Below are 54190 nucleotides of genomic sequence, written 5' to 3' on the forward strand. Positions count from 1 at the left end.
AGGTCCGAGCGCTCCTGCGGGAATGCGTGCTGGAAGAACTCTTCGCCGGTAAAGTACTGGAAATATGGGTCGTGGACCCAGCGCTCGCACACCCCCTCATCGGACAGCCCGTAAATGTGCTTGAGCAGCAACAGCCCGATCATGAAGCGGCTCGCGATCCCGGGCCGACCATTCTCGCTGTAGAGCGGCGCGATCTCGCCGTCGATCCAGTCCCAATCGACCTTGCCGGCGAGCTGAACCAGCTCGTGCTTCATATTGATGATTTGGTCCAGCCTGGCCCGGAACAGATCGCCCGATCCCGTCGTCCTGTGCTTCTTCGGTCGCATCGCCACCTCCGATGCGATGACGGAATCATGGTTGGCGATTCGACCGAATCCTGAAAATGAAATTGCAAGGTTCCGACGCCCGAAGCATCAAACCCCTGCAAACGCAAAACAGTCCACAACGACAAATGCGATTCTAGCTCAATCGCTTAGCCACTCTTCACGGACGACTACGGCCGGCGTGAAGTTCTCGGCATGGACATCGGTCCCTCGGAGGCCGAGACGTTCTGGACCGCGTTCTTGCTCAAGCTCGCTCGGCGCGGGCTTCGTGGCGTCAAGCTCGTGATCTCCGATGCGCATGAGGGCATCAAGGCCGCCGTCAGCAAGGGGCTCAACACCGCCTGGCAGCGCTGCCGCGTGGGATCGTTGAAAAAGTCCGAATTGACTGATTCCATTCTTGTCGGCGATTCGCGATCGGCGGAGCAAACGAGATGCTGGGGCGCAAGGAGCGGGATCAGCTTGAGCTCTTCATCACCGGCTCGCTCAAACAACTCGTCCCAGACGAGCACGTGCTGGCGCGGGTCGATCGTGTGCTCGACCTGACTTGGCTAAGGCAAGAGGTCACCGACTGTTACTGCGCGAATGACGGCCGGCCCGGCATCGATCCCGAAGCGGCGGTACGGCTGATGCTCGCCGGTCTGCTCAGCGGCATCGTGCACGATCGCAAGCTGATGCGTGAAGCTCAGGTCAACATCGCGATCCGCTGGTTTGTCGGTTATGGCCTGCATGAGCAACTACCGCACCATTCAAGCCTGACGCGCATTCGCCAGCGCTGGGGCGAAGAGCGGTTCCGTAGGATCTTCAAGCGCACGGTCGAGGCCTGCCTGAAGGCCAAGATCGCCACTGCGGAGGTGGTCCACATCGATGCGTCGCTGATCCGCGCCAATGTGAGTTGGGACAGCCTCACCGAGCAGCATGTGGTGGATGTCCTGAGCGAAAATCAAAACGAGGATGAAAGCGAGGCTGAGAAAACGGGCCGACAGAGTGGCAAGTACAAGAAGGTCTGCACGACCGACCCCGATGCGACGATGGCCACGAATGCCCGCAACCGGCGGCTGGAGCCCTCTTACAAGCAGCACACGGCCGTCGATGACAAGGTCGGAGTCATTTTGGACGTCGCGGTCACAACTGGACAAACGAACGAAGGCGAGATGATCGAGCCGCAAGTCGACGAGGTTGAAGCGATTACAGGCATTGACATCAAAACGGTCACCGCCGATGCCGGCTATGCCTACGCTAAAGTATACGGTGCTCTCGAACGGCGCGGCATCGATGCCCTGATCCCAGCTAAAGCTGAACCGATCAAGAGTCGCGTACCGCTCAGGCGCTTCCGGTACGACGCCAAGCACGACATCCTGAAGTGCCCGCGAGGACGTGTCTTGCGGCCCGCGCGACCCATCAAGCACGGCCGTTTCTTTTACTCAAAGGCAAAGGATTGTGCCCGGTGTCCGCTCAAGGGTGATTGCCTATCGAAGGGGCGAGTTAATAAGGCAGTTGTTGTAGGGAACGATTATCCGGCACTGCTCCGCGCCCGGCGCCGTCGCGAACGATGGAGCTGGCAGGATCGACGGCTCTATCAGCGTCATCGCTGGCGTTCAGAGGGCTTCCATGGCGAAGCCAAGACCTGGCATGGGCTGGCGCGCGCCATACGGCGTGGTCTACCGAACATGAAGATCCAGGCCTATCTGACGGCCGCCGCCATCAACCTCAAGCGGCTGGCAGCCGCTCTTGTTGCGCTTCTTTTGTGCTTGATCGCCTCCCTCGACGCGTCTCCGTCGGCATCGCGCGGAGTGCCGGGTTGATGTGAAGGCATGAATGGGCCGGTCGCTGCATCGAGCGGATTCGGTGAACCACTTGTTCAACGACCCCCGCGTCCACTTCATGGGCAACGTCCTGGCCCATGCCGGCAAGAGCGGAAGACGCGTCGTCTCCGCCTTCATCGCCACCGCCTTTGCCCAGGACGATGCCGAAGCGGCCAGGGCTCAGTGGCGCAAGGTCGCCGACCAGCTCCGTCCCAAACTGCCAAAGCTCGCCGCCTTCATGGATGAGGCCGAGCCAGACGTGCTCGCCTATATGAGCTTCCCGCCTCAGCACCGTGCCAAGCTGCATTCGACGGATGAGATGGACAAGCGATTTTTACGGATGAGATGGACAAGCGATTTTTAAATGATCGCCCCGATGACTATGCGGAAATCGCGTCCATTCTTTTGTTCGGCCGCGGCGCGGGCCATTCTTCCGTCCCGGCCACCGATCTCGCAGCCGCCGCGCGCAGGGTCGGTCAAGGCTGGCCGCGTTTGCGGCCACCGCACGGCTTGGCCTTGACCGGCCCGAGCACGGCGGCATGCTGGCGTGGAACGGGACTGCATTCCTGGCTGGCACTGCCGTCAGCGGCGGTTATGGTTGTCCGGCGCGGGCGACCTCGTGGCGAAGCGTGACGCGTCGGCTGAAAGCGTCACCGGACTGCCTATTTTGTCCTGCCGAGCTGAGGCGCCCGCGCGCCAGGTTTTGGCCGCCGCGGTTTCCATTGCGACACCAATTGTTCGTAGTTTCGCTCCGCCTGGGCGGCAATCAACATCTCACGGTCGCGCAGCGCCTTGATGTTGTAGGCATAGGCTGGTCCGCAGCCGGCTGCCCTTCTGTTGCGGATGTCCAGCTTGAAGTTGCATTGCGCGGGTCTTGTTGGCGACCAGCGCCGGACGCGCCCACAGCTAATCTTCGCCCTTCGTCAACAAATGCCAGCAGAGCACCGTGAGCTTGCGAGCCACGGCCACCGCGGCGACCTGATGGCCACGCCGGGCGCGAATCCGCACGAAAAAAGCATGCAGTGGACCGGGCGCCTTGGCCGCGGCCGAGGAGGCCTCGACCAGCATGGCGCGCGCGTGACTGCGGCCGATCTTGCTGATGCGACCGTGATGGGCGGCTCCCAGTCCCGACTGCCGCACCCGCGGGTTCAGCCCGAAATAGCTCACCAGCTTCGGCGGGCTGTCGAACCGGCTGATGTCGCCGATCGCCGCCACGATGCCGGCGGCGACCGCCAGATTGACGCCGGTGATCGTCATCAATCTGTTGACCGCGAGGTCGTCGATGGCGTCCTGAGCGATCTCACGGTCGAGCAGAGCCAGGTCTTCCGCCAACCGGTCAAGCTCACGGACATGCCGATCGATGGCCGCGCGCTCATCGTGCGGCAGCTGTTGGGCGGCCAGCCACGCCCGGCCGCGGGCGTTGAAAAGATCGGCATGCGGGCACTTCGGGATTAGGTGCGCGTGCAGGATCGAATGCACCTCGTTCTTGAGCCGCGTGCGATGCCGCACGACCTGGTAGCGCCGCGCCACCAGCCGACGCTTGCGTTCGGTCTCCGCGTCAGGCGTCCAGATCTGCGGCAGGTACCCGGCCGCCTGCAGACTGGCGAGCGTGCCGGCATCGATCTTGTCGGTCTTAACGTGAGCCTGGGCGATCGCCTTCACCTGCAGCGGATTGGCGATAATCACCCGTGCCACGAACGGCGCCAGAACCCGCGACACCGCCATGCTGTTGGCAGTCGCTTCGAGCACCACCTCATCACTGGCCAGCAGGGTCTTGCCAAATCCCTCCAGCGCAGTCCGCGTCATATCGATGCGGCCCGCATGTCGGAGCCTGCCGTCCTCCCAAAACACCACCTCGCCGAAAGTTCGGTGGACGTCGATGCCAATCACCCGTCGCATTCGCACCTCCTGCCAGACATAATGACGGGAGCTGCGGGCGACACGACAACTACGGATTCGCGCTCCCAGCGCAACCGGGCGAGTCGCAGAGGCGGCCAGCTACTAACTCGAGCTCTCGGCTCATCGAATAACATCGGCCTGCCCGCACTTCGTGCTCCCGGTGCCTCTGTCCCGATGGTCGCACCATACGCCACGATGTAGAACACCGCAGCGGGAACGTTGGCACCGAGACATCTCATACCGGTTACCAATCCGATCGAGCGCCTCAACGGCGAGATCAAGCGGCGGACCGAGGTCGTCGGCATCTTCCCAAATGAAGACGCCATCGTTCGCCTGGTCGGCGCGATCCTTCTCGAGCAGAACGACGAGTGGGCGGTTCAGCGGGCCCGCTACATGACGCTGGAAACCATCGCGCCGTTGAGCGATGATCCCATCGTCGGCTTGCCCGCCGTGGCAGGCTGATGCCTTCCGACCCGCCGGAAATTCGGCGGTGACCTGCCGTCAGCTACACCACGCCATGGGAGTACGTCATGCCAAGCTGATGATTGCTTGTGGGTGCAAGTCCCATCCGGCCAAAGCCGTAGCAGGCAAGCCGGGACCGAGTCTTGCGGGCGTCGCGGCAACGCTGGGGTCCGAAGTGTAGACAGGAGTCGTGCGGGGTGCGGGAATGAGCCTCGAAAGGTGGATGTTCGCGGAGGCCGAGTGTGTTCCCTAAGCACGAAGGCTGCATGAGCATCGTCGATACGCGAGACGATGCCGCTCCGTCGGGGTCGATGGCCGCATCACGCACGGAAGGCAATCATTGGAACATGAGAGGCCCGACCGGGGCCGCTGGATTGGTCTCCAGGGCAAGGCACTGCCAGAGCCGTTGTCCGAGCTGAGGTCGGGAGTCGGACTGGTCCATACTACCTGTGAAGTCGTCGAAGGTAACGAGACGCATGGAGGGAAGGGACCAGCCCGAGGGGAGCCTGCGCGAGGAGGCCAGGGTCCGGACACAGAGCCGGGTTACCTTGCCGCCGAACCTCAAGCGGGTGAACGCGGCAGCCAAGCAAGCTGCCCAAACCCGGTTCACGGCCCTGCTGCACCATGTCGAGGAAGACGCTCTTCTTCGGGCGTTTCGACGACAAAAGCGGCAGGCCAGCGCGGGGGTCGATGAGGTGACGGTGGCGAAGTACGAAGAGAGGCTGACGGATAACCTCCGCGACCTCTGCGGACGGGTCCACTCCGGTCGTTACCGGCCACAGCCGGTGCGGCGCGTCTACATCCCCAAAGCCGATGGCGGTAAGCGGCCTCTCGGCGTGCCGGCGCTAGAGGACAAGATTGTCCAAAGCGCGGTGGCCGAGGTGCTGAGCGCCGTCTACGAGGCCGACTTCCTCGGGTTCTCCTATGGCTTCCGGCCGGGGCGGAATCCTCACATGGTGCTTGATGCTCTGCATACGGCGATCATGAGCCAGCACGTGAACTGGGTGCTCGATGCCGACATACGCAGCTTCTTGGACGTGGCTTCATAATACCCCCTGGTTCATGCGGTTTGGTCGAAAAGGGCCGGCTTGCGGGGCTAAGACCTTGATGGGGAGTCCTTTTTGCTTCCCGCGCACAACGTGCACGGCTTCGAGTTCGCCGCGCTTGACTCGCTGCAAGACGGTTTGGCGCGAGACCCCGAGCGCCCGCATAGCCTCGCGCATCGGCAGAAAGTCGTCGGACGTTTCACCGTTGAAGCGGGCCTTGAGTTCATCGGTCAGGCGAATGCGCCAGGGAGCGCCTGGCGTGAGCTGCTCGCCGGCGATAATGCCGTCGTTGAGCAAACGATGGATCGTCGAGGGAGCGACACCAAGCGCGGCGGCGGCTTGCTTGATGGTCAAAAGATCGCCGGCGGCTTGCGGTTTATCTTGGAAGCCTGGGATCTTCCAGTGCCGGCGTAAATTACCGACGCGGTTGCGGTCGAAGCGGTGGCCGTAGGCCGTTGTGCGGCTCTGCCGGTTGAGGATGCCGGCGATCACGGCATCGGGATAATGCACTGCCAGTCGTCGCAGGAGCGCAACTGTATCCTCGTCGGTGCGGATCGTCGCTGGCCGCGATCGGGGCAGGCCGAGATCAATCTCGGTCAGCGCGCCGCCCTTCCAGCGCAGCGTCAAATGGGCGGCAAAGGCCTCGCGATCGACTTTGACGATGACCTCGTCGAGGAGCGTCCGCAGCAACTCTTTCCGGTCGCGCGGCGTCGTCGTGCTTGCGTTCCAGACGGAGACGAGATCAGGTCCGAGCGCGAGCAGGCGGTCACGCTCCTGTTGGCTGATCGTATGGGGGCGAGCAGCCTCACGACGCGCAAGATCGGCCTTGGCGGCCTCCAGCGCCTTCAGGCACGCTTCCCACTCTCGCTCGAGACCGCGCGCGACGAGACGGTTATCGGGATCGACGGCGCGATAGCGCCGTTCTGCACGCCGGGCTTCGTAGCTGGCGCGTTCCGCGGCAAGTCGCCATTGCTTGAGCCCCGCCTCGCGATCCGCCTCAAGCCGTTCCGCGGCGGTGAGTGTCGCGGTCAGCTTTGCGGGTTCTAAGGCGGCGATGAACGCTTGGGTGATGGCGTGGTCGATTTGAACGCCGCCGATATTGAGGCAGTAGACGCCTCGGTTCTCGACCAGCACTTTGCCAGCACAGTGATAGCCTGGCGAAGCATTGCGTCCGCGATAGTGGGTGTGCAGGCGGCGGCTGCAATGGCCGCAACTGGCAAGACCTTGCAGGAGGGCGCCACCCTCTCTCACGGCACCGCCGCCCTTGTGCGGCTGAGGTCGCGTGTTCGCGGCGAGACGTTGCTGATTTGCTTCATAGGTCTGCCAATCGATGAAGCCTGGATGATGCTCGGGGATGAGAACCTGCCATTGGGAACGCGGCAAGAATCGAATCCGCTGCTTGCGCGCGCCAGTGCCATCGAGAATCGTCTCATGGCGCGTTTTGCCATAGACATAGGCGCCGGCATAGACGGGATTGGTCAAGACCTGGTGGATGGCGGTGTAACTGGCCTCGACCCAGCGGATCTCGGCGCGGGCGTGCAGCTGCAGCGGGAACGTGAGCCCCTCGGACCGAAACCAGAGCCAAACGCGACGTGCCGATCCCATCTCGGCAAAGCGCGCAAAAACATGGCGAATGGCGGTAACGACAGCCTCATCGGGATGGAAGCGGACCTCGCCATCAGTCTCGCCCCAGACGAAGCCGACCGGCAGACCGCGGCGCAGTTCGCCGCGCGCCGCCTTGTTGCGGATTCCACCGTTGAGGCGAGCCCGCAGCACGTGCAGTTCGGCTTCGCTCATCGTGCCTTTGAGCCCCAGCAAGAGACGGTCATTGAACATGGCCGGATGATAAATGCCGTCGGCATCGCCGATCAGCGTGTCAATCCGGCCAGATCAATCAGGCGGTACCATTCGGCGTTATTACGCGCGAGCCGCGAGACTTCGAGACCGAGCACCAGTCCGACGCGCGCGAGCGCCACTTCGGCGGTGAGGCGGGCAAAGCCCGAACGCGCCACCGTGCCCGAACCGGAGAGGCCAAGATCCTCGTCGATAACGATGATGCGGTCATCGGGCCAGCCGAGGTCGCGCGCTTTGCCGACAAGTGCATATTGCCGCTCGGTCGATTCGCGGTTGTGCTCGACCTGTGCGGCGCTGGATTGGCGCAGATAGACGACGGCCTGTCGAGAGAGATGAATTGACGTAATCTTGACGTGCTCATTCATCGCTTGCCTCCGTCGCCGGGCCGCTCTGAAGCAGGCGTGACATGAGGCGCGCCAGAAGCTCGATTGCCGCGATGCGGGCGGCTTCGTCGATTTGGTCCCACGCGACTGGCGCGCTTGGTGGAACCTCGGGCTGATCGAACAAGTCCAGGTTCAATTGCATGGCGGCTCTCCTTGCACGGCGCCGACTCGGCACCCCGGATGCAAAGAGCGTCGACCAGCTTGCGCAAGTGGAGCAAATCACCGAGCCTGCCGAGATCGTGGACAGCGTCATCGGCATCGATTGGCGGCGTGCCTCCAAGCGGCTCCACCTTCCAATCGGTCCAGCTCGCCGGAATCAACGACCGACTGCCATCCGGCAGAACCGTGAGGAGAAAGTGGATGCCGCGCCGCCTGATGGTACTGATGACGGCCAGCGTCCGACCTTCGAAAGCGTGACGCGTGCGCGTGATCGTTACCGAAGCCGGAATATCTTGGCGATGGGCAGTCTGTGGCCGCTTCCTTCGACTCGGTCGACCACGAGTGGCTGTTGCGGATGCTGGCGCACAGGATCGCCGATCCTCGCATCTTGCAGCTCATCGGGCTGTGGCTGCGAGCCGGCGTTCTTGAGAGCGGCGAGAAGCAAGAGACGGACAGGGGCACGCCACAAGGGGCGGGCATCAGCCCGCTCCTTGCCAACATCTTCCTGCACTACATCCTCGATCTCTGGACCCAGAAATGGCGTCGTCGCCGCGCACGCGGTCGTATCGTGATCGTGCGCTACGCGGACGACTTCGTCATGGGCTTCGAGAACAAGGCAGATGCGCGGGAAATGCTGTTGGCCCTCAAGGCGCGGCTGGCCAGCTTCGGCCTGACGCTCCATGAGGACAAGACGCGGCTGATCGAGTTTGGCCGGTTCGCGGCCCTCTCGCGTCAGCGGCGGGGCGAGCGGCGGCCAGAGACCTTCGCCTTCCTCGGCTTCACCCACTACTGCGGGCGGACCCGAGATGGCCGGTTCATCGTGAGGCACAAGACGGAAGGGAAACGCCTGACGCGCAAGCTGACGGCGTTGCGCCAGGAGACCTGGCGGCTCATGCACGCGCCACTGGCCACGCAGCACGAGTAGTTCGCCGCCGTTCTGCGCGGGCACTATGGCTATTATGGCAGGCCGCACAATTATCCAGCGCTCAACGGCTTCTACCGCGAAGTGCGTCGGACCTGGCTGCGTTGTCTGAGACGGCGTAGCCAGAAAAGTCGGCGCATGGGCTGGCCGGAGTTCGAGACCCTGACGGCACGCTTCCGCCTGCCAACTCCACGCATCACTCGCACATGGGCGCAGGCGCGGATATGACGCGGGTTACCCTCGGGAAGAGCCGGGTGCGGGAAAGCCGCCTGCCCGGATCTGTGAGGGCAAAGCCAAATGGCCGAGCTACTCGACCACGATCCCGCGACCCGGCCCCAGAGCGCGTGATCTACACATGTGACGGTTTGAGTCGCACGGAACGGACCGTCTTCAGTGATCTTTTCGTTGGCTTCTCCCCTTTAGCAGTCCCGGATTTCGCATTTTCGTGATCACGGGCGCCTCCGGTGGCATCGATGGGCGGTGATTCTGACAAACGCGGCTAAATCAGCAGATCCAAGTTCAAACCAGCGCGCACACTTGTGCCCCGTTCCCCCAGAGAACGCCGCAACGAAATCGCAACGAATTGGGTGAAACGACCGTGAACAAAACGGGACGGTAACCGCTGCCACCTCGATAAAAATCAATAACTTAGAAGATATTCACTGCGTTCGGGACGCAGGGGTCGCAGGTTCGAATCCTGCCACTCCGACCATTCTTCCAAAAGTCGACGTTTTCCAAAGTCTTGGCAGACCGGCTGCCGGCGCGTCAGGACGCCTTTTTGCAACGATTTCGGGATTGGGTCCACGGCCGATTTGGCGGGGCAGGGTGGCCTGTCGCGGTAGCATGGCTTGCCAGAAGCGAGCGCCGGCGGTTCCGACTTGCGGAGCTAGGTCAGGGGCCTACCGCCGCGCCATCAGCACACCCACCAAAAACGCCACCATCAGCGCCGGGCCGTGGTGCCTCGCCGGTTGCCCTCCAGTCATCCCGACGGCTAGATGAGTCCCAAGCTGATCGCGCGCCTGAGGCGCGATCGGCCAATAACAAAAACAGGGCTGGAAATCATGAACAATAAAATCATCGCGCTCGCTACGGCTTTTGGCTTCGCGGCCTGCGGGTCGGCATGGGCCGCGTGGCCCGACGACAAGCCGATCGAAGTCGTCGTCGGCTTTGCGCCCGGCGGCGGCACCGATGTCATGGCGCGCAAGCTCCTTCCCTTTGTCGAGCGTGTGCTGGGCGGCAAGGCGAAGTTCGTCGTCCTGAACAAGCCCGGCGCCGGCGGAGAGATCGCGTTTGCGTCGATCGCGCGCGCGGCGCCCGAGGGCTATTCGATCGGTGTCGTCAACGTGCCAGGCTACAACTTCCTGCCGATGACCCGCAAAACCCAATACACCACGGATGAAATCCGGCTGGTCGCTCGCGTCGTCGAAGATCCGAATGTCATGGTGGTGCCTGCCGATAGCAGATTCAGCAATCTGCCGGATGTCGTTGCCGCACTGCGCAGCAAGCCGGGCTCGGTGACCTTCGGTCACAATGGTGCCGGCACGAACGGTCATCTGGCCATTCGCATGCTTGCGGCAGCCGCGAAAGTCGAGCCCAACGAGATCTCCTACAGAGGAACGGCCGCACAGCGGACCGATCTCCTGGGCGGGCATCTGGACGTCGGCATGGTCACCCTCAGCGAGATCCCCGAATTGCATGGCACCAACAAGGGGCCACTTCGTGTCATCGCGATCCTGTCGAAGAAGCGCTTTCCATCGCTGCCGGGCGTTCCGACGGCAGAGGAGGCGGGCTTTCCGGTCATGACGACGGCGGAACGCGGCTTCGCGGTCCCGAAGAGCGTTCCGGACGACGTCGTTAGGAAGCTGGAAACCGGGATTGCCGAAGCGCTGCGCAATCCCGAGTTCGTGACGAGCTCGCCCGGCGACGAGCCGGTGATCGCCTTCCTGCCTGGCGCCGAGTGGCAGAAACATCTCGACGATATGTCCGCAGCTTTACGTCCTTACGCCGAGCAGATGCGAGCAGACGGGCAGAAGTGATCGATCCTTCCGTAGCCGGCGGCTGTTGGGAGACTACCGCCGCGCCACCAGCACGCCCAGCAGAAACGGCATTGGCCGGCTCTCAAAACCAGAGGACGAAGCCGCCCTAGTGTGGATATCGTCGCAAGTCGTGACTTTCACGATTCCTCGCTCTCGATTCGCACTCCGAATTTTAGCGGAAATTAGCTGACAACCTACTTCTGCAGCTCGCCTCGGTGCTGCGGAGCAATCCCTGCTGGTGCGCCCCGCCAACGCAAACGGCGCGGCCGTGATCGACCGCGCCGCTGTGATCTTCTGATGTGAAGGGCCCTATTCTTCGTAGGGTGCGTAGGCTGATGTGCCCCAGCGAGGCCCGTCATAGCCGTAACCCGGGCCCGGGTAACCGTAGGTGTTGGTGGGGTGCCAATCGCCGATGCGCTGGCATTGGCCGATGCCGGCCATCAACTGGCCGCCGCTCATGGCGGGCCCGGCGGCGCCGACTGCTTCTCCAGCCGGTGGGGTGCACGGGCCGGGACCGCGTCCCGCAGCGAGGCTGGGGCTTACAGTTGCGAGCGGCAAAATCGCGGCCAGAGTTGCGGCGACGCTCACGAGTTTCGTACGTGTCATGGTTGTCTCCATGTTCGAGGCTTAACGGGGGACCAATCCCTCCTGCCGCGAGACGTTCCGCGCGGAACGGTCGCGTTTTCGCGAGCAAAAAAGGTTTCCTCGGGTTTCACGGAACGCCGCGATTTCCATTGACATGAGCGCGTCATCGCGAGCGCGCATCATCTGCGAGCGACCAGCACACCGACCAGAAAGGCCACCAGCAGCGACGGCAGCGGGGCGTCGCGCACCATGCCGCGGACGACGTCTTGCCAGTGCTGCTCCGGCACCAGTCTCGGCGATCGCACGTTGGGCGCGGGCTGGATACCCCAGTGTGATGCGAGCTCGGCGACCTCGCTTTGCGCGAGGCGCACGCCGTCGCGGACGCGATAGATCGCGGCCTCGGACCGCTCACGCGGTGCGAGCAGCATCAAGGTCTCGACCGCGGTGCGCAGCGTCATCTCGCCGTAGCCTTGCAGCCTGACCTGCTCCTCGGGATCGGACGTCATGCAAAATCCCTCACAGCGTCAAATTCTTCACAATGAGAAATGGCGCGCGATGGTGAAGGCCGCCGCCGTGCACAGAACCAGCGTGGGCCCGGCCACGTCGCGCGCGAGATCGGCGCGCGTCAGCTGCCTGCTCATGGTCTTGCTCCATGCTTTGCATGGAAATGGCCGCCGCCGCGCTTGGTTCCCTGCGCCGGCGCGAATCGGCAGGCCGACTATTTCCGCAGCAGCTCGCTCAAGGCCGCCGTCGCTTCGGCGCAGCGGATGTCGTCGATCTCCCGCGACAGGCTGAGCGCGCTCGATCTCAGCTCCTCGAGCTTCCAGCTGTCCGGATGCTGGTTTTCGAGCTGACCGAGACGCTTGTTCAGGTCGTCCAGTCTCGATTGAAGCTGCCCGATGCTGGCGGCCCCATTCACTTTCCAAACGCGTTGTGCGCGCATCGTCGTTCCCCTGATAGTCTCACGGCCTTGTGAGAGCGGTTCATGGCCGGAATGGGAGTTTGTTTTGTCCGGCTTCAGACGGCGGGGAACCGTTGCAGATCGGCAACGAAGTTCCTGTTTGGTGCTCACCCAGCGCCGCACGATGATACCCGCAGGCCCGGAATTTGATTGTGCCCTCAGTACGGGGCGCCGAGGCGGCCTGTGCGCGCGGGTGATAGGCTCTGGCCGGGCGCACTCGAAAAAGATGAGGAACGACGCGTGACGAGAACTGTGACCATTGCAGCCGGCCAGCTCGGACCGATCGCGAGGAGCGAGTCGAGGTCCGCGGTGGTGGCGCGACTGATGGCGTTGATGCGCGAGGCGCGGGCCTGCGGCTGCGACCTGATCGTCTATCCCGAGCTGGCGCTGACCACGTTCTTTCCGCGCTGGTACTTCGAGGACCAGGCCGAGATCGACAGCTTCTTCGAGCGCGAGATGCCGGGTGCCGAGACACAGGCGCTGTTCGATCTCGCCCGCCAGCTCGGCATCGGCTTCTGCCTCGGCTATGCCGAGCTGACGCTCGAGGCCGGGATCGTCAGGCGATACAACACGTCCATCCTCGTCGACAAGAGTGGCGCGATCGTCCTGAAATATCGCAAGGTGCATCTGCCCGGCCATGCCGAGCACGAACCGTGGCGCGAATTCCAGCATCTGGAGAAGCGCTATTTCGAGCCCGGCAGCGGCTTCGGCGTGGTCGATGCCTTCGGCGGCGTGATCGGCATGGCGATCTGCAACGACCGCCGCTGGAGCGAGACCTATCGCGTGATGGGCCTGCAGGGCGTCGAGATGGTGCTGATCGGCTACAACACGCCCGTGCACAATCCGCCCGCGCCGGAGCATGACGATCTCTCGCTGTTCCACAATCATCTGGTGATGCAGGCCGGTGCCTATCAGAACGGCACTTTCGTTGTCGGCGTCGCCAAGGCCGGTGTGGAGGAGGGCGTCGACCACATCGGCGGCAGCTGCATCATCGCGCCCTCGGGCGAGATCATTGCGGCCTGCACGACAAAGAGCGACGAGATCGCGCTGGCGCGCTGCGATCTCGATCTCTGCAAATCCTACAAGCGCACCACCTTCAATTTCGACGTGCACCGCCAGCCGCGCGCCTACGGCATGATCGTCGAGCGGAGGGGCGTGACGATCATGGCGGATGGGACGCCGGTGCCGCGGAGGGGGTGACGCTCTCTCCTTCGTCATTGATTCCTTTCACGACCACGTGTGTTTATTCGGAAACGTTCATTCCCTATTATCCCGCAATGCAAAAGACCGCCCGCCACTCCCGACCTGCCGCCCGTCTGCCCGGCCGTCCCCGGGAATTCGACATGGACACCGCGCTCGACCGCGCCGTGCGCGTGTTTCGTGAGCGCGGCTATCATGCCACCTCGATCGGGGACCTCACTGCGGCGATGCGGCTCGCGACGGGAAGCATCTACAAGGCGTTTCGCGACAAGCATGCGGTGTTTCTCGCCGCCTTCGAGCGCTACACGGCCCTGCGCCAGCAGCAGACCCGCAGCGCGGCGGCGCGTGGTGCAAACGGCCGCGAGCAAATCCGCAACGTGCTGCTGTCCTATGTCGAGCATTCCCGGGGCAGCGAGGGGCGGCGCGGCTGCCTCGTGGTCGGCAGCGCGGTCGAACTGTCCGCGCTCGATCCGGTCGTGGGTGCCCGCGTCAGCACACAGCTCGCGAGCAACGAGAGCTTCATCGCCGGCCTCATCCGCGCCGGACAGGCCGATGGCTCGATCCCCCGCCATGTCGTAGCCGACGACACCGCGCGGCTGATGCTCTGCATCACGCAGGGAATGCGCGTCGTCGGCAAGGCGCGTCTGCCGCTCGACGCAGAGCGTCTCGTCGGCGCCGCAATGAAGCTGCTCGCCTGAATTTTTTGTCAGAATAGGGAATGACCATTCCCTATACCTTACCTAACGGCCATTCCTGCGCCTTACCTGGAGACCATGCGAATGACGATGAATGCCACGATCGAGACCGCGCCGGGGCCGGATGCGGTGTCGCAGCGCCTGACCTTCGTGCTTGCCGCGGCCTGTGGCATGGTCGCCGCCAACATCTATTATGCGCAGCCGCTGATCGCCCCAATCAGCGCCGCGCTCGGCCTGTCGCATGCAGCTAGCGGGCTGATCGTGACGATGACGCAGATCGGCTACGGCACCGGGCTGCTGCTGATCGTGCCGCTCGGCGATCTCGTCGAGAACCGCGCGCTGATCTGCTCGGTGATCATGCTCGGCGCCGCGGCGCTGCTCGCCGCGGCGTTCGCAACCCATGCGCTGCCGTTCCTGCTCGCCGCACTGTTCATCGGCCTCGGCTCGGTCGCGGTGCAGATCATCATCCCCTATGCAGCGCATCTGGCGCCCGAAGCCATCCGCGGCCGCGTCGTCGGCAACGTCTCGACCGGCCTGATGCTCGGCATCATGCTGGCGCGTCCGGTGTCGAGCTTCGTCACCGCCTTGCTGTCGTGGCACGCAGTGTTCTTCGCCTCCGCCGCGCTGATGATCGTGCTCGCAGCCGTGCTCTGGATGGCGCTGCCGAAGCGCAAGCCGGTCACGCGGATGCATTACGGCCAATTGCTGCTGTCGATGCCGGACCTGGTGCGGGCCACGCCGCTGCTGCGGCGCCGCGCGCTGTACCAGGCGAGCCTGTTCGGCGCCTTCACCCTGTTCTGGACGGTGGCGCCACTCCAGCTCGCCGGCGAGTTCGGCTTCTCCCAGCGCGGCATCGCGCTGTTCGCGCTGGCCGGCGTCGCCGGCGTGTTCGCAGCACCGATCGCCGGGCGCCTCGCGGACCGCGGCCATAGCCGGATCGCGACGCTGGTCGCGATGCTGCTCACGGCCGCCGGCTTCCTGGTGACCTCCATCGGCGCGTCCGGCTCGATGCTGAACCTCGCCTGTCTGGTGGTGGCCGCGATTGCGATCGATATCGGCGTCCAGGGCAATGTGGTGCTGGGCTTCCGCGCCATCTTCGCGCTCGGGCACGAGCACCGCAGTCGCCTCAATGGTCTCTACATGGCGACGTTCTTCGCCGCCGGCGCGGTCGGCTCGGCGGTCGGAGCATGGGCGTTCGCACAGGGAGGCTGGACGCTCGCATCGGCCATTGGCCTTGCTTTGCCCGTCGCGGGGTTGCTCTACGCGCTGACCGAGTAGCGGCCGTCGCCCGAACGGTGCGACCGACCTCGGGATGACGCAATTTGCATCTCGCGGATTGGTTGCGGTTGTAGTACTTTCGTCGCAACGCACCTGGTTAACGGGCGGCAGGGGGATGCTGATGAAACGTGCGGGGCTGTTTGGCGCACGGCGGGTACGGCCATGGTCGTGGGGGGCGTTTCTGCTCGGGCTCGCCGTCGTCGCGGTTTCGGCCGTGGTTCAGGGCATCTGCGTCCTGCTCGGCGCAAAGTTCTATTTCGCAGCGTTCCTGCCCGGCCTGTTCGTGCTTGCGCTGATGGCGGGTGCACCGGCGGCGGCATTCGCCGCGCTGCTCACCGTGCCGCTGGTGTGGTGGGCGTTCATCCCGCCGTTCTTCGAGCTCAATGCGCTGACCAGCGCGCATGCCGATTCCATCAACCTGTTCTGTCTTCTTGCCGTCCTCCTGATCGGCCTTGCCGATCTCTGCCGCGCGACGATGACAATCGTCAGAAGCGGCGGGCTGAAGCCTTCGGGCGAGAGCGCGGCAACGAATCCGCAATAGATCGCGCCGCGCGCGTTGCGCCCGAGCAACAGTCCGGCAACCATCCGCGAACTTGCCGCGCGCCGCTAACTTTTCGAAAAAGATTTGGCCGCAGTTTCTCCCGCGGGAATGACGAGGGAGTTTTCGGACATGAACGGTCACGCCATCCTGGAGAACGTGCGCCGCTACCGCGGCATCGCATCGCTCTATCGCCAGACCGCAGCGTTCCGCCCGGGCCAGAGCTGGTCGCTGCTGGAGCAGGCGAGCGAGTGGGAGGCGCGGGCGCTGTCGGAGCTGGAAGCCTATTTCGCCTCGCGCACGGACCACACCGCCCCGCTCGCGGCCTAATCGCCGGCCATCGGCGCGCCCTGAACCGGCTCGCCGAAGGCGCGACCGCCACGGGCAACTACGGAGTTGTCTCCGCATCCTTCTATGCTAGCAACGGCTGAGAGATTCTTCTTCACGTCGGCCGGGGCACGCGATGACCACCTTCAACCGCATCTTCACGACGGAGCGCCTGCTCCAGATCATCGTGGTGCTGGCGGCGACGCTCGCCATGAAGCTGATGAGCTGAGCGAAGGCCGGCTATCGTCCGCCTAGCTCGGGCAAATCAGGCAGATAATTCGAGCCTTCCGAGCCGAGGAAATCGAACATCGCCTGCGCGGGCGGCAGCAGCACCTTGTCGCTGCGGCGGATCACGTACCATTGCCGCACGATCGGCAGGCCCGCGACGTCGAGCACGACGAGCCGGCCCTCGGCGAGCTCATGCGCCACGGTGTGAGCCGAGATGAAGGCGATGCCGAGCCCGGCGATGACCGCCTGCTTGATGGTCTCGTTGCTGCTCATCTCCATGCCGATGATCGGCTCGAGATCCGATTTCTGGAACATGCCCTCCATCAGCGTCCGCGTGCCCGAGCCGGGCTCGCGGGTGAGGAAGGTCTCGTGCACGAGATCGGTCAGGCTGAGGCCGGAATCCTTCTCCAGCCAATGGCCCTTGCGCGCGACGATGATGTGCGGGTTGCGCCCGAGCTGGCGGACGTCGACGGTGACGTCGGCCGGTGGCCGACCCATTACCGCGAAGTCGAGGTCGTAGCCGTGCATGGCCTCGCGGATCTCCTCGCGATTGCCGATGGTCAGCTTGATCTCGATCTTGGGGTGCCGCTTGGAGAACGCCGCGATCGCGTGCGGCACGAAATATTTCGCGGTCGAGACCGCGCCGAGATGCACGGTGCCGCCGGTCCGCCCCGCGAGCAGGTCGAGCGCGCCCTGGCAATCGGTGATCGCGGCTTCGACCCGTTCGGCCAGCGCCAGCACCTCCCTGCCGGCTTCCGTCAGCAGCATGCCGTCGCCGGTTCGCTGCACCAGGGGCAGGCCGGCCAGGTCCTGCAGCTGCCGCAGCTGCTGGGTCACGGCCGGCTGGGTCAGCCCGAGATGGCTCGACGCCGCCGTCACGCTGCCTTTGGCCGAGAGCGCCGCAAGCGAGCGCAGCTGCCGGATCGTCAGATGCCGGAGCTGGGCCGCTGCATGGCCGGCGCCATTATAAGAAAATTCTTTGAGGCTCATTATGATTAGAAATTTTCCTTATTAAGCCGCTCCTGTCAATCTCCTGAATGCCGGCACTGACCGTGACCTGCCTCCACCAGGAGGGAATGGTTGCGGCACCGGCAAGGGGATGGACGCAGATGACCGGGCAACTCAGGCTGGACGACCACCTTCAACGGTATTCTGAGACCGCGCCGCATGCGTTGGCCGTGGCAGCCGCGGTCGATGCCATCGCGGCCGCGGCGATCGAGATTGCCGATCTCATCGCCAGCGGCGATCTCGCCGACGCCTCGGGCCTGACCACCGGGCGCAACAGCGACGGCGATCTCCAACGCGACCTCGACGTCCAGGCGGACGCGATCCTGCGCCGCTGCCTCGGCCGGCTGCCGATCGCGGCGCTGGCGTCGGAGGAGATGCGTGAGGCCCAGATCGTCGATCGTCAGGGGCGAATCTGCATCGCGATCGATCCGCTCGACGGCTCCTCCAACATCGACATCAACATGACCGTCGGCACGATCTTCTCGATCCTGCCGGCCCCCGATGATCTCTCACTCGCCTTTCAGCAGCGCGGCTCGGCGCAGCTCGCGGCGGGCTTCGTCACCTACGGCCCGCAGACCTCGCTGGTGCTGACGCTCGGCGACGGCGTCGACATCTTCACGCTCGACCGCAAGGCGGGCTGCTTCCGCTTCGCGCGCAGCGGCGTGCAGATCGCCGAAGCCTGCGAGGAGTTCGCGATCAACGCCTCGAACCGCCGGCATTGGGATCCGCCGGTGCGCGCCTTCATCGACGAATGCCTCGCCGGCGTCGACGGGCACGCCAACCACGATTTCAACATGCGCTGGATCGGGTCGCTGGTCGCGGAGGCCTATCGCATCCTCACCCGTGGCGGCGTGTTTCTCTACCCTTCCGATGCGCGGCCCGGCTACGGCGACGGCCGCCTTCGCCTGACCTACGAAGCACACCCGATGGCGATGATCATCGAGCAGGCCGGCGGCTCGGCCTCGACCGGGCGCGAGCGCATCCTCGATCTATCGGCGCAGAGCCTGCATCAGCGCGTGCCGCTGATCATGGGCTCGAGCAACGAGGTGCGGCGCGTCGAGGAGCTGCATTGCGATCCGCTGCTGGTTGCCAGCGTCTCGGCGCCGCTGTTCGCGCGGCGCGGATTCTTCCGGCTCTGAGCGAGGCGTCCGATGTCCAGGAAGCATCCGATCATCTCCATCACCGGCTCCTCCGGCGCCGGCACCACCTCCGTCAAGAAGACCTTCGAGCAGATCTTTTTCCGCGAGAAGGTCAACGCCGTCTACATCGAGGGCGACGCCTTCCACCGCTACGACCGTGCCGAGATGCGTGCGCAGATGGCGAAGGAGGCCGAGCGCGGCAACAAGCACTTCAGCCATTTCAGCCCCGAGACCAATTTGTTCGAGGAGCTGGAACGCGCCTTCCGCGATTACGGCGAGACCGGCACCGCGGTGACGCGGCACTACGTCCACGACGCCGCGGAATCGGCGCTGCATGGTGCGGCACCAGGCACCTTCACCGACTGGAAGCAGCTGCCGGAGGATTCGGACCTTCTGTTCTACGAGGGCCTGCACGGCGCCGTAGTCACCGATAAGGTGAACGTCGCGCGCTATGCCGACCTCAAGATCGGCGTCGTGCCCGTCATCAACCTCGAATGGATCCAGAAGCTGCACCGCGACCGCAGCGCACGCGGCTATTCGACCGAGGCGGTCACCGACACCATCCTGCGGCGGATGCCCGACTACATCCACTACATCTGCCCGCAATTCACCGAGACCGACATCAACTTCCAGCGCGTCCCGACCGTGGACACCTCCAATCCATTCATCGCGCGCTGGATCCCGACGCCGGACGAATCGATGGTGGTGATCCGCTTCAAGAATCCGCGCGGTATCGACTTCCCCTATCTGCTCTCGATGCTGCCGCAGAGCTGGATGTCGCGCGCCAACTCGATCGTCTGCCCCGGCGCGAAGCTGGACCTGGCCATGCAGCTGATCCTGACGCCGCTGATCATGCAGCTGATCGAGCGCAAGCGCAGCCTGAAGTGAACAGGGAGAGACTCCGATGAACATCTCCGTCCATGCCGAAGCTGACCTCAATGCGGTCACGCATAACGATCTCGCCAATGCCGTCCGCTTCCTCGCGGTCGATGCCATCGAGGCAGCGCAGTCAGGCCATCCCGGGCTGCCCATGGGCATGGCCGACGTCGCGACTGTGCTGTTCTCGCGCTTCCTGAAGTTCGACTCGGCGCATCCGAACTGGCCGGACCGCGACCGCTTCGTGCTGTCGGCGGGGCACGGCTCGATGCTGCTCTATGCGCTGCTGCATCTCACCGGCGGCGATATCAGCCTCGACGACATCAAGGCCTTTCGCCAGTGGGGCTCGAAGACGCCGGGCCACCCCGAATATGGCCACACGGCTGGTGTCGAGACCACGACGGGACCGCTGGGCCAGGGCATTGCGACCGCGGTCGGCATGGCGCTCGCCGAGCGGATGGCGAATGCGCGGCATGGCGATGGGCTCGTCGATCACTTCACCTATGTTATCGCAGGCGATGGCTGCCTGATGGAAGGCCTCAGCCATGAGGCGATCTCGCTGGCCGGTCATCTCGGGCTCGGCCGGCTGATCGTGCTGTTCGACGACAACGGCATCTCCATCGACGGTCCGACCTCGCTGGCGACATCGGACGACCAGCTCGCGCGCTTCGCTGCCTCCGGCTGGTCGGTGCGCCGCGTCGACGGACATGATCCCGAAGCGGTGGCGCAGGCGATAGCGGAGGAGCGGGAGACCGCGAAGCCGTCGCTGATCGCCTGTCGCACAATCATCGGCTATGGCGCGCCTGATAGACAGGGCACCGAGAAAGTGCATGGCGCGCCGCTCGGCACCGAGCAGACGGCAGCGGCGCGGCGGACGCTGGGTTGGGACTATCAGCCTTTCGTGGTGCCGATCCCGGTGCTCAAGGCTTGGCGGATGATCGGGCAGCGCGGGCAGGTCGACCGCCTCGCCTGGCTCGATCGTTACGAAGGTGCGACGCCGGAGCAGCGCGACCTGTTCGTCGAGGGCAAAGCCGCGGCTCTGCCCGCCTCCTATGCGCTGGCCGCGGCGAAATTGCGTGAGTACTTTGCATCCGAGCGGCCGAAGCTGGCGACGCGGCAGGCCTCGCAACAGGTGCTCGAGGGAATCGCTGGAACAATTCCCGGCCTGGTCGGCGGCTCCGCGGACCTCACCCATTCGAACCTGACGCATGCCAAGGCGCAGGCGCCGGTCAAGAGCGGTGCGTTCGCCGGCGACTACATCCACTATGGCATCCGCGAGCACGGCATGGCCGCAGCGATGAACGGCCTGGCGCTGCATGGCGGCTTCATTCCCTATGGCGGCACGTTTCTGGCGTTCTCCGACTACAGCCGGCCGGCGATCCGACTTGCGGCCTTGATGCGGCTGCGCGTCATCCACGTGATGACGCACGACTCCATCGGTCTTGGCGAGGATGGTCCGACGCATCAGCCGGTCGAGCATCTGGCCGCGCTCCGCGTCATTCCGAACCTGCTCGTGTTCCGCCCCGCCGATGCCGTGGAGACGCTGGAGGCCTGGGATTGCGCGCTCGCAGCAGAGCATCGCCCCTCAGTGCTGTGCCTGTCGCGGCAGGCGTTACCGACCTTCCGCAGCGATGCGCGCGGCAGAAACCGCGTCGCGAATGGCGCCTATCTCGTCGTCTCGCCGGATGGCGGCCGCGACGTGACGCTGATCGCAACCGGCTCGGAAGTCTCGATCGCGCTGGAAGCCGCACGCCTGCTCGCGACCGAGCACGTTCGCGCCGCCGTGGTCTCGGCTCCGTGTTTCGCACTGTTCGAGGAGCAGCCGGAGGATTACCGCGCCTCGGTGCTCGGCACCGCGCCGCGCGTCGGCATCGAGGCAGCTGTCGCCGGCGACTGGCATCGCTGGATCGGCGCTGACGGCGAATTCGTCGGCATGCGCGGCTTCGGCGCCTCGGCCCCCGCCCCGGTGTTGTACCGCGAATTCGGCATCACACCGCAAAGCATTGCGGAAGCGGCTCGCCGGGCGATGGCCCGCAAGAGCCAATAAGGAGGACGAATCTTGGCCCGTATCACCCTTCGCCAATTGCTCGATCACGCTGCCAGCCACGGCTACGCCGTGCCGGCGTTCAACATCAACAACATGGAGCAGGGCATCGCGATCATGCAGGCGGCGGCCGCGGTCGATGCGCCGGTCATCATCCAGGCCTCGCGCGGCGCGCGCAGCTATGCCGGCGATCTCATGCTTTCGCACATGATCGACGCGCTGGAGCGGACCTATCCCGACATTCCGCTCTGCATGCACCAGGACCACGGCAATGACGAAGCGACCTGCGCCTCGGCCATCGCCCATGGCTTCACCTCCGTCATGATGGATGGCTCGCTCAAAGCCGACGCCAAGACGGCGGCCGACTATGACTATAACGTCGCGATCACGCGCCGCGTCGTCGATCTCGCTCATTGGGTCGGCGCGTCCGTCGAAGGCGAGCTCGGCGTGCTCGGTTCGCTCGAGCACGGTGGCGGCGAGCAGGAGGATGGTCACGGCGTCGAGGGCAAGGTCGGCCACGACCAGCTCTTGACCGATCCGGACCAGGCCGTCGACTTCGTCCGTGCAACCAAGGTCGATGCGCTCGCGATCGCGATGGGCACCTCGCACGGCGCCTACAAGTTCAGCCGCAAGCCGGATGGCGATATCCTGGCGATGCGGGTGGTGGAGGAGATCCACTGCCGGCTGCCGAACACGCATCTGGTCATGCACGGCTCGTCCTCGGTGCCGCAGCCGCTGCAGGACATGTTCAACCAGTTCGGCGGCGAGATGCCGCAGACCTGGGGCGTGCCGGTCGAGGAGATCGTTCGCGGCATCCGAAGCGGCGTGCGCAAGGTCAATATCGACACCGATTGCCGGCTGGCGATGACCGCGGTGTTCCGGAAGGTGGCGGCGGAAGCGCGCTCCGAATTCGATCCGCGCAAGTTCCTGAAGCCGGCGATGGACGCAATGCGCGAATTGTGCCGCGAGCGGTTCGAGCAGTTCGGTACCGCAGGCCACGCCAGCAAGATCAAGGTCATTCCAATGAGCGAGATGGCGCGGCGCTATCGCGCCGGCGAGCTCGATCCGCGCATCGACGCCCGCGAGCCGGTTGCGGCCTAGCCAATCAGAAAGAGCAGAGAAAAGAGCAGGAGAGAGACATGAACGCACATGCAGGCACGGTCCGCGGCAAAGAGCGCTATCGCTCCGGCGTGATGGAGTACAAGCGCATGGGCTATTGGGAGCCCGATTACACGCCGAAGGACACCGACGTCATCGCGCTGTTCCGCGTGACGCCGCAGGAGGGCGTCGACCCGATCGAGGCCTCTGCTGCGGTTGCCGGCGAATCCTCGACCGCGACCTGGACGGTGGTGTGGACCGATCGCCTGACGGCGGCCGAGAAGTATCGTGCCAAGTGCTATCGCGTCGATCCCGTTCCGGGCTCACCTGGCTCGTATTTCGCCTACATCGCCTATGATCTCGACCTGTTCGAGCCGGGCTCGATCGCCAACCTCTCGGCCTCGATCATCGGCAACGTGTTCGGCTTCAAGCCGCTGAAGGCGCTGCGCCTCGAGGACATGCGCTTTCCCGTCGCCTATGTGAAGACGTTCCAGGGACCGGCGACCGGCATCGTGGTGGAGCGCGAGCGGCTCGACAAGTTCGGCCGGCCGCTGCTCGGCGCGACGGTGAAGCCGAAGCTCGGTCTGTCCGGCCGCAATTACGGCCGTGTGGTCTATGAGGCGCTGAAGGGCGGGCTCGACTTCACCAAGGACGACGAGAACATCAACTCGCAGCCCTTCATGCATTGGCGTGATCGCTTCCTCTATTGCATGGAGGCGGTGAACCGCGCGCAGGCCGCCTCCGGCGAGGTGAAAGGGACCTACCTGAACGTCACCGCGGCCACCATGGAGGACATGTACGAGCGTGCGGAGTTCGCCAAGGAGCTCGGCTCGGTGATCGTGATGATCGACCTCGTGATCGGCTACACTGCGATCCAGTCCATGGCCAAGTGGGCGCGGCGCAACGACATGATCCTGCATCTGCATCGCGCCGGCCACTCCACCTATACGCGGCAGAAGAGCCATGGCGTGTCGTTCCGCGTCATCGCCAAATGGATGCGGCTTGCCGGCGTCGACCACATCCACGCCGGCACGGTGGTCGGCAAGCTCGAAGGCGATCCCAACACCACACGCGGCTACTACGATGTCTGCCGCGAAGACTTCAACCCGACCAAGCTCGAGCATGGCCTGTTCTTCGACCAGTCCTGGGCGAGCCTCAACAAGATGATGCCGGTGGCCTCCGGCGGCATCCATGCCGGGCAGATGCACCAGCTGCTCGACCTGTTAGGCGAGGACGTCGTGCTGCAGTTCGGCGGCGGCACCATCGGCCATCCCATGGGCATTGCGGCCGGCGCGACCGCCAACCGCGTGGCGCTGGAAGCGATGATCCTCGCCCGCAACGAGGGCCGCGACTATGTGCACGAGGGCCCGGAAATCTTGGCCAAGGCGGCCCAGACCTGCACGCCGCTGAAGGCCGCGCTCGAGGTCTGGAAGGATGTCACTTTCAACTATCAATCCACCGACACGCCGGACTTCGTGCCGACCGCGCTGGAAACCGTCTGAGGAGATTTGAGATGAAGATCACCCAGGGCTGCTTCTCGTACCTGCCGGATCTGACCGACGAGCAGATCACCAGCCAGGTGCAGTATTGCCTCGCCAATGGCTGGGCGGTGAACATCGAGTTCACCGACGATCCGCATCCCCGAAACACCTATTGGGAGATGTGGGGCCTGCCGATGTTCGATCTCCAGGACGCCGCCGGCGTGATGATGGAGCTGGCCGAGTGCCGCAGGGTCTACGGCGACCGCTATATCCGCATCAGCGGCTTCGATGCCAGCCACGGCTGGGAGTCGGTGCGGATCTCCTTCCTCGTCAACCGGCCGAAGCAAGAGACGGAGTTCGAGCTGGTGCGGCAGGAGGTCGGCGGCCGTGCGGTCCGCTACACCACCGTGCGCAAGCCGGTTGCGCACGCGCCAGCTTGAGTCATCCGCTTCCGCGCGAAGCTCTCCCTGCTCCGCATCCTGGCGGACCACTGCTTCGCCGCCTCGCTCGCGGCGAAGCTCTTTTCTTCGAGGGTAGCCATGCTCGATGTCCCCCACGCAACCACGACCGAACACAGCGAGACCCATTTCGATCTCCGCAAGGAGGCTGAAGCCGCCGGAATCACCGAGACGCTTCAACAGCTCGATCAGGAGCTGATCGGACTCAAGCCGGTCAAGAACCGCGTGCGCCAGATCGCCTCGCTGCTGCTGATCGAGCGCATCCGGCAGCGTGCCGGCCTCGCCTCCGCGCCGCCGACGCTGCACATGTCGTTCACCGGCAATCCTGGAACAGGCAAGACCACCGTCGCGCTGCGCATGGCCAGGATCCTGCACGGGCTCGGCTTCGTGCGGCGCGGGCAGGTGATCTCGGTGACGCGCGACGATCTCGTCGGCCAGTATATCGGCCACACCGCGCCGAAGACCAAGGAGATACTGAAAAAGGCGATGGGCGGCGTGCTGTTCATCGACGAGGCCTATTATCTGCATCGTCCCGACAACGAGCGCGACTATGGTCAGGAATCGATCGAGATCCTGCTCCAGGTGATGGAGAACCAGCGCGAGGACCTCGTCGTGATCCTCGCCGGCTATGGCGAGCGGATGACGAAATTCTTCGCCTCCAATCCCGGCTTCCGCTCGCGCATCGCCCACCACATCGAATTCCCTGACTATGCAGAGGCCGAGCTGCTCGTCATAGCCGAGCTGATGCTGAAGGAGCGCGGCTATCGCTTGTCGGCCGCGGCGCGCGAGGCGTTCGAGAAATACATCGCGCTGCGTCGGACCCAGCCGTTCTTCTCCAACGCGCGCTCGATCCGCAACGCCGTCGACCGCATCCGCCTGCGGCAGGCCGATCGGCTGGTGTCCGATCTCAATCGCATGCTCGATGTCGCCGACCTCGAAACCATCGATGCCATGGACGTCTTGGCGAGCCGAGTCTTCAGCGGCGGTGCGGATGCGCGGAGTGCAGTGCCATGACGAAGGAGATCATGATCGCTCCATCGATCCTCGCCGCGGATTTCGCGCGTCTCGGCGAGGAGGTCGCCGCGATCGACGCCGCTGGGGCCGACTGGATCCATTGCGACGTCATGGACGGACACTTCGTGCCGAACATCAGTTTCGGTGCCGACGTCATCAAGGCGATCCGCCCCTATTCGAAGAAGCCGTTCGACGTGCATTTGATGATCGCGCCGACAGATCCCTATCTCGAGGCGTTCGCAAAGGCCGGAGCGGACATCATCACGGTGCACGCCGAAGCGGGGCCGCATCTCGACCGCTCGCTCCAGGCGATCCGCTCGCTCGGCAGCAAGGCTGGCGTCAGCCTTTGTCCGTCGACCCCGGAAGCGGTGATCGAGTATGTGCTCGATCGTATCGATCTCGTGCTGGTGATGACGGTCAATCCGGGCTTTGGCGGCCAATCCTTCATCGCGTCGCAGATCGACAAGATCAGGCGGATCAGGACCATGATCGGCGGGCGGCCGATCCGGCTCGAGGTCGACGGCGGTGTCACGCGCGACAATGCCGCGGCCGTGGCTGCAGCGGGTGCCGACACGCTGGTCGCGGGCTCCGCCGTGTTTCGCGGCAAGAGCGCTGGCGAATATGCCGCCAATATCGCGGCTATTCGCATCGCCGCGGAGACCGGCCGGGTTCCGAAGCTGCAAGATAGTTCCGCGCCCGCGAAGCGGGCCGAAGAAAGTGCGCTTATCCGGTAGATTACGGATCAGCCCACCGCCGTGGCTCCGGTGTGTCAAGGCGCGCCACTTTCTCCGGATCTCTACGGAGCATGCCTTCCAAATCGATCGGCTCATTCAGGCCGGGGTAACCAACGCACCGGAGAAGGACAATCGATTAACGACCGCGCAATGCCAAGCGTCTCAATCTGTGGTTTAGGGACGTTATGAGAGCGCGGATGCGTAACGACGGAAACTGCGGCATGAAGCCCGCACGCGGCGCAACGTGATGGCATGAGCATGCATCGCCTGTTCGCCGAGCAGCTCCGCTGCGCCACCAATGCCACCGGACAGGTCGATGTCGTCAAGCTGGGCAAGTTCGTCAGTGCGGCTTACGAGGCCGGTGATCGCGAGCGTCAGCGGATGATCGAAGTACGCGCGCAAACGCGCGACGAGGTCGAGCAGGATCTGCTGAGGACTCGCGAGTTCCTCGACACAATCATCGAAAACATTCCGATCGCCGTCTTCGCGAAATGTGCGGAGAGTTCGCGCTACATCCTGCTCAACCGCGCCGGAGAAGACTATTACGGCATGCCGCGCGAACAGATGCTGGGCCGAACGCCCGAGCAGATCTTCCCGGCTGACGTGGCCCGCGTGGTCAACGAGCAGGATAGACGCGTCGCGGCCAGCGGCATGCCGATGGTTCTGGAGGAGCATCTGCTCGAAGTCGGCGTCAAGGGCCGCGACCGGGTCGTCAATTCACGCAAGATGCTGATCACGGATGGCAACGGGGATCCGCAATATCTGGTCGGCGTGATCGAGGATGTCACGGAGCGTGTCACCACCCGGCAGCGGATCAGCCATCTTGCGCATCATGATGCGCTCACGGACCTGCCGAACCGCAGCGCCTTCAACGCGGCGCTCGACGAACGGCTGGAGCGGGCGCAGGAGGCATCGACCAGTTTCGCTGTGCTGAGCCTCGATCTCGACCGCTTCAAGGAGGTCAACGACGTGTTCGGTCACCCCGTCGGCGACATGCTGATGCGGGCGGCCGCCGACCGGCTTGCCGCGGAAGCCGAAGGCGCCTTCGTCGCCCGCATCGGCGGCGACGAGTTCATGATCCTGATGCCCGACAACGCCAGCCGTGAGGACGTTCTGGCGCTGGCCGAACGCCTGGTCGAGACGATCGGCAAGGAGCTCGAGGTCGACGACTATCTCTCCCACGTGGGCCTCAGCGTCGGCATCGCGTTCTATCCCGACGATGGCGTGAACGCGGCGACGCTGCTCGCCAATGCCGACTCGGCTCTCTACCGCGCCAAGCGCGAGGGCAGGAGCCGGTCCGCTGCTTCGAATCCGAGATGGACCAGGAGCTGCGCGATCGCAGGCTGTTGCAGCACGACCTGCGGCAGGCGCTGCAGCAGAACCAGCTCCTCGTCTATTTCCAGCCGCAGGCGCGGGTGGATGGCGAGGTCATCGGCTTCGAGGCGCTGCTGCGATGGAATCACCCGACGCCGGGCTTCGTGCCGCCGGACCAGTTCATTCCGCTCGCCGAGGAGAACGGGCTGATCGTCGAGATCGGTGAATGGGTGCTGCGCGAGGCGTGCCGCGAGGCGGCATCCTGGCCGCGGCCGTTGCAGGTCGCGGTCAATCTGTCGCCGGTCCAATTCCAGGCGGGCGATCTCGAGCGCTCGATCCACCAGATCCTGTTGGAGACGGGGCTGACGCCGACGCGGCTCGAGGTCGAGATCACCGAGGGCGTGCTGATCGGCGATTTCACCCGCGCGCTCAACCTGCTGCGGCGGCTGAAGGCGCTCGGCATCCGCATCGCCATGGATGATTTCGGCACCGGCTATTCCTCGCTGTCCTATCTGCAGTCGTTCCCGTTCGACAAGATCAAGATCGACCGCAGTTTCATCTCCAACCTGGAGGCGACGCCGCAATCGGCCGAGATTGTCCGCGCCGTCCTGAGCCTGGCGCACGCGCTGAAGATCCCGGTCATTGCCGAGGGAGTGGAGACGGAAGCCCAACGTGCTTTCCTGGCGCGCGAGGCCTGCGAGGAGATGCAAGGCTATCTCGTCGGCCGTCCCGACTTGATCGAGCGCTATCTCGACCTGGTGGGCGTCGCCGTGGAGCGCCGCCTCTACGCCTAGCACTGGGCACAAAGTTCCGAGCGGACGTTTGGAACTAAAATCCTTACCGGCACTTCTCGAAAATTAACTTGGTTCAGGCGCGTTGAGCGCGCAGCAAATGTTTTGCATAAACGCCATCGGCCTGACGCAAATCAGGGCAATAAGCCGGTGAACGCGAGGGAGGGTCTCATGGAGAACGTACGTCGCTACCGGGCGCTGGCGTCCCTCTGCCGTCAGCAGGCGGCCTACCGGCCGCTCCAGAACTGGGAACTCCTCGGCCAGGCCGAACATTTCGAACATCTTGCCGAAATCGAGCTCAAGGCGCACTTCGACGCGTGCAATGTGCATCGCGACAAGGACGCCGCCGCGCCCACGACATGGGAAGCTCCCGTCGCGGCGTGACGGCGCCAAGCCGGCTCATCAATGCGACATCAGCGTCGGGACCGTCATGGCTTCCAGCATGGCGCGGGTGACGCCCCCGAGAAAGCGTTCCTGCAACCGCGAATGGCCGTAGCCGCCCATCACCAGGAGATCGAGACTCTCGTCGGCCGCCAGCGACAGGATCGTCGGCTGAATGTCGACGCGCGTGGCGGTCAGGCTGACTGTGCGGGTCGATAATCCGCGCCGGCCCAGATGTCTGGCCAGACCGCTCGCTGAGGCTTCGCCGGAGACCGCCTCGGTCTCGTTCACCGTGATGATCACGATCTCGGCGGCGCGCGCCAGGAACGTCGTTGCGTCGCGCACGGCGCGGGCAGCGAGGCGGCTACCATCCCAGCAGATGCCGATCCGGTTCGCCTTGAAGGCTCCGCGGAAAGTGTAGGGCAGGAACAGCACCGGGCCGCCCGCGCGGAACAGGATCTCGCTCGGCATGTCGTTGTCGAACGAGCCTTGCGCCGGATCGGGCTGGAGCACGACGATGAGGTCGTGCAGCCGTGCCATCTCGCCGAGCGAGCCGGCGGCATCTGCCGGGATCGCGCCGAGTGCGTGGCAGGTATAGGCGATGCCGGCGTTCGCCGCCTCGCTCTTGAATACCGCGAGCGCCGCCTCGGCCCGCTCCACGGCGCGCTCGCGCTCCAGCTCGAACACGGCCGCCACCGCCGCGCCGCCTTCCATGACGTAAGCCGTACTGGTGGCGACATAGCCGACCGCGACCGCGTCGAGATGCGCGTTGAGCTTCGCCGCGAGCGAGACCGAGCCCTCGATCGCGGGACGCATGGGACGTTCGGTGGGAATGTGGACGAGAATGTCTTTGTACATGGCGCGCCTCCGCTGAGCATCATCCGATGGTCGCAGTTTTTCACTGCGCGAAGGCGGCGCGTTGAGCTGTATCAAACGTCCGGATTGCCTGCTGCGACCGCTCATCCATTCTTTGCCGAGATTTAATCGGACGGACGGGACGCCGTAAGGTGGCAGCGACCATGTTGCGGGCAAGGCGACACCTGCTCAACATGGACATTTCGACATGAACGATCGCGTCAATTCCGACATCACCACGTCTCGCAAGATCTTGCGGCCGCGGCGGCTCGCGCTGCTCGGCACCGTGGCCGCGCTGGGCGTGGCCGCCCTGGCAGTTGCGCCAGGCGCCTCGCCGTACGGCATCAACTCCTTGATTGCGCCGGCTCAGGCGGCCGAAGCCGCCGCGACGCCGCCCGGCTTCGGCGATCTCGTCAGCAGGGTCAAACCCGCTGTGATCTCGGTGCGGGTCAAAATCGATCAGGACAACGACAAGAGCGCGATGCTGCAGCAGAACCGGATGGATTCGGACGAGGACACGCCGTTCGACCAGTTCTCGCGACAGTTCGGTTTCCGCTTTCCGGGCGGCGCGAACGGCATGCCGCGCCAGCGCCACCAGATGATCACGGGCGAAGGCTCCGGCTTTTTCATCTCCGCCGACGGCTATGCCGTGACCAACAATCACGTCGTCGATCGCGCCGAGTCCGTGCAGGTGACGATGGACGACGGCACGACCTACACCGCGAAAGTGGTCGGCACCGATCCGAAGACCGATCTCGCGCTGATCAAGGTCGACGGCAAGAAGGACTTTCCGTTCGTCAAGTTCTCCGACCAGAAGCCGCGCATTGGCGACTGGGTGGTCGCGGTCGGCAATCCCTTCGGTCTTGGCGGCACCGTGACCGCGGGCATCGTCTCGGCCAGCGGCCGCGACATCGGCAACGGTCCCTATGACGACTTCATCCAGATCGACGCGCCGATCAACAAGGGCAATTCCGGCGGCCCGGCCTTCGACATGAACGGCAACGTGATCGGCGTGAACACTGCGATCTTCTCGCCCTCGGGCGGCTCGGTCGGAATCGGCTTCGATATCCCGGCCTCGACCGCCAAGCTCGTCGTCGCGCAATTGAAGGACAAGGGCGCGGTCACCCGGGGCTGGCTCGGCGTGCAGGTGCAGCCGGTGACATCGGATATTGCCGACAGCCTCGGGCTCAAGGAGGCGCGCGGCGCGATCGTCGACAATCCGCAGGATGGCAGCCCGGCGGCGAAGGCCGGCATCCAGGCGGGCGATGTCATCACCGCCGTCAACGGCACCACGATCAAGGACTCCCGCGACCTCGCCCGCACCATCGCCGGCTTGACGCCGGGCACGTCCGTGAAGCTCGATGTCTTCCGCAAGGGCGACAGCAAGACGGTGACGCTGGCGCTCGGCGAGTTGCCGAACGAGCGGCAGGCCAAGGGCAATGGCAGTGGCAATGCCGACGAGGGCAGCGGACAGCCGGGTGCCGGCACGCCGCGCCTCGGCCTCAGCCTGGCGCCCGCCGGTGACGTTCAGGGCGCAGGCCAGAACGGCGTCGTCGTCACCGAGGTTGATCCGCAAGGCCCGGCCGCGCAACGCGGCATCCGGACCGGCGACGTCATCCTCAATGTCGGCGGCAAGGCTGTCAGCAATGTCGGCGAGGTGCGCTCCGAGCTGGCGCAGGCCAAATCGTCGGGCAAGCGCAGCGTGCTGCTTCAGGTCAGAAGCGCGGAGGCCACCCGCTTCGTTGCGGTGCCACTCGCATAACGTCAACTCGACCCTTACCAATCCAGGAAGGCGGCCTTCGGGCCGCCTTTTGCACACACGTCACGTCCGCACCAGGCCGGTCACATTCTCGTTAACGGTAGGGATGATGACCTGGTGCGTCCGAAAAAGCCGTGTTCGCTGATCACACTCGCAAGGGCGCCTCGGTGCTCTGCGCCAACGTCGCCGCTGAGAGGGGTTGCAAGCGTGGAACTTCGAGCCTCCCGGCGCTTTGTGGAACTCGCCGGTGGTTCACAAGTGATCGGTGCCGACATGGATCGATTGAAGCTCTCGCTCAGGAGTGCGCTGCTCGTGGCGCCATTGGTGCTCTCGGGGGGAAACGCGCTCGGGCGCGACGACGGCCGCTACGCGAATTCTCCTCTGAAGCCATGGTTCGACAGTTTGCGCAGCCATCTCGGTCCGTGCTGCTCGGACGCGGACGGTTTCGCCCTTGCCGATCTCGACTGGGAGTCGCACAACGGGCGCTACCGTGTCCGCATCGACGGACAGTGGATCGATGTGCCGGATGAGGCCGTCATCACCGAGCCCAACCGGGCCGGCCGCACGATGGTGTGGCCGGTCAAGACTGCGTTCGGGATTTCGATCCGCTGCTTCATGCCGGGGAGCATGATCTGAGGCGGGTCAGCGCGACCGCTTGGATTTGCGCTTCGATGATTTCTTGTTCGACGATTTCTTGGACGACGTCCCGGACGTTTTCTTGGATGCTTTCTTGGACGTCTTCTTGGCGCTCTTGCGCTTCGAAGCCTTCTTCGGGACCTTCTTGCCCTTCTTGCGTGCCTTCGACAGTCCGATCGCGATGGCCTGCTTGCGGTTCTTGACGCGGCCGCCGCGCCCGCCACGGCCGCTCTTCGCGGTGCCCTTCTTGTAACGCCGCATCTCGGTGGCGACATCGCTTCCCGAGCTGCGTGAGTAGCGGCGCTTTTTTGCCTTGCGTGCCATGCATATTCTCCCTCGGCGGGGAGAACCATTCTGCACAGCCATGGTTCCGGGAGCGTGGAACGGCGCATGCCTAAAGCGCGATGCGATGCTCTAGAAGGAGTTTGCCAGCTCGATCTCCGCTTCCAGCACCTGGATGCGCCGGGCGGCCTCGCTGAAGGACAGATCCCGCGCATATTGGCCGGGCTGGTAGGCCTCTTCGCTGAGCCGCTTCAGCTTGAGACCCTGCGCCCGCGTCATCTGCTCGCCCAGGAAAAATCTGGCGTCGTATTTACCTTGAACCTGCATCTGGCGTCTCCGTCCTGAAATCGTGACTTGACTATATGTTCTTATTTTGTTCTAACAAGGCATGGACAACAGAATTAATGAAATTCGACGTAAAATCAGAGCCTTGAGGCTTGAGATGGCCGACGTCGAGGCGTCGGTGCGCGACCTCGTCAAGCGCGATCACGACTGCACGGAGAGAGCCCTGGCGCAGATGGACTTGCGCCGGAAGATCAATCTCTTGATCGCCGAATGGAAGGCTGCCGGCGGCAGCGACGTACTGCCGAACGTCCGCGACCGGGTGCGGCTTCGTGCCGTGAAGACAGGCGGCAACTCCGCGCGCGCAGCCGAGCGCCGCTGAGATCCTTGGCGCCGTATACTGAAGGCCGAGCGCCGAACCAAAGATAGAAGACAAAGGGCTCCGCAATGCGGAGCCCTTCATGATTCCAGGGAGCGCCTATTTGGTGTCGGTCATGCCGCCCTTGTTGGTCATGGTGCCGCCCTGATCAGAGCCGGGACCGGCGCCGCCTTGGCCGGACGGATCAGCGCCCTTGGAGGACTTGGTGTTGGCGCCGGTGGTCTGTGCCGACGACATCGAGGATCCATGCTTAGTCTTGTGCGATTTGGCCTGGGCGGCAAACGGCGCGGCGGCAAGGCCGGTTGCCAATATTACGGCGAGAGCGAGCTTGGTCGTCTTCATGCGGGGAAACTCCCTGAGTTAAATTGACGCAGGCACAAACCGCGCGTCGCGGCAGGGAGTTCCCGGCGAAGTATCTTCCGTGCGTCACCCACGCTTCAAGTTTGCTTGTCCTCGGCCAGGATGAACACGGCGCCGGTGAGCGTCGCGCCGATCGCGAAGGTCGTCACCAAGGTGAGGGCGAAGACCATCGCGGCCTGGCTTCCGCCATTGTTCAGCAGGTTGGCGACGGCTGGATTGGACAGGACGAGCGTGAGGCTGAAAATGAGGCCGAGCGCTGCGCCCATCATTGCATGCGTCATCAGCTTGATAAGGCCGCTGGCAGAGATCAGCTCAGACGACTTCTTGGTGCGCATGGGACGGCATCCCGAACTGCCACGCCAACGCGCATGTGATCGCCGGGTTCCGTTCCGCTGAAGGAATTGTTACCGCCCGTTTCATCCGGCGTTCATGCCGGGCTTGCCAAGATGGGCGCCAGCAAAACGGGAACATCGATATGGGTAAGGTCGTCTTTCTTTACCGCTCGCTGGCCTATCGCAACGCGGCCGCGGACATCCTGCGCAAGGCGCGCAAGCTTCCGCTTGGCGCGGAGCGGAGCGCGGCCCGCCGCTACGCGAGGGCGCTGCGCGATCTCGCCCGAACGGAAGCCTGGCTCGAGGGGCGCGTCGCGCGCGAACCGCGCACGGCGCAGCGCATGACCAGCGCAGCGTCAGGTTAACCGGATGCGCGTTGCAATTCGGCAGCGCCGGCGGTGTCGAACTTGCTTGGTGCAGCCGCCGCGGTCTTGCGTGTCAACGGCACCTCAAGACGGCACAGCAGGCCCTCGGCGCGCCAATCGAACTGCGCCTGTCCGCCAAGCTGGGACTCGATGCTCGCAAGCAGGCTTCGCGTGCCGAAGCCGCGCGATTTCGGGGTCTTGACCAGGGGACCGCCGGATTCCTCCCAGCTCAGCGTGAGCAGCTCCTCGTCGACCTGCCAATCGATCGCGAGCCGCCCCGCTCGCGTGGATAGCGCGCCGTACTTTGCCGAGTTAGTGAAGAGCTCGTGCAGTGCGAGCGCCAGCGTCTGGGCCGTCGCCGGCAGCAACTGAACTTCGGGCCCTGCCAATTTGATCTGGTCGCCCAGCGAGTAGGGCGCAAGCTCCTCGTCGATCAGCCTGGAGAGCTCGGCGCCCTGCCAGCTCGACAGCGACAGGATGGTGTGCACGCGCGCCAGCGCATTGATGCGCCCCTCGACGGCGTTGACATAGGCCTTGACCTCGTCGGCCCGGGTGAGGCGCACGATCGACTGCGCCAGCGCCAGCGCGTTCTTCGCGCGATGATCGACTTCCCGCGCCAGCAGGTTCTGCCGCTCCTCGGCGCGCTTGCGCTCGGTGATGTCGACGGTCACGCCGCTGACGCGCACCACGCGCCCGCTCTCGTCCGTGGTTGCGGCCGCCGTGCCGACGCACCAGCGCACCTCGCCGTCGGGCCGGATGATGCGGAACTCCGTCTCATAGGCGCGTGTGCCCTTGTTGAACTCGGCGATCGCCTTGCGCAACTGGTCGACGTCGTCGGGGTGCAGCAGGGCCTGAACGTTGGCCGGATTGATCTCGAAATTGTCGGGGCTGACGCCGAAGATATTGTATTGCCCCTCGTCCCACATCCAATCGCCGCTGATCCAGTCCCAGTCCCAGGACCCCATCTTGCCTGCCGCGATCGCCATGCTGCGCCGCTGCTCGCTCTCGCGCAGCTTCGCGGTGGAAGCCTCCAGTTCCGCGGTGCGGGCGCGGACGCGATCCTCGAGCTCGTGGTTCAGCCGTTCGAGCTCGCGCGTCTTGCGGTAGAGCTCGGCAAACACCTTGATCTTGGCGCGCAGTACCTCCGGCACGACCGGAACCGGCACGTAATCGACCGCGCCCATCTCGTAGCCGCGCAGCCGGTCGATGTCGCTGACCTGGATCGCCGAGATGAAGATCATGGCGGTCTTCTGGAAACGCGGATGCTCGCGGATCATCGCGGCGAGCTCGAAGCCGTCGAGCTCGGGCATGCAGACGTCGACCAGGATCACCGCGATCTCGGTCTTGAGCAGCACCTCCAACGCCTCGCGGCCCGAGGAGGCGATGACGAGGTTCTCGCCGAGATCCTTCAGGATCACCTCATAGGCGAGCAGCTTGGCCGGCTGGTCGTCGACGAGCAGGATGTTGACCTTTTCCTGGTCCATACGCATGTCCAACTCAGCGATGCAGCCACATGCGGATCGCAAGCAGCAATTGGTCGGTGTTGACCGGTTTGGCGAGGTAGTCGGACGCGCCGGCTTCGAGGCATTTCTCCCGGTCGCCCTTCATCGCCTTGGCGGTCAACGCGATGATCGGCAGACGGGCGAAGGCCGGGTTCTCGCGGATCACGCCGATGGTCTGGTAGCCATCCATCTGCGGCATCATGATGTCCATCAGCACGATCGCGATCTCCGGATTGGATTCGACCAAGGTCACCGCCTCGCTGCCGGTCGTGGCCGTCAGCACCTTCATGCCGCGTCGTTCCAGCACGCTCGAGAGCGCGAAGATATTGCGGGCATCGTCGTCGACGAGCAGGGCGGTCTTGCCGATCAGGTCCTCGTCGGAACTGTTCAGCTTCTCCAGCATGCGCTGCTTCTCGAGCGGCAACTCCGTGATCACGCGGTGCAGGAACAACGCGGTCTCGTCGAGCAGGCGCTCGGGCGATTCCACGCCCTTGACCACGATGCTGCGTGCCATGGTGTGGAGTTCCGCATCCTCCTCGGCCGAGAGCTCGCGGCCGGTGAACACCACGACGGGGATGTTCGACAGCGCCTCGTCGTTGCGGATCTGATCGAGCACCTCGAAGCCGCTCATGTCGGGCAGCCTGAGGTCGAGCACCACGCAATCGCAGGGTTGCTCGCGCAACGTCGTGAGCGCGCCTGCCCCGGTATCCGTGGCCAGGATCTCGATGTCGTCGTGGTGCAGCAGCTCGCGGATCGAGAGCCGCTCGGCCTCGTTGTCCTCGACGATCAAGAGCCGCTTGCGCCGCGGCCGCGCATATTCCTTGATCTGCGTCAGCGCGGCCGAGACGCCCTCGGTCGTCGTCGGCTTGTTGACGAAGGAGAAGGCGCCGCGCGCCAGCGCATGCTGGCGGTCCTCGTCGAGCGTGATGATCTGGACCGGGATGTGGCGGGTGAGCGGATTGTGCTTGAGCTGGCTCAGCACGGTCCAGCCGAGCATGTCGGGCAGGAACACGTCGAGCGAGACGGCCGTCGGCTGGTATTGCTTGGCGAGCTCGAGGGCCTCGGCGCCGCGCGCGGCGACCAGGACCTTGAAGCCCTTGTCGCGGGCCAGATCGACCAGCACGCGGGCATAATGCGGGTCGTCCTCGACGATCAGGAGAATGGTGTCGCCGGGCTCGAGGTTGAGGCGGTCGTCGGGCAGCTGCTCGATAACGCGCTGCTGGTCAGGCGCGGCAGGCTGCAGCGCCGGCGGCTGGCCGTATTGCTGTGACGCCGGCGCCCGCGGCGCGAGGGTCGGGCCGGAATATTTCAAGGGCAGATAGAGCGTGAAGGTCGAGCCCTTGCCCGGCGCGCTGCGCAGGTGGATCTCGCCGCCGAGCAGGCTGGCAAGCTCGCGGCTGATCGCAAGGCCGAGGCCGGTGCCGCCATATTTGCGGCTGGTGCCGGCATCGGCCTGCTGGAACGCCTCGAAGATCAGCTTCTGCTTCTCCAGGGGAATGCCGATGCCGGTGTCGGACACTTCGAAGGCGATCACGGCCGGCGCCGAGTTCAGCACCGGATGATCCGACCCCCAGCCGCCGATTGCGCCGGCGACTTTCAGGCGCACTTCGCCGTCGGCGGTGAACTTGAAGGCGTTGGAGAGCAGATTCTTCAGAACCTGTTGCAGCCGCTTGGAGTCGGTCACGATGCTGCGCGGCAGGTTCGGATCGACGTCGATCTTGAACGACAGGTTGCGGTTGTCCGCCTCGTGCCGGAACGGCCGGCCGACGGTCTCGAGCAGGTTCGCGGTCAGGATTTCCTCGGCGTCGACCGTCACGGTGCCGGACTCGATCTTGGAGAGATCGAGAATGTCGCTGATGAGGTTGAGCAGGTCGGTGCCGGCACCATGGATGGTGCGGGCGAACTCGACCTGCTTGGCCGAGAGGTTGCCATCGGGATTGTCGCTGAGCTGCTGTCCGAGGATCAGGATCGAGTTCAGCGGCGTACGCAGCTCGTGGCTCATATTGGCGAGGAATTCGGACTTGTACTTCGACGTCAGCGCGAGCTCGGTCGCCTTCTCCTCGAGCGCGCGGCGGGCCTGCTCGATTTCCTGGTTCTTGCGTTCGACCTCGACGTTGCGCTCGGCGAGCTGCTGCGCCTTCTGCTCGAGCTGGTCGTTGGTCTGCTGCAATTCGCGCTGCTGGGTCTGCAGCTCGCCGGCGAGCTGCTGCGACTGCTTGAGCAGGCCTTCGGTCTGCATCGTGGCCTCGATCGAATTGAGCACGATGCCGATGGAGTCGGTGAGCTGCTCCAGGAACGTCATCTGCGAGGTCGTGAAGGAGACCAGCGAGGCGAGCTCGATCACGGCCTTGACCTGGCCTTCGAACAGGACCGGGAGCACGACGAGGTTCTTCGGGGCGACGCGGAACAGCGCCGAGTTGATCGGCACCACGTCCGAGGGAATGTCGGAGACGACGCGCGGCCGCTTGTCGAAGGCGCATTGGCCGATCAGGCCTTCGCCGAACTGCAGCACCGGCTGATAGGGGTAGACGCCGTCGCTGGCGTAGGAGGCGAGCAGCAGGAGCTGGGGATCGTTCTCGTTCTCGACCTGGTAGATCACGCCCGTATGGGCGTTCACCAGCGGCGACAATTCGGTGAGCAGCAATCGGCCGACCGTGGTGAGATCGCGCTGTCCCTGGAGCATGTTGGTGAACTTGGCGAGGTTGGTCTTGAGCCAGTCCTGCTCGGTATTCACGTCCGTCGTGAGACGGAGGTTGGTGATCATCGTGTTGATGTTGTCCTTCAGCTCCGCCACTTCGCCGCGGGCGTCGACCTGGATCGACCGCGTCAGGTCGCCCTTGGTCACCGCAGTTGCGACTTCCGCGATCGCGCGCACCTGCGAGGTCAGGTTGGCCGCGAGCAGGTTGACGTTGCCGGTGAGATCCTTCCAGGTGCCGGCAGCGCCGGGCACGTTGGCCTGGCCCCCGAGCCGGCCTTCGACGCCGACCTCGCGCGCCACCGACGTCACCTGATCGGCGAAGGTCGCGAGCGTCTCGGTCATGTTGTTGATGGTGTCGGCGAGCGCCGCGACCTCGCCCTTCGACTTCACCGTGAGGTTCTGCTTCAGATCGCCGTTGGCGACCGCGGTCACCACCTTGACGATGCCGCGCACCTGCTCGGTCAGGTTCGCCGCCATGAAGTTAACGGTGTCGGTGAGATCCTTCCAGGTGCCGGCGACGCCGGGCACTTGCGCCTGGCCGCCCAGCTTTCCTTCCGTGCCCACCTCGCGTGCGACGCGCGTCACTTCGCCGGCGAAGGCGTTGAGCTGGTCCACCATGGTGTTGATGGTGTTCTTCAGCTCCAGGATTTCGCCCTTCACATCCACGGTGATCTTGCGCGAGAGGTCGCCGCGCGCGACCGCCGTGGTGACTTCGGCGATGTTGCGGACCTGGGTGGTGAGGTTCGCAGCCAAGAGGTTGACGTTGTCCGTGAGATCCTTCCAGGTGCCGCCGACGCCGGGCACCACGGCCTGACCGCCGAGCCGGCCCTCGGTGCCGACCTCGCGCGCCACGCGCGTGACTTCGGCGGCGAAGGAGCGGAGCTGCTCGACCATGGTGTTCAGCGTGTCCTTCAGGAGAAGGATCTCGCCGCGTACGTCCACCGTGATCTTCTTCGACAGGTCGCCGCCGGCGATCGCGGTTGCGACCTCGGCGATGTTGCGGACCTGCGCCGTCAGGTTGGAGGCCATGAAGTTGACGTTGTCGGTGAGGTCCTTCCAGGTGCCGGCGACGCCGGGCACCTCGGCCTGGCCGCCGAGCTTGCCTTCGGTGCCGACCTCTCGCGCCACGCGCGTGACTTCGCCGGCAAAGCCGTTGAGCTGATCCACCATGGTGTTGATGGTGTTCTTCAGCTCGAGGATTTCGCCCTTCACGTCGACGGTGATCTTGCGCGAGAGGTCGCCGCGCGCCACCGCGGTCGTCACCTCGGCGATATTGCGGACCTGGGCGGTGAGGTTACCCGCCATCGAGTTGACGCTGTCGGTGAGATCCTTCCAGGTGCCGGCGACGCCGGGGACGTTGGCCTGACCGCCGAGGCGGCCTTCGGTGCCGACCTCGCGCGCCACGCGCGTCACCTCGCCCGCGAAGCGGTTGAGCTGGTCGACCATGGTGTTCAGCGTGTCCTTGAGCTGAAGGATCTCGCCGCGCACGTCCACGGTGATCTTGCGCGACAGGTCGCCGCCGGCGATGGCGGTGGCAACTTCCGCGATGTTGCGGACCTGCGCGGTGAGGTTGCCCGCCATCGAGTTCACGGAGTCGGTCAAGTCCTTCCAGGTGCCGGCGACGCCGGGCACGTCGGCCTGGCCGCCGAGCTTGCCGTCGGTGCCGACCTCGCGCGCCACGCGCGTGACTTCGCCGGCGAAGGCGTTGAGCTGGTCGACCATGGTGTTGAGCGTTTCCTTCAGCTGAAGGATTTCGCCCGAGACGTTCACCGTGATCTTCTTGGACAAGTCGCCCTTCGCCACCGCGGTTGCGACCTCGGCGATGTTGCGTACCTGGCCCGTGAGGTTCGAGGCCATCGAGTTGACGCTGTCGGTGAGGTCCTTCCACGTGCCGCCGACGCCGCGCACCACCGCCTGACCGCCGAGCTTGCCTTCGGTGCCGACCTCGCGCGCCACGCGCGTGACTTCGCCGGCGAAGGCGTTGAGCTGGTCCACCATCGTGTTGATGGTGTCCTTCAGCTCGAGGATCTCGCCGCGCACGTCCACGGTGATCTTCTTCGAGAGGTCGCCGCCGGCGACTGCGGTGGTCACCTCGGCGATGTTGCGGACCTGCGCGGTCAGGTTCGAGGCCATCGAGTTGACGCTCTCGGTGAGGTCCTTCCAGGTGCCGGCGACGCCGAGCACGTTGGCCTGGCCGCCGAGCCGGCCCTCGGTGCCGACCTCGCGGGCGACGCGCGTCACTTCGCCGGCGAAGGCGTTGAGCTGGTCGACCATGGTGTTGAGCGTTTCCTTCAGCTGAAGGATCTCGCCCGAGACGTTCACCGTGATCTTCTTCGACAAGTCGCCGCTCGCGATGGCGGTCGCGACGTCGGCGATGTTGCGGACCTGCGCGGTCAGGTTGGAGGCCATGAAGTTGACGTTGTCGGTGAGGTCCTTCCAGGTGCCGGCGACGCCCGGCACCTGGGCCTGGCCGCCGAGCTTGCCCTCGGTGCCCACCTCGCGCGCGACGCGCGTGACTTCCGAGGCGAACGAGTTGAGCTGGTCCACCATGGTGTTGATGGTGTCCTTCAGCTCCAGGATCTCGCCGCGCACGTCCACGGTGATCTTGCGCGAGAGGTCGCCGCGCGCCACGGCGGTGGTGACGTTGGCGATGTTGCGGACCTGTGCGGTCAGGTTGCCGCACATCGCGTTGACGGAGTCGGTCAGGTCCTTCCAGGTGCCGGCGACGCCGGGCACGATGGCCTGGCCGCCGAGCTTGCCGTCGGTGCCGACCTCGCGCGCCACGCGCGTCACTTCGGAGGCGAAGGAGCGCAGCTGGTCCACCATCGTATTGATGGCTTCCTTGAGCTGGAGGATCTCGCCGCGGACGTCGACCGTGATCTTCTTGGAGAGGTCGCCGTTGGCGACCGCGATCGTCACCTCGGCGATGTTGCGAACCTGGTTGGTCAGGTTGTTCGCCATCGAGTTGACGCTCTCGGTGAGGTCCTTCCAGACGCCGGTCACCTCCGGCACCTGGGCCTGGCCGCCGAGCTTGCCTTCGGTGCCGACCTCGCGCGCCACGCGCGTCACCTCCGAGGTGAACACGCCGAGCTGCTTGATCATGGTGTTGACGATCGTCGCCGACTGCAAGAACTCGCCGCGGAGCGGACGGCCGTCGACGTCGAGCTTGACGGTCTGCAGCAGGTCGCCTTGCGCCACAGCGGCGACCGCACGCGTCACCTCGCGGGTCGGCCACAACAGGTCGTCGATCAGCGTGTTGACGGAGCCTTCCATGTCGGCCCAGGAGCCGGAGGCGAGGCCGAACTTCACGCGCTGGCGGGTCTTGCCTTCGCGTCCCACCACCTGGCCCACCAGCTCGAGCTGCTGTGCCATGCGCTGGTTGGCGGCGATAATTTCGTTAAAAGTGTCGGCGATCTTGCCGTCGATACCGAGATAGTCGCCGCTCATGCGCACCGAAAAGTCACCGCTGCGCATCGCCTGGAGGGCGAGCAGCAGCTCCGCTCGGGAATCCGGCTCGGACGTACCGTTGATTTTTGGCTTTGGGACGCGACGACCGGAGCGTGATGCAGTTCCGGAATCGAGGTCGCTCATACTGTTTCCCCCGCAGGCGTCGGCCGAATCTGAGGCAAGACGCGTTCGACGAAATAAGAGCGTCAGCCAAATTCGAAATCAAGCGCCAACGTACGGCGCCAGGAATTGGAACCCGCTTTGCTCAGCCCAACCACACTAACGGCGGTCCGGCCGGTTTGGTTCCATGGCCTCAGAAGGAAAAAGGCCCGCAAGTGCGGGTTGTCCACGCGTCCGTCGTCCGCAGCCCTCCTTCGGAACGGAGCGCCGAGCCTGACGGTTAGCCAGCGCAGACAGGGAGAACGGACATGAAGGCAGCAATTTTCGCCATCGCCATCACGGCGCTTGCCGCGGGGTCGGCTCTGGCGCAGGGCGGTGCGCCAAGCGGGCGCGGCTCCGTGACGGGCGACCCCGCCGCAAGCTCCGCTAACCCGCAGGCGGACACGCCGACCACCGGAGCGGCCACCCGCTCGAATCCAAGCGGAAGCGGCACGTCATCGTCCGGCGGCAAGGACGACAACGGCGATGCGGGTCGCGACAAGATGCCGGAGAGCGACCGCACCGTGCGGCCGCAGAGCCAGCAACGTCCGAACGCCAAGTAGAGTTATTTGTCCGCCATGGTGCGCTCGGCGTCCCTGACCTGCGCGCGCAGCAGCGGAAGCTGTTCGCGCGCGAACGCTGCGAGCGCCGCATTGTCGGGCGCCGTCAGATAGCGCTCGAGCAGGCCGATGATCGATTCATACTCGGGAATCTGCGCGGCATAGAAACTTCTGACATAGGCCGGACCATCCGACATTTCGGGCTCGACGAGGCTCGCGCTCGAGGATGTTGCCCTGCCGAGCTGCAGTTCGGCGCCGATCGCCTGCTGGACCTCTTTCAGCCTCTTGTCGCGCTTAGCCGCTTCCTCGGCGCGCAGGGCGGCGAGGTTCTTGACCTCGGCGTTGCCCTTGAGGTCGGTGTTCTCGAGCAGCCCCTGTTGAAACCGGCTGAAATTGTAGGCACCGCTGATCACCTCGATCGCGGAGGGCACCCGTGCGCCGGGCTTTCGTTCGCCAAGGCTGTCGGCAAGCGCCGAGGTGCTGATCAATGCCAGAATGATTGCGGCGACAACTCGCATCGATCTTCAATGACGAACCGCGTGCGAAAGTTCCCCGACCATTACGATCCGGTAAGCGGGTTGCGGCGCAAGAGTTCCGTCCCCACGTCCTCTATATGAAACAGTCTGACGTCTTCAGAGACAACGCTGACAATTGTCTTCAGCTTGCCGAGCGCGCTGACGGACAGCCCGCCCATAAGCGCTATTCGCGCATGGCCGACGCCTGGACGGCACTCGCCAACGAGCAGGATTGGCTCGACGGCGAAATTTCGCCCGTTCCCGTCCATGCAGCTCCAAAGCGGAACGGGTGAGCTCGTCTTCAAGAATCTGCATGTGAGACCGCTCACGGAAGGCGCACAACTGATTTGGGATCATCCGGGAACGTCGATCGCGGAGATTCCAATTGCAGAAGGAGGTTTGGCGATGGCTCCGCGTCTGGCTCTTCTCTCCCTCATTCTCGCCTTTGGCGTCTCCGTCGCGTTCGCGACGGTGACCACGGTGCGACAGGTGCATCTCGAGAGCGCATCTCCCGTCCACGCCGTGCGCAGCTGATTGCCGCAGCGGAACATTTGACGCCGCTATGCGTAAGCGCTCCGACACATCAGCAGACGCGAGAGCGCATCATGGCCCATTCCGACCAAGGCATCGTCAAGGACAAGCGTGGGGAGGTGCAGCCCCGCGACAAGGAACGTGCGCAATCCGTGCACAAGGCGGATCCGAAAGGCTCCCCCTCGCGTGAAGCGACGCGCGATCCCAAGCTGAACGACAACATCAAGACGCCGGGTTCCGGCGCCATGCCGGACGGCTCGAGCGACGCCACGGGCTAGCTCTCACCAGGAACGAATTTCCGCGGGAAGTGTCGACGGATTGCTTCCGGCAGTCATGCCCCCGGTGCGCCGGAAGCAATCTCCAAGGACGGCCCTGGCACCCACCGTGCCGGGGTCGTTTGCTTCTGGAGGGGCTTTCCGTGCGTCATTCGGCGCCGCTCTCCGGATCCCCCTGAGTATGTCCTTCAGGCCCGCGGCCGAATACGCCGAAGCTGCTTGACTTCACGCCCGCAGCGGCATCGACGCCCACAGCGGCCAGTCCGAACTTCAGGAGTTCGCGGACTGCTGCCGCCCGCGTCGGCATGCGGTGCTTGAACCGGAAATCGTCAATGGCGGCCAACTCTTCCGGCGAGAGCATGACCTGAAGGCGCTCGGCGCGAAGGTCGTTCATGGCGATCACGCAAATTGAGTAGGTTGAGTAGCTTACTCAACGAACCTACTTGATGAGAGTTCCGCGAAAGCCGACGAAGTCTGCAAGGGAGTAGGAAATCAAATAAAATCAATAATTTATTGAAACGCATGCCGCCGGAAGACATTGTTCCGGAAGGGAGAGAGACCATGACGGACGAAGTCAGGTTACCTCGCAAGCTTTCCGCAGAACCCGCAGCGCCCGAGCCGGTGCGGCCAAGCCAGCAGAAGATCATTGATGAGGTCGAGCGCTGGGCCAACAGCCCGGGCCTTCAGCCGCCGCAATCGCAGCCTTCGACGGGAGCGAAAGCGAGCTAGGGCATGATCCGAAAAAGTGCGAAGCGGTTTTCCGCAAAGATCATGCGTAAACAACAATCTAAAGCGCGATGACGATTCATCTCATCGCGCTTTAAGGCTTTGCGAAGCGAGAGCCCGTTGCCGACGGCGAATGGCCTGATCGGCGCGATTTGTGGGAGACATTGCGAAGCTTGCGTCTGAGCCACCAGGCCGACACGGACACGATGGCCCAGACCGTCAGCGCGGCGAAAAAAGCGAGCGCGACGCTTGCCCCGACGATTAAATGGAAGATAGCGGCGAACGCGGCGAGGCCGATGCTACCGAGCGCGGCGCCGGCAGCATCGAGCGCCGCGGCCTTCTGTCCGCGACGCCGCCCGCTCAGGCCGGCCTTCTCCTTGGCGTGACGCTCGTGGCTTTCGATCAGCGTCGCGCTGGCGCAGAAGATGGCCGGAAGAGCAAGAAAGAGCCCGCCGACGGACGGGCCGAACTTCGAGCCGATAACGCCCGCGAGCACCGTCGCACCGCCGCCGAGCACGAAGCGAATGGCGTACTCGTACCACCGCGTCTGTTTCAGCGCCGATGTCGATAGCTTCACCAGCATCAGGCGGCACCTCCCAGGCCGGCGAGCAGGCCGAAGGCGACAACGAGCCATGCGGCAAAGGCGAGGATCGTGGCTGGAAGCGCGCCGAAACGGAACCTCATCAGGAGGTGGCAGACGACGACGCTGTAGCAGGCGAGTGCGACGGCGCCATATATCATCGTCCAGCTCTGGGCCGCAGCATATTGCGGGCCGTGCTGGACCACTGCGATGGCGAGGGTGGCAAGCGCCACCGACGGTGCGGCGCCGAGCAGCCCGGCAAAGCTCTTCGGCCGCAGCATGTCACCGAGGATCGCGAAGACGGATACGATCAGGCCGCCGGCGACGAAGCGCACGAGATATTCAGTCATGGCTGTCCCCGGCCTTGCGCTGCCGCTGCCGTGACTTCGCCATCGTGAACGGCCGGAACAGGCGCTCGACAACGATGCCCAGCATGAAACCTGCCACGACATCGCTGACCCAGTGCGCGAGCAGCGCGACACGCGTCAGGGACAGCGCTACCGCAAAGGAGCGCGCCAGGTTGCGCGGGGTCGGCGGCAACAGGCCCGCGGCCGAGGCAAGGGCGCCCATATGCACGGCGTGACCTGAGGGAAATGCATCATGCGCGCGCCCCGAAAAGGGAACACCGCGCCCATGGCCGCTCACCGTCAGCCGGTCGGGCCTCGTCTGATCGAACACGCATTTTAAGACATGCGGTAACACGGCCGTCGCCAGCGACACGATCAGGACGTGATCGGCAACGGGGCGCTGCTGCGGGTGCCGGAGGCGGGTGTAGAGCCAACCTGCTGCCGCGAGCGCAACCAGGACATGCTCGTCGGCGCCCCACGTCATGGCCTGGGCGGCATGCTCGAGCCCCGAGTTGGTATTGTGCGCGATCTCGTTGGCGATCGCCGTATCGATCCGGGTGGGTTTGACTGTTACAAGGGCCATCGGTCCGTCGGCGACTGTTCCTCCATGACAGTTTTGTAAAGCCTGGAAGCAAAGAAGGTTCCTGGCTCAACCGGCAGGCACCGCCCAGCGGCAGCGCGATGACGTTCTCATCGCGCGCGAGAAGGGACGCCGGCAGGGCCGGCATCCCTCAGCGATGCGTTACTTGTTGGATTGGCCGACGCTCGGCGCCCGGCCGAGGTTCTTGGCCATCTCGAGGTGGTGCTTCAACGCCGGGAGCGTCTTGCCGGCCCAATCCTTGAGCTGGGCATTGTCGCCGCCCTTGGCGTAGCGCTCGAACAGCGACACGGCATCTTCATGCGCGCTGACCTGATAGGAATTGTAGTCCGAGCTGAAATCCTTGCCGCTCGCATTCTTGAGCTTGTCGATCTTGCTCTGGTGCGAGCTGTCGAGCGCCGTCGGCAGCTTGGCCTGTACCTTGCCATTGCCGACCAGTCCCTTGAGCTCGTTGCTCGTCTTGGTGTGATCGGTGATCATCTGCTGCGCGAAGGCTTTCTCTTCCGCGTTGCCCTTCTGCTGGGCGAGCTTGCTCGATTCGATCTCAAACATGTCGCTGATCGCGACCTGCGTCACGAAGTCCGCGGTCGCAGGCGCAACGCCGAGCGCCGAATTCACGCCGGTCTTTTCGCCCAGCGACTGGGCGAGGGCAGGGCCTGCGAGAATCATGCAGGCAAGAGCGATGATTGTGCGTTTCATGGTCAAATCCTTCCGAAAAGGTCGCGTGGCCGCTTGCCGGCGACGTGCGGCGACCAACACGCCGCCGGGGCCGAGGTTCCTAACGGCTAATCCGCGCGATTCCGTCCGGTGCGCGGATTGATGGGATCTGTCGGCTTGCGTCGAAGCCGTTCGGGCAGGAACGGTTCGGCCGCCGTGGCGGTCGCGTCGGCCCGTACGTCCGCGTGGTGCTGCGCCTGCTCGTGGGAGGTGGGGTTGTCACTGATCCGGCGCTTGACGTCGAGACCGTCGACCGGATCGTTGACGCCGTGCCGGATGTCGCGGAAATCACTCATGGCTCGCCTCATTGCTTTCCTGGCAGGATCGATTCCAGCACCTGCCGCGCTGCTCCCTTGATCATCCCGCTCTCGTTCGGGTCGCCCTTCATCAGGGCGAGCGAGAAGTTCTTCGCCTGCTGCAAGGTGATGTGCGGCGGCAGCGGCGGCACCTCGGGATCGGTTTTCACTTCCAGCACGACGGGCATCTCGCTTGTTAGCGCCTGTTCCCAGGCCGAGCCGAGCAGCTGTGGGCTGTCGACGAAGATGCCGCGCAGGCCGACGAGCTCGGCGAAGCGCGAATAGGAGACGTCGGGAATGCGCTGTGACGCCTCGAACTTGGGATCACCGTTGATGATGCGTTGCTCCCAGGTGACCTGGTTGAGGTCCTCGTTGTTGAAGACGCAGACGATGAAACGCGGGTCCTTCCAGTCGCGCCAATACTTCGCCGCGGTGATCAGCTCGGCCATGTTGTTCATCTGCATGGCGCCATCGCCGACGAGTGCAATCACGGGGCGGTCGGGCTGGGCGTATTTGGCCGCGAGCGCGTAAGGCACCGCAGCGCCCATCGAGGCGAGCCCGCCGGAGAGCGAGGCTGTCATGCCGCGCCGCATCTTCAGGTCGCGGGCGAACCAGTTGGCGCATGAGCCGGAATCGCTGGTGATGATGGCGCGGTCGGGCAGGCGCGGCGACAATTCCCAGGCGACGAGCTGCGGATTGACTGGCGCGGCGGGCTGATGCGCGCGGCCATCCAAAGTCTTCCACCAGGTCGCAACGTCGTCCTGAATGCCCTGGCGCCAGGCGCCGTCGCTCTTGGGCTTCAGCCGCGGCAGCAATGCGCGCAGCGTCTCGGCGGCATCTCCGATGAGGCCGACCTCCATGGGAAAGCGGATCGACATCATGCCGGCGTCGATGTCGATCTGGACGCCGCGCGCGCTGCCTTCCTTCGGCAGGAATTCGGCGTAAGGAAAGGCCGAGCCCACCATCAGCAGCGTGTCGCATTCCATCATCATGTTGTAGCTGGGCTCGGTGCCGAGCAGGCCGATCGAGCCGGTGACCCATGGCAGGTCGTCGGGTAGCGCCGCCTTGCCCAGCAGCGCCTTGGCGCAGCCGGCCGACAGCCGGTCGGCGACCGCGATGACGTCGTCGGTTGCACCGAGCGCTCCGGCGCCGACGAGCATCGCGACCTTCTTGCCGGCATTGAGGATCTCCGCGGCGCGGTCGAGATCGGCATCACGAGGGACGACTTTAGGTGGGCTGTACCCGACGCCGGAATGCAGCGTGCCGTGCGCACGGGGCGGGTCCTCGTAATTCTCCTCCTGCAAGTCGTTGGGCAAGATGATGACGGTGGGAGTCCGCCGCGCCAGTGCGATCCGCACCGACCGATCAATCAGGTGCCGCACCTGCGCAGGCGAGGAGGCCTGCATGACATAGGCGCCGGCGACGTCCTTGAACATCGAGAGGAGGTCGAGTTCCTGCTGATATTGACCGCCGAGGGCGTTGCGCGACTGCTGGCCGACGATCGCCAGCACCGGCTGGTGATCGAGCAGCGCATCGTACAGCCCGGTGACGAGATGCGAGGCGCCGGGACCGGAGGTCGCAATGCAGACGCCGAGCTGACCTGAGAATTTTGCGTAAGCGGTGGCCATGAATGCCGCCATTTCCTCGTGCCGCGCCTGCACGAAGCCGATCTTGCCGCCCGCCCGGTTCATCGCACCGAACACGCCGTTGATGCCGTCGCCGGGATAGCCAAAGATGTGGCGCACGCCCCATTGGTGCAGGCGCTGAATGATGAAGTCGGAGACGGTCTGGGACATTGCGGGCGGCTTTCTCTGTTGCGGCCTCGATAGCCTCAGAGAACCGGTTCTTTGTGGCGATGTTCCCAAGCATTTCCGGAACACGCGCCGGAACGATCGCGCACCCCTTTCGGTTGATTCACAAATGGCCGAGTGGAGAATAACGATGCTCAATCAGAGCGAACTGGACCGTAACGAGATGGGCCGGCTGATCGGAAGCGACAAGGTCGAGGGAACCGCGGTCTACGGTGCCGATCGCAACAAGATCGGTTCAATCGAACGGGTCATGATCGACAAGATCAGCGGCAAGGTCTCATATGCGGTGCTTGGTTTCGGCGGCTTTCTCGGCCTCGGCAATGATCACTATCCGTTGCCCTGGCAGTCGCTGAAGTACGACACCGAGCTCGGCGGTTACGTGACTGCGATCACCGCCAAGGATCTCGAAGGCGCGCCGAAATACGGTGAGAAGACCGACTGGAACTGGAGCGACGACGCCGCCGTGCGCGGCATCAACTCCTATTACGGTGTTCCCTCGCTTGAGCTTTGAGAGGCGCGGCGCCTCACTCACTCCCCCGCTTCTCTCCGCCCCGGGCCCGCATGCACATGCACCTGCTTGGCATGCAGCACCTCGCCGCATTCCGAGCACACCATTACGGGATCGAACAGCTTGCCGCAGCTCTTGTGCTCGTGCAGCAGCGGGCGGCCGCGCTCGTCGCCCATATGGGCGTCGCCCCAATGCACCATCGCCATGATGATCGGGTAGAGGTCGAGCCCCTTCTGGGTGAGGATGTATTCGTAGCGCTTCGGTGCCTCGGAATAGGGGACGCGGCGCAGGATGCCGAAGCGGACCAGCTTCTTCAGCCGCTCCGAGAGCAGATGGCGTGTGATCTGCAGCGAGGTCTGAAACGCTTCGAACCGCCGTACCCGCAGGAAGCACTCGCGCAGGATCAGCAGCGTCCAGCGGTCGCCAATCGCGGCGACGGTGCGCGCGAGCGAGCAGGGCTCTTCCTCCAGCGTGTCCCATTTCATGATGCGGTTCCTGCAAGTCGTCAGTCTGAAAAAGGAACTAAGTTGATCGATCAGAGAGATTCTCACTAGAAGCTAACATTCAGCCGCTCAGTTTGACAGTTCTATTTTTGAACTATAGCCTCCGGCACATAAATGCCGCGCGCTCGCAGCGCGGCCCATGGGAGGAGGCGGTCTTGTCCAAGCGAAACGCCACTGCGGCCGTCATCGGAGCCGGCGATTTCATCGGCGCCGAGATCGCCAAGAAGTTTGCCGCCGAAGGGTTCTCGATTTTCGCCGGCCGCCGCAATGGCGATAAGCTGGCGCCGCTGGTGCAAGAGATCGAAGCCGCCGGCGGCGAGATCCACGCCCGCTCACTCGACGCGCGGAAGGAAGATGAGGTCATCGCCTTCCTCAACGACGCCGACAAGCACGCACCGCTGGACATCTGCATCTTCAACGTCGGCGCCAACGTCAATTTCCCGATCCTCGACACCACCGAGCGCGTGTTTCGGAAGGTGTGGGAGATGGCCTGCTATTCCGGCTTCCTCGCGGGCCGTGAGGCGGCGCGGCTGATGCTGCCGCGGGGCGGCGGCAACATCTTCTTCACGGGTGCGACTGCAAGCCTGCGCGGCGGCAGCGGGTATGCCGCCTTCGCCAGCGCCAAGTTCGGCCTGCGCGCGGTCGCGCAGGCGATGGCACGCGAGCTCGGGCCGAAGAACATCCACGTCGCCCATCTCATCATCGATTCCGGCGTCGACACCGAATGGGTGCGCCAGCGCCGGCTCGAGGCGCTCGGGCCGAATGCGCTCGATAATCCCGATCTCCTGATGCCGCCGTCATCGGTCGCGAGCGCCTATTGGCAGCTCTACCAGCAGCCGAAGAGCGCCTGGACCTTCGAGATGGAGATCCGCCCCTTCGGAGAGAAATGGTGACCGCCGCGAGAAAGTCCGGCTAGACTGAGCTCAACATCAAGCAAAACCGGGAGGATTTTCAGTGAAGACCGCGATCACCGAACTGTTCGGCATCGAGCACCCGATCATCCAGGGCGGCATGCATTTCGTCGGCTTCGCCGAGCTGGCCGCTGCCGTCTCCAATGCCGGCGGGCTCGGCATCATCACCGGTCTCACGCAGAAGACGCCCGAGCTGCTCGCCAAGGAGATCGCGCGCTGCCGCGACATGACGGACAAGCCGTTCGGCGTCAACCTCACCTTCCTGCCGGCCTTCTCGGCGCCGCCTTATCCGGAATATATCGCGGCCATCGTCGAGGGCGGCATCAAGGCGGTGGAGACCGCGGGCCGCAGCCCGGAAGCCTACATGCCGGCGCTGAAGGCCGCCGGCATCAAGGTGATTCACAAATGCACATCGGTGCGCCACTCGCTGAAGGCCGAGCGCATCGGCTGCGACGCCGTCAGCGTCGACGGCTTCGAGTGCGGCGGCCATCCCGGCGAGGACGACATTCCCAACATGATCCTGCTGCCGCGTGCGGCGGAAGAGCTGAAGATCCCGTTCGTCGCCTCCGGCGGCATGGCCGATGGTCGCAGCCTGGTCGCGGCGCTCTCGCTGGGCGCGGCCGGTATGAACATGGGCACGCGCTTCATCGCCACCAAGGAAGCGCCGGTGCACCAGAACGTCAAGAACGCGCTGGTCGCAGCCACCGAGCTCGACACCCGCCTGATCATGCGGGCGTTGCGCAATACCGAGCGCGTCCTGAAGAACGCCAATGTCGACCGCCTGCTCGAGATCGAGCGCCAGAAGGGCGCCAAGCTCACGATCGACGACATCCACGACCAGGTCGCGGGCGTCTATCCCAAGATCATGCTGGACGGCCAGATGGACGCCGGTGCCTGGAGCTGCGGCATGGTCGCGGGCCTGATCCACGACATCCCGTCCTGCAAGGAGCTGATCGATCGCATCATGGGCGAGGCGGAAGCCATCATCCGCAGCCGCCTGATGGGGTTCCTGGACGGGACGGACGCTGCGCGAAAGGTCGCCTGACACCGTCAAACTTCTTAACCACGGCGGCATCTGACCGCTGGAATTACGCGCGGCGCCTCCTAGATAGGGGTAAATTGCCCCTTTCATAAATCGATTTCAGGAGGCGTCCGTGGTCCTGAAAAGCGTTCCCTTCGCAATTGCCTTCGCCCTCGTGGTCGCAGGGGCCGGTGTTGCGCGCGCCGACGACTACAAGCCCGGCGAATATCTTGGTCTCGATCTCTCCAAGGCGGTGCTGTCGCCGAAACGTCTCGGGCCGGAGACGCACTTCGCGCCGGTCGCGCTCGAAGCGCGTGGCGCGAACGAAGCGCAGGCGCGTGCTGAGCCGGTCGATGTGCCGAAGAAGGTTGCCGCCGAACGTGTTCGTGTGGCCGAGCCGAAGAGCGCGCATGCCAGAAGCGCACCGTCGCGCGGGGCGGCCCGCGCCAAGCTAGCACGCCGCGGCAACCCGCTCGATGCGCAGGCGATGGACACCCGCATCCAGACCTGGCCATGCCGCGCTGGCGGCATTTGCAACTGGAAGCGGTGATCACAGCCGTCATCCCCGCGTCGCAAAACCGTAGGCGCGGAGTCAAGAAACCGTAAGCTGGCAGTCAAGGAGCGCAGGCACCTTCCGTCGCGATTCGACGAAGGTCTCCTGAATGGCAACGCTCCGCGCCTCGCGCGCCTGGACCCGGCGGCAGTTCCTGGTCCGCTCCGCCTCCGGTCTCGCCATCGCCTCGCTCGCGAAGCCTCATGTGAGCCGCGCCGCCGATCGACCGCAGATCACAGGCGGCATCCAGTCCGGCGACGTCTCCGGCGGCTCCGCGGTGATCTGGGCGCGCGCCGACCGTCCCGCGCGGATGCAGGTGGAATGCTCTACGGTCGAGAGCTTCAAGACCATCATCGCCTCGGCCTCCGGCGATGCGCTGCCCGCTGCCGATCTCACTGCAAAACTCCTGCTAGCGGATCTGCCGCCCGGGCAGGACATCTTCTACCGCGTCCGCTTCGACGACATCGCCACCGGACTCGTCGGCGAAAGCCGCGTCGGCCATTTCCGCACCGCGCCGGCAGCGCGCCAGTCGATCTCGTTTCTGTGGTCCGGTGACACCGCGGGCCAGGGCTGGGGCATCGACGTCTCCCGCGGCGGCTATCGCAGCTATCGCACCATGCTCGATAACAATCCGGATTTCTTCATCCACTGTGGCGATCACATCTACGCGGACTGCACGATCCCTTCCGAACAGAAGCTGCCGAACGGCGAGACCTGGCGCAACCTCGTCACCGAAGAGAAGTCGGAGGTGGCGCACACCCTGGCGCAGTTCCGCGGCAACTACAAATACAACCATCTCGACGAACACTTTCGCGCCTTCCATGCGCAGGTGCCGATGTTCGCGCAATGGGACGATCACGAGGTGACCAACGACTGGTCGCCGATCGGGACCTATGACGAGTCCGGACACGAGGACGACGGCACCCCGCGCCTGGTCGCGCGAGCCCGCCGGGCCTTCTTCGACTTCATGCCAATCCGCGACATCGGCGCGCGGCACGGCCGCGTCTATCGCAAGATCGCCTATGGCCCGCTGCTCGACGTCTTCATGATCGACATGCGCAGCTACCGCGACGAGAGCTGGAACAAGGGCGATGATCACCGCGGCTGGATCCTGGGCGCCGAGCAGCTCGCCTGGCTCAAGCGCGAGCTCGCCGCTTCGCGCGCGACCTGGAAGGTGATCGCGGCCGACTTGCCGATTGGCCTGATCAGCCTGGATGCCGTTGCGCTCGGCGATGGGCCGCCCGACCGGCGTGAGCACGAGATCGCCGATCTGCTCGCATTCATCACGCGCGCCGGTATCCGCAACATCGTCTGGCTCACCGCCGACATGCATTACACCGCCGCGCACTACTACGATCCGAAGAAGGCGCAATTTAAGGATTTCGAGCCGTTCTGGGAGTTCGTCTCCGGCCCGCTGCATGCCGGCAGCTGGGGACCGGGCGAGCTCGACGACACCTTCGGCCCGGTCGCGATGTACCAGCATGGCTGCAGCGCTGCGCAAGGCGAGAATCTCGCGCCCTGCTTCGGCTTGCAGTTCTTCGGGCGGGTCGACATCGATGGCCACAGCGGCGTGATGACGGTGACCCTGAAGGACGTCGACAATCGCGACCTCTGGTCGGTCGACATCGTGCCGCAGCCGCAGATGC

General features: G+C 64.6%; 58 protein-coding genes and 4 pseudogenes (1 of these 62 cut by a window edge). 37 read left to right on the forward strand and 25 right to left on the reverse strand.

What is annotated here, in order from left to right; genetic code table 11:
- The coding region (locus I6F36_RS14495; protein ID WP_225171638.1) for a transposase at positions 1-326 on the reverse strand (326 nt) is incomplete at its 3' end.
- A 171-nt stretch (positions 327-497) separates the two neighbouring features.
- Between I6F36_RS14495 and I6F36_RS14500 the strand changes: the two are divergent.
- The 3 genes and pseudogenes from I6F36_RS14500 to I6F36_RS14510 form a co-directional block, all read left to right on the forward strand.
- A pseudogene (locus tag I6F36_RS14500) lies at positions 498-695 on the forward strand (transposase); the annotation flags it as partial.
- 59 nt (positions 696-754) lie between these two features.
- The gene (locus I6F36_RS14505; protein WP_225127598.1) at positions 755-2125 is read left to right on the forward strand and encodes a transposase; all 1371 of its coding nucleotides are present in this window, start codon (positions 755-757) and stop codon (positions 2123-2125) included.
- A gap of 67 nt (positions 2126-2192) precedes the next feature.
- Positions 2193-2453 (forward strand): annotated as a pseudogene (locus tag I6F36_RS14510) (transposase); the annotation flags it as partial.
- A gap of 334 nt (positions 2454-2787) precedes the next feature.
- On the opposite strand, the pseudogene I6F36_RS14515 reads toward I6F36_RS14510, so the two are convergent.
- Positions 2788-4006, reverse strand: a pseudogene (locus I6F36_RS14515) (IS110 family transposase).
- 264 nt (positions 4007-4270) lie between these two features.
- Here I6F36_RS14515 and I6F36_RS14520 point away from each other — a divergent pair.
- A pseudogene (locus I6F36_RS14520) lies at positions 4271-4486 on the forward strand (transposase); the annotation flags it as partial.
- 476 nt (positions 4487-4962) lie between these two features.
- A complete protein-coding gene (locus I6F36_RS14525) occupies positions 4963-5535 on the forward strand; it encodes a reverse transcriptase domain-containing protein (RefSeq protein ID WP_225171639.1) in 573 nt (190 codons plus the stop codon).
- Here the strand turns inward: I6F36_RS14525 and I6F36_RS14530 are convergent.
- Genes I6F36_RS14530 through I6F36_RS14540 form a run of 3 tightly spaced genes read right to left on the reverse strand, consistent with a single transcriptional unit; the run spans position 5530 to position 7911 of the window.
- Positions 5530-7368 (reverse strand): recombinase family protein, encoded by a 1839-nt coding sequence (locus tag I6F36_RS14530; RefSeq protein ID WP_225143539.1) that lies wholly within the window; start codon positions 7366-7368, stop codon positions 5530-5532. The genes I6F36_RS14525 and I6F36_RS14530 overlap by 6 nt on opposite strands.
- 32 nt (positions 7369-7400) lie before the next feature.
- Positions 7401-7751 carry a recombinase family protein gene (locus tag I6F36_RS14535; protein ID WP_225143541.1) on the reverse strand — a complete coding sequence of 117 codons (351 nt, stop codon included), beginning with the start codon at positions 7749-7751 and terminating at the stop codon, positions 7401-7403.
- Entirely contained in the window at positions 7744-7911 is a 168-nt protein-coding gene (locus I6F36_RS14540; protein ID WP_225127594.1) for a hypothetical protein, read from the reverse strand. Before I6F36_RS14540 ends, I6F36_RS14535 begins: the two co-directional genes overlap by 8 nt.
- Positions 7912-8238: 327 nt before the next feature.
- Between I6F36_RS14540 and I6F36_RS14545 the strand changes: the two genes are divergently transcribed.
- Together I6F36_RS14545 and I6F36_RS14550 are read left to right on the forward strand one after the other, a co-directional pair.
- Positions 8239-8853, forward strand: coding sequence for a reverse transcriptase domain-containing protein (locus tag I6F36_RS14545; protein WP_225143543.1), 615 nt, complete (start codon positions 8239-8241; stop codon positions 8851-8853).
- Between the two features lie 1058 nt (positions 8854-9911).
- Complete coding sequence (locus I6F36_RS14550; RefSeq protein ID WP_036003826.1) at positions 9912-10886, forward strand: tripartite tricarboxylate transporter substrate binding protein; 975 nt, start codon at positions 9912-9914, stop codon at positions 10884-10886.
- Positions 10887-11195: 309 nt separating this feature from the next.
- On the opposite strand, the gene I6F36_RS14555 is transcribed toward I6F36_RS14550, so the two are convergent.
- The 3 genes from I6F36_RS14555 to I6F36_RS14565 all read right to left on the reverse strand — a co-directional run bounded on the left by I6F36_RS14555 (position 11196) and on the right by I6F36_RS14565 (position 12543).
- Positions 11196-11492 (reverse strand): hypothetical protein, encoded by a 297-nt coding sequence (locus tag I6F36_RS14555; RefSeq protein WP_146207753.1) that lies wholly within the window; start codon positions 11490-11492, stop codon positions 11196-11198.
- A gap of 158 nt (positions 11493-11650) precedes the next feature.
- Positions 11651-11977 carry a hypothetical protein gene (locus I6F36_RS14560; RefSeq protein ID WP_036003836.1) on the reverse strand — a complete coding sequence of 109 codons (327 nt, stop codon included), beginning with the start codon at positions 11975-11977 and terminating at the stop codon, positions 11651-11653.
- Between the two features lie 212 nt (positions 11978-12189).
- Positions 12190-12543: a hypothetical protein gene (locus I6F36_RS14565; protein WP_225112605.1), complete on the reverse strand. Its 354-nt coding sequence runs from the start codon at positions 12541-12543 to the stop codon at positions 12190-12192.
- Positions 12544-12672: 129 nt separating this feature from the next.
- Here I6F36_RS14565 and I6F36_RS14570 point away from each other — a divergent pair, with 129 nt between their 5' ends.
- The 5 genes from I6F36_RS14570 (at position 12673) to I6F36_RS14590 (ending at position 16473) form a co-directional block, all read left to right on the forward strand.
- Positions 12673-13632 carry an N-carbamoyl-D-amino-acid hydrolase gene (locus I6F36_RS14570; RefSeq protein WP_225139711.1) on the forward strand — a complete coding sequence of 320 codons (960 nt, stop codon included), beginning with the start codon at positions 12673-12675 and terminating at the stop codon, positions 13630-13632.
- Between the two features lie 77 nt (positions 13633-13709).
- Complete coding sequence (locus tag I6F36_RS14575) at positions 13710-14330, forward strand: TetR/AcrR family transcriptional regulator (RefSeq protein WP_311735362.1); 621 nt, start codon at positions 13710-13712, stop codon at positions 14328-14330.
- 81 nt (positions 14331-14411) lie between these two features.
- A complete protein-coding gene (locus I6F36_RS14580; protein WP_225171640.1) occupies positions 14412-15605 on the forward strand; it encodes an MFS transporter in 1194 nt (397 codons plus the stop codon).
- A 121-nt stretch (positions 15606-15726) separates the two neighbouring features.
- A complete protein-coding gene (locus tag I6F36_RS14585) occupies positions 15727-16146 on the forward strand; it encodes a hypothetical protein (protein WP_036003874.1) in 420 nt (139 codons plus the stop codon).
- A gap of 129 nt (positions 16147-16275) precedes the next feature.
- Entirely contained in the window at positions 16276-16473 is a 198-nt protein-coding gene (locus I6F36_RS14590) for a hypothetical protein (RefSeq protein ID WP_036003876.1), read from the forward strand.
- Between the two features lie 237 nt (positions 16474-16710).
- Here the strand turns inward: I6F36_RS14590 and I6F36_RS14595 are convergent, their stop codons facing one another.
- Positions 16711-17688 carry a LysR family transcriptional regulator gene (locus I6F36_RS14595; RefSeq protein WP_225171641.1) on the reverse strand — a complete coding sequence of 326 codons (978 nt, stop codon included), beginning with the start codon at positions 17686-17688 and terminating at the stop codon, positions 16711-16713.
- 119 nt (positions 17689-17807) lie between these two features.
- Here I6F36_RS14595 and I6F36_RS14600 point away from each other — a divergent pair, with 119 nt between their 5' ends.
- The 11 genes from I6F36_RS14600 to I6F36_RS14650 all read left to right on the forward strand — a co-directional run bounded on the left by I6F36_RS14600 (position 17808) and on the right by I6F36_RS14650 (position 29039).
- Positions 17808-18845 carry a class 1 fructose-bisphosphatase gene (locus tag I6F36_RS14600; protein ID WP_036003852.1) on the forward strand — a complete coding sequence of 346 codons (1038 nt, stop codon included), beginning with the start codon at positions 17808-17810 and terminating at the stop codon, positions 18843-18845.
- 12 nt (positions 18846-18857) lie between these two features.
- Entirely contained in the window at positions 18858-19733 is an 876-nt protein-coding gene (locus I6F36_RS14605; RefSeq protein WP_225171642.1) for a phosphoribulokinase, read from the forward strand.
- A gap of 16 nt (positions 19734-19749) precedes the next feature.
- Complete coding sequence (tkt, locus tag I6F36_RS14610) at positions 19750-21768, forward strand: transketolase (RefSeq protein WP_225171643.1); 2019 nt, start codon at positions 19750-19752, stop codon at positions 21766-21768.
- Positions 21769-21780: 12 nt separating this feature from the next.
- The gene (gene fba, locus I6F36_RS14615; RefSeq protein ID WP_225139707.1) at positions 21781-22866 is read left to right on the forward strand and encodes a class II fructose-bisphosphate aldolase; all 1086 of its coding nucleotides are present in this window, start codon (positions 21781-21783) and stop codon (positions 22864-22866) included.
- Between the two features lie 38 nt (positions 22867-22904).
- On the forward strand, positions 22905-24365 hold the full coding sequence (locus tag I6F36_RS14620; protein WP_036003865.1) for a form I ribulose bisphosphate carboxylase large subunit: 1461 nt from the start codon (positions 22905-22907) through the stop codon (positions 24363-24365).
- Between the two features lie 11 nt (positions 24366-24376).
- Positions 24377-24784: a ribulose bisphosphate carboxylase small subunit gene (locus tag I6F36_RS14625; RefSeq protein ID WP_036003868.1), complete on the forward strand. Its 408-nt coding sequence runs from the start codon at positions 24377-24379 to the stop codon at positions 24782-24784.
- Positions 24785-24883: 99 nt separating this feature from the next.
- Positions 24884-25816, forward strand: coding sequence for a CbbX protein (gene cbbX / locus I6F36_RS14630; RefSeq protein WP_225171644.1), 933 nt, complete (start codon positions 24884-24886; stop codon positions 25814-25816).
- Positions 25813-26550: a ribulose-phosphate 3-epimerase gene (gene rpe / locus I6F36_RS14635; RefSeq protein WP_225171645.1), complete on the forward strand. Its 738-nt coding sequence runs from the start codon at positions 25813-25815 to the stop codon at positions 26548-26550. The genes cbbX and rpe overlap by 4 nt, the downstream gene beginning before the upstream one ends.
- Positions 26551-26802: 252 nt before the next feature.
- Positions 26803-28074: a GGDEF domain-containing protein gene (locus I6F36_RS14640; RefSeq protein WP_225171646.1), complete on the forward strand. Its 1272-nt coding sequence runs from the start codon at positions 26803-26805 to the stop codon at positions 28072-28074.
- The gene (locus I6F36_RS14645; protein WP_225171647.1) at positions 27966-28658 is read left to right on the forward strand and encodes an EAL domain-containing protein; all 693 of its coding nucleotides are present in this window, start codon (positions 27966-27968) and stop codon (positions 28656-28658) included. Before I6F36_RS14640 ends, I6F36_RS14645 begins: the two co-directional genes overlap by 109 nt.
- 168 nt (positions 28659-28826) lie before the next feature.
- Complete coding sequence (locus tag I6F36_RS14650) at positions 28827-29039, forward strand: hypothetical protein (RefSeq protein ID WP_036003891.1); 213 nt, start codon at positions 28827-28829, stop codon at positions 29037-29039.
- An 18-nt stretch (positions 29040-29057) separates the two neighbouring features.
- Here the strand turns inward: I6F36_RS14650 and I6F36_RS14655 are convergent, their stop codons facing one another.
- Complete coding sequence (locus I6F36_RS14655; RefSeq protein ID WP_225171648.1) at positions 29058-29894, reverse strand: universal stress protein; 837 nt, start codon at positions 29892-29894, stop codon at positions 29058-29060.
- A 205-nt stretch (positions 29895-30099) separates the two neighbouring features.
- On the opposite strand from I6F36_RS14655, the gene I6F36_RS14660 reads away from it, so the two are divergent.
- Entirely contained in the window at positions 30100-31653 is a 1554-nt protein-coding gene (locus tag I6F36_RS14660) for a Do family serine endopeptidase (protein WP_225112616.1), read from the forward strand.
- A gap of 270 nt (positions 31654-31923) precedes the next feature.
- Positions 31924-32286, forward strand: coding sequence for a hypothetical protein (locus I6F36_RS14665; protein WP_036003965.1), 363 nt, complete (start codon positions 31924-31926; stop codon positions 32284-32286).
- Between the two features lie 6 nt (positions 32287-32292).
- On the opposite strand, the gene I6F36_RS14670 is transcribed toward I6F36_RS14665, so the two are convergent.
- Positions 32293-32610 carry a DUF6496 domain-containing protein gene (locus I6F36_RS14670; protein ID WP_036003905.1) on the reverse strand — a complete coding sequence of 106 codons (318 nt, stop codon included), beginning with the start codon at positions 32608-32610 and terminating at the stop codon, positions 32293-32295.
- 90 nt (positions 32611-32700) lie between these two features.
- On the reverse strand, positions 32701-32895 hold the full coding sequence (locus I6F36_RS14675) for a DUF3072 domain-containing protein (protein ID WP_057026883.1): 195 nt from the start codon (positions 32893-32895) through the stop codon (positions 32701-32703).
- Between the two features lie 115 nt (positions 32896-33010).
- Between I6F36_RS14675 and I6F36_RS14680 the strand changes: the two genes are divergently transcribed.
- A complete protein-coding gene (locus tag I6F36_RS14680) occupies positions 33011-33232 on the forward strand; it encodes a hypothetical protein (protein WP_225143559.1) in 222 nt (73 codons plus the stop codon).
- Positions 33233-33328: 96 nt separating this feature from the next.
- On the opposite strand, the gene I6F36_RS14685 is transcribed toward I6F36_RS14680, so the two are convergent.
- Together I6F36_RS14685 and I6F36_RS14690 are read right to left on the reverse strand one after the other, a co-directional pair.
- Entirely contained in the window at positions 33329-33571 is a 243-nt protein-coding gene (locus I6F36_RS14685) for a hypothetical protein (protein WP_036003915.1), read from the reverse strand.
- 95 nt (positions 33572-33666) lie between these two features.
- Complete coding sequence (locus tag I6F36_RS14690; RefSeq protein ID WP_036029986.1) at positions 33667-33924, reverse strand: hypothetical protein; 258 nt, start codon at positions 33922-33924, stop codon at positions 33667-33669.
- A 140-nt stretch (positions 33925-34064) separates the two neighbouring features.
- Between I6F36_RS14690 and I6F36_RS14695 the strand changes: the two genes are divergently transcribed.
- Positions 34065-34286 carry a hypothetical protein gene (locus tag I6F36_RS14695; RefSeq protein WP_225171649.1) on the forward strand — a complete coding sequence of 74 codons (222 nt, stop codon included), beginning with the start codon at positions 34065-34067 and terminating at the stop codon, positions 34284-34286.
- On the opposite strand, the gene I6F36_RS14700 is transcribed toward I6F36_RS14695, so the two are convergent.
- Positions 34283-35770 carry an HWE histidine kinase domain-containing protein gene (locus tag I6F36_RS14700; RefSeq protein WP_036003924.1) on the reverse strand — a complete coding sequence of 496 codons (1488 nt, stop codon included), beginning with the start codon at positions 35768-35770 and terminating at the stop codon, positions 34283-34285. The two genes, I6F36_RS14695 and I6F36_RS14700, sit on opposite strands and share 4 nt — an antisense overlap.
- 13 nt (positions 35771-35783) lie before the next feature.
- Positions 35784-42077, reverse strand: a complete 6294-nt coding sequence (locus I6F36_RS14705; RefSeq protein ID WP_225127578.1) for a HAMP domain-containing protein — start codon at positions 42075-42077, stop codon at positions 35784-35786.
- Positions 42078-42361: 284 nt separating this feature from the next.
- On the opposite strand from I6F36_RS14705, the gene I6F36_RS14710 reads away from it, so the two are divergent.
- Positions 42362-42655: a hypothetical protein gene (locus I6F36_RS14710; RefSeq protein ID WP_225171650.1), complete on the forward strand. Its 294-nt coding sequence runs from the start codon at positions 42362-42364 to the stop codon at positions 42653-42655.
- A 2-nt stretch (positions 42656-42657) separates the two neighbouring features.
- Here the strand turns inward: I6F36_RS14710 and I6F36_RS14715 are convergent, their stop codons facing one another.
- Positions 42658-43170, reverse strand: coding sequence for a DUF4142 domain-containing protein (locus I6F36_RS14715; protein ID WP_225127577.1), 513 nt, complete (start codon positions 43168-43170; stop codon positions 42658-42660).
- A 95-nt stretch (positions 43171-43265) separates the two neighbouring features.
- Here I6F36_RS14715 and I6F36_RS14720 point away from each other — a divergent pair, with 95 nt between their 5' ends.
- From I6F36_RS14720 to I6F36_RS14725, 3 genes are all read left to right on the forward strand, one after another.
- Positions 43266-43460: a hypothetical protein gene (locus tag I6F36_RS14720; protein ID WP_074447527.1), complete on the forward strand. Its 195-nt coding sequence runs from the start codon at positions 43266-43268 to the stop codon at positions 43458-43460.
- Positions 43461-43572: 112 nt separating this feature from the next.
- Positions 43573-43701, forward strand: a complete 129-nt coding sequence (locus I6F36_RS39680; protein ID WP_260346296.1) for a hypothetical protein — start codon at positions 43573-43575, stop codon at positions 43699-43701.
- A gap of 71 nt (positions 43702-43772) precedes the next feature.
- A complete protein-coding gene (locus I6F36_RS14725) occupies positions 43773-43976 on the forward strand; it encodes a hypothetical protein (RefSeq protein WP_036003938.1) in 204 nt (67 codons plus the stop codon).
- Positions 43977-44121: 145 nt separating this feature from the next.
- Here the strand turns inward: I6F36_RS14725 and I6F36_RS14730 are convergent, their stop codons facing one another.
- Positions 44122-44367: a hypothetical protein gene (locus I6F36_RS14730; RefSeq protein WP_036003940.1), complete on the reverse strand. Its 246-nt coding sequence runs from the start codon at positions 44365-44367 to the stop codon at positions 44122-44124.
- Between the two features lie 167 nt (positions 44368-44534).
- Between I6F36_RS14730 and I6F36_RS14735 the strand changes: the two genes are divergently transcribed.
- Positions 44535-44702, forward strand: coding sequence for a hypothetical protein (locus I6F36_RS14735; RefSeq protein ID WP_225171651.1), 168 nt, complete (start codon positions 44535-44537; stop codon positions 44700-44702).
- A gap of 91 nt (positions 44703-44793) precedes the next feature.
- Here I6F36_RS14735 and I6F36_RS14740 read toward each other — a convergent pair whose 3' ends face one another.
- From I6F36_RS14740 to I6F36_RS14765, 6 genes are all read right to left on the reverse strand, one after another.
- A complete protein-coding gene (locus tag I6F36_RS14740) occupies positions 44794-45282 on the reverse strand; it encodes a DUF3147 family protein (RefSeq protein WP_225139695.1) in 489 nt (162 codons plus the stop codon).
- Entirely contained in the window at positions 45282-45629 is a 348-nt protein-coding gene (locus I6F36_RS14745) for a DUF3147 family protein (RefSeq protein WP_036030998.1), read from the reverse strand. Before I6F36_RS14745 ends, I6F36_RS14740 begins: the two co-directional genes overlap by 1 nt.
- Positions 45622-46209 (reverse strand): phosphatase PAP2 family protein, encoded by a 588-nt coding sequence (locus I6F36_RS14750; protein ID WP_225171652.1) that lies wholly within the window; start codon positions 46207-46209, stop codon positions 45622-45624. Before I6F36_RS14750 ends, I6F36_RS14745 begins: the two co-directional genes overlap by 8 nt.
- A gap of 159 nt (positions 46210-46368) precedes the next feature.
- Positions 46369-46923 carry a DUF4142 domain-containing protein gene (locus tag I6F36_RS14755; RefSeq protein WP_225171653.1) on the reverse strand — a complete coding sequence of 185 codons (555 nt, stop codon included), beginning with the start codon at positions 46921-46923 and terminating at the stop codon, positions 46369-46371.
- Between the two features lie 86 nt (positions 46924-47009).
- On the reverse strand, positions 47010-47237 hold the full coding sequence (locus tag I6F36_RS14760; protein WP_036003954.1) for a hypothetical protein: 228 nt from the start codon (positions 47235-47237) through the stop codon (positions 47010-47012).
- A gap of 8 nt (positions 47238-47245) precedes the next feature.
- A complete protein-coding gene (locus I6F36_RS14765; RefSeq protein WP_225171654.1) occupies positions 47246-49033 on the reverse strand; it encodes a thiamine pyrophosphate-requiring protein in 1788 nt (595 codons plus the stop codon).
- Between the two features lie 145 nt (positions 49034-49178).
- Between I6F36_RS14765 and I6F36_RS14770 the strand changes: the two genes are divergently transcribed.
- Complete coding sequence (locus I6F36_RS14770; protein ID WP_225171655.1) at positions 49179-49559, forward strand: PRC-barrel domain-containing protein; 381 nt, start codon at positions 49179-49181, stop codon at positions 49557-49559.
- A 17-nt stretch (positions 49560-49576) separates the two neighbouring features.
- Here the strand turns inward: I6F36_RS14770 and I6F36_RS14775 are convergent, their stop codons facing one another.
- Complete coding sequence (locus tag I6F36_RS14775; RefSeq protein WP_225171656.1) at positions 49577-50041, reverse strand: helix-turn-helix domain-containing protein; 465 nt, start codon at positions 50039-50041, stop codon at positions 49577-49579.
- Positions 50042-50214: 173 nt separating this feature from the next.
- Here I6F36_RS14775 and I6F36_RS14780 point away from each other — a divergent pair, with 173 nt between their 5' ends.
- From I6F36_RS14780 to I6F36_RS14795, 4 genes are all read left to right on the forward strand, one after another.
- The gene (locus I6F36_RS14780) at positions 50215-50952 is read left to right on the forward strand and encodes an SDR family oxidoreductase (RefSeq protein WP_225171657.1); all 738 of its coding nucleotides are present in this window, start codon (positions 50215-50217) and stop codon (positions 50950-50952) included.
- A 61-nt stretch (positions 50953-51013) separates the two neighbouring features.
- Positions 51014-52015: a nitronate monooxygenase family protein gene (locus I6F36_RS14785; protein ID WP_225171658.1), complete on the forward strand. Its 1002-nt coding sequence runs from the start codon at positions 51014-51016 to the stop codon at positions 52013-52015.
- Positions 52016-52124: 109 nt separating this feature from the next.
- A complete protein-coding gene (locus tag I6F36_RS14790) occupies positions 52125-52541 on the forward strand; it encodes a hypothetical protein (protein WP_225171659.1) in 417 nt (138 codons plus the stop codon).
- A 112-nt stretch (positions 52542-52653) separates the two neighbouring features.
- Positions 52654-54190 carry the 5' portion of an alkaline phosphatase gene (locus I6F36_RS14795; protein WP_225171660.1) on the forward strand. 29 nt of this gene lie beyond the right edge of the window, so only the first 1537 of its 1566 coding nucleotides appear in the window; its start codon is at positions 52654-52656; its stop codon lies off the right edge, out of view.

Source organism: Bradyrhizobium sp. BRP19, from assembly GCF_020194195.1.
Taxonomy (GTDB): domain Bacteria; phylum Pseudomonadota; class Alphaproteobacteria; order Rhizobiales; family Xanthobacteraceae; genus Bradyrhizobium; species Bradyrhizobium yuanmingense.

Coding starts and splice junctions, on each gene's coding strand:
- I6F36_RS14505 (WP_225127598.1), top strand. CDS start 755: ATGCTGGGGCGCAAGGAGCGGGATCAGCTTGAGCTCTTCATCACCGGC.
- I6F36_RS14525 (WP_225171639.1), top strand. CDS start 4,963: ATGGAGGGAAGGGACCAGCCCGAGGGGAGCCTGCGCGAGGAGGCCAGG.
- I6F36_RS14530 (WP_225143539.1), bottom strand. CDS start 7,368: ATGTTCAATGACCGTCTCTTGCTGGGGCTCAAAGGCACGATGAGCGAA.
- I6F36_RS14535 (WP_225143541.1), bottom strand. CDS start 7,751: ATGAATGAGCACGTCAAGATTACGTCAATTCATCTCTCTCGACAGGCC.
- I6F36_RS14540 (WP_225127594.1), bottom strand. CDS start 7,911: ATGCAATTGAACCTGGACTTGTTCGATCAGCCCGAGGTTCCACCAAGC.
- I6F36_RS14550 (WP_036003826.1), top strand. CDS start 9,912: ATGAACAATAAAATCATCGCGCTCGCTACGGCTTTTGGCTTCGCGGCC.
- I6F36_RS14555 (WP_146207753.1), bottom strand. CDS start 11,492: ATGACACGTACGAAACTCGTGAGCGTCGCCGCAACTCTGGCCGCGATT.
- I6F36_RS14560 (WP_036003836.1), bottom strand. CDS start 11,977: ATGACGTCCGATCCCGAGGAGCAGGTCAGGCTGCAAGGCTACGGCGAG.
- I6F36_RS14575 (WP_311735362.1), top strand. CDS start 13,710: ATGCAAAAGACCGCCCGCCACTCCCGACCTGCCGCCCGTCTGCCCGGC.
- I6F36_RS14580 (WP_225171640.1), top strand. CDS start 14,412: ATGACGATGAATGCCACGATCGAGACCGCGCCGGGGCCGGATGCGGTG.
- I6F36_RS14585 (WP_036003874.1), top strand. CDS start 15,727: ATGAAACGTGCGGGGCTGTTTGGCGCACGGCGGGTACGGCCATGGTCG.
- I6F36_RS14590 (WP_036003876.1), top strand. CDS start 16,276: ATGAACGGTCACGCCATCCTGGAGAACGTGCGCCGCTACCGCGGCATC.
- I6F36_RS14595 (WP_225171641.1), bottom strand. CDS start 17,688: ATGAGCCTCAAAGAATTTTCTTATAATGGCGCCGGCCATGCAGCGGCC.
- I6F36_RS14600 (WP_036003852.1), top strand. CDS start 17,808: ATGACCGGGCAACTCAGGCTGGACGACCACCTTCAACGGTATTCTGAG.
- I6F36_RS14605 (WP_225171642.1), top strand. CDS start 18,858: ATGTCCAGGAAGCATCCGATCATCTCCATCACCGGCTCCTCCGGCGCC.
- tkt (WP_225171643.1), top strand. CDS start 19,750: ATGAACATCTCCGTCCATGCCGAAGCTGACCTCAATGCGGTCACGCAT.
- I6F36_RS14620 (WP_036003865.1), top strand. CDS start 22,905: ATGAACGCACATGCAGGCACGGTCCGCGGCAAAGAGCGCTATCGCTCC.
- I6F36_RS14625 (WP_036003868.1), top strand. CDS start 24,377: ATGAAGATCACCCAGGGCTGCTTCTCGTACCTGCCGGATCTGACCGAC.
- cbbX (WP_225171644.1), top strand. CDS start 24,884: ATGCTCGATGTCCCCCACGCAACCACGACCGAACACAGCGAGACCCAT.
- rpe (WP_225171645.1), top strand. CDS start 25,813: ATGACGAAGGAGATCATGATCGCTCCATCGATCCTCGCCGCGGATTTC.
- I6F36_RS14640 (WP_225171646.1), top strand. CDS start 26,803: ATGAGCATGCATCGCCTGTTCGCCGAGCAGCTCCGCTGCGCCACCAAT.
- I6F36_RS14650 (WP_036003891.1), top strand. CDS start 28,827: ATGGAGAACGTACGTCGCTACCGGGCGCTGGCGTCCCTCTGCCGTCAG.
- I6F36_RS14655 (WP_225171648.1), bottom strand. CDS start 29,894: ATGTACAAAGACATTCTCGTCCACATTCCCACCGAACGTCCCATGCGT.
- I6F36_RS14660 (WP_225112616.1), top strand. CDS start 30,100: ATGAACGATCGCGTCAATTCCGACATCACCACGTCTCGCAAGATCTTG.
- I6F36_RS14665 (WP_036003965.1), top strand. CDS start 31,924: ATGGATCGATTGAAGCTCTCGCTCAGGAGTGCGCTGCTCGTGGCGCCA.
- I6F36_RS14670 (WP_036003905.1), bottom strand. CDS start 32,610: ATGGCACGCAAGGCAAAAAAGCGCCGCTACTCACGCAGCTCGGGAAGC.
- I6F36_RS14675 (WP_057026883.1), bottom strand. CDS start 32,895: ATGCAGGTTCAAGGTAAATACGACGCCAGATTTTTCCTGGGCGAGCAG.
- I6F36_RS14680 (WP_225143559.1), top strand. CDS start 33,011: ATGGCCGACGTCGAGGCGTCGGTGCGCGACCTCGTCAAGCGCGATCAC.
- I6F36_RS14685 (WP_036003915.1), bottom strand. CDS start 33,571: ATGAAGACGACCAAGCTCGCTCTCGCCGTAATATTGGCAACCGGCCTT.
- I6F36_RS14690 (WP_036029986.1), bottom strand. CDS start 33,924: ATGCGCACCAAGAAGTCGTCTGAGCTGATCTCTGCCAGCGGCCTTATC.
- I6F36_RS14695 (WP_225171649.1), top strand. CDS start 34,065: ATGGGTAAGGTCGTCTTTCTTTACCGCTCGCTGGCCTATCGCAACGCG.
- I6F36_RS14700 (WP_036003924.1), bottom strand. CDS start 35,770: ATGGACCAGGAAAAGGTCAACATCCTGCTCGTCGACGACCAGCCGGCC.
- I6F36_RS14705 (WP_225127578.1), bottom strand. CDS start 42,077: ATGAGCGACCTCGATTCCGGAACTGCATCACGCTCCGGTCGTCGCGTC.
- I6F36_RS14710 (WP_225171650.1), top strand. CDS start 42,362: ATGAAGGCAGCAATTTTCGCCATCGCCATCACGGCGCTTGCCGCGGGG.
- I6F36_RS14715 (WP_225127577.1), bottom strand. CDS start 43,170: ATGCGAGTTGTCGCCGCAATCATTCTGGCATTGATCAGCACCTCGGCG.
- I6F36_RS14720 (WP_074447527.1), top strand. CDS start 43,266: ATGAAACAGTCTGACGTCTTCAGAGACAACGCTGACAATTGTCTTCAG.
- I6F36_RS39680 (WP_260346296.1), top strand. CDS start 43,573: ATGGCTCCGCGTCTGGCTCTTCTCTCCCTCATTCTCGCCTTTGGCGTC.
- I6F36_RS14725 (WP_036003938.1), top strand. CDS start 43,773: ATGGCCCATTCCGACCAAGGCATCGTCAAGGACAAGCGTGGGGAGGTG.
- I6F36_RS14730 (WP_036003940.1), bottom strand. CDS start 44,367: ATGAACGACCTTCGCGCCGAGCGCCTTCAGGTCATGCTCTCGCCGGAA.
- I6F36_RS14735 (WP_225171651.1), top strand. CDS start 44,535: ATGACGGACGAAGTCAGGTTACCTCGCAAGCTTTCCGCAGAACCCGCA.
- I6F36_RS14740 (WP_225139695.1), bottom strand. CDS start 45,282: ATGCTGGTGAAGCTATCGACATCGGCGCTGAAACAGACGCGGTGGTAC.
- I6F36_RS14745 (WP_036030998.1), bottom strand. CDS start 45,629: ATGACTGAATATCTCGTGCGCTTCGTCGCCGGCGGCCTGATCGTATCC.
- I6F36_RS14750 (WP_225171652.1), bottom strand. CDS start 46,209: ATGGCCCTTGTAACAGTCAAACCCACCCGGATCGATACGGCGATCGCC.
- I6F36_RS14755 (WP_225171653.1), bottom strand. CDS start 46,923: ATGAAACGCACAATCATCGCTCTTGCCTGCATGATTCTCGCAGGCCCT.
- I6F36_RS14760 (WP_036003954.1), bottom strand. CDS start 47,237: ATGAGTGATTTCCGCGACATCCGGCACGGCGTCAACGATCCGGTCGAC.
- I6F36_RS14765 (WP_225171654.1), bottom strand. CDS start 49,033: ATGTCCCAGACCGTCTCCGACTTCATCATTCAGCGCCTGCACCAATGG.
- I6F36_RS14770 (WP_225171655.1), top strand. CDS start 49,179: ATGCTCAATCAGAGCGAACTGGACCGTAACGAGATGGGCCGGCTGATC.
- I6F36_RS14775 (WP_225171656.1), bottom strand. CDS start 50,041: ATGAAATGGGACACGCTGGAGGAAGAGCCCTGCTCGCTCGCGCGCACC.